Annotated in this window: 56 protein-coding genes, 1 tRNA gene and 1 pseudogene (2 of these 58 cut by a window edge); 21 read left to right on the top strand and 37 right to left on the bottom strand. The window is 67.3% G+C overall.

The genetic code is table 11. The annotated features are described in order from the left end of the window. The 3 genes in view from OG225_RS02570 to OG225_RS02560 are tightly spaced (at most 31 nt apart) and all read right to left on the bottom strand, a layout consistent with a single transcriptional unit that may run on beyond the window. Positions 1-336, bottom strand: partial view of an SDR family oxidoreductase gene (locus tag OG225_RS02570; RefSeq protein ID WP_405180238.1) — the 5' portion only. The gene continues 1,446 nt to the left of window position 1, outside the view; only the first 336 of its 1,782 coding nucleotides appear in the window; it begins with the start codon at positions 334-336; its stop codon lies off the left edge, out of view. Positions 337-367: 31 nt separating this feature from the next. Continuing rightward, positions 368-1,471 carry a PDR/VanB family oxidoreductase gene (locus tag OG225_RS02565; protein ID WP_405180237.1) on the bottom strand — a complete coding sequence of 368 codons (1,104 nt, stop codon included), beginning with the start codon at positions 1,469-1,471 and terminating at the stop codon, positions 368-370. Continuing rightward, complete coding sequence (locus tag OG225_RS02560; protein WP_405180236.1) at positions 1,468-2,364, bottom strand: metal-dependent hydrolase; 897 nt, start codon at positions 2,362-2,364, stop codon at positions 1,468-1,470. Before OG225_RS02560 ends, OG225_RS02565 begins: the two co-directional genes overlap by 4 nt. A gap of 288 nt (positions 2,365-2,652) precedes the next feature. On the opposite strand from OG225_RS02560, the gene OG225_RS02555 reads away from it, so the two are divergent. Both OG225_RS02555 and OG225_RS02550 read left to right on the top strand, forming a co-directional pair. Continuing rightward, the gene (locus OG225_RS02555) at positions 2,653-4,032 is read left to right on the top strand and encodes a WS/DGAT/MGAT family O-acyltransferase (protein WP_405180235.1); all 1,380 of its coding nucleotides are present in this window, start codon (positions 2,653-2,655) and stop codon (positions 4,030-4,032) included. Between the two features lie 125 nt (positions 4,033-4,157). After that, complete coding sequence (locus tag OG225_RS02550) at positions 4,158-4,898, top strand: glucose 1-dehydrogenase (RefSeq protein ID WP_405180234.1); 741 nt, start codon at positions 4,158-4,160, stop codon at positions 4,896-4,898. Here the strand turns inward: OG225_RS02550 and OG225_RS02545 are convergent. Together OG225_RS02545 and OG225_RS02540 are read right to left on the bottom strand one after the other, a co-directional pair. Continuing rightward, positions 4,892-5,908, bottom strand: a complete 1,017-nt coding sequence (locus tag OG225_RS02545; protein ID WP_405180233.1) for a YdcF family protein — start codon at positions 5,906-5,908, stop codon at positions 4,892-4,894. The genes OG225_RS02550 and OG225_RS02545 overlap by 7 nt on opposite strands. A 177-nt stretch (positions 5,909-6,085) precedes the next feature. After that, positions 6,086-7,492, bottom strand: coding sequence for an FAD-binding protein (locus OG225_RS02540; protein ID WP_405180232.1), 1,407 nt, complete (start codon positions 7,490-7,492; stop codon positions 6,086-6,088). A 93-nt stretch (positions 7,493-7,585) separates the two neighbouring features. Here OG225_RS02540 and OG225_RS02535 point away from each other — a divergent pair, with 93 nt between their 5' ends. Further along, entirely contained in the window at positions 7,586-8,113 is a 528-nt protein-coding gene (locus OG225_RS02535) for an AAA family ATPase (RefSeq protein WP_405180231.1), read from the top strand. Positions 8,114-8,261: 148 nt separating this feature from the next. Here the strand turns inward: OG225_RS02535 and OG225_RS02530 are convergent, their stop codons facing one another. The 4 genes and pseudogenes from OG225_RS02530 to OG225_RS02515 all read right to left on the bottom strand — a co-directional run. After that, a complete protein-coding gene (locus OG225_RS02530) occupies positions 8,262-8,987 on the bottom strand; it encodes an energy-coupling factor ABC transporter ATP-binding protein (protein ID WP_405183171.1) in 726 nt (241 codons plus the stop codon). After that, positions 8,972-9,733, bottom strand: coding sequence for a cobalt ECF transporter T component CbiQ (gene cbiQ / locus OG225_RS02525; protein ID WP_405180230.1), 762 nt, complete (start codon positions 9,731-9,733; stop codon positions 8,972-8,974). The genes OG225_RS02530 and cbiQ overlap by 16 nt, the downstream gene beginning before the upstream one ends. Next, positions 9,734-10,102, bottom strand: coding sequence for a PDGLE domain-containing protein (locus tag OG225_RS02520; RefSeq protein WP_405183170.1), 369 nt, complete (start codon positions 10,100-10,102; stop codon positions 9,734-9,736). It abuts the gene before it with no gap. A gap of 51 nt (positions 10,103-10,153) precedes the next feature. Next, a pseudogene (locus OG225_RS02515) lies at positions 10,154-10,795 on the bottom strand (energy-coupling factor ABC transporter permease); the annotation flags it as partial. A 115-nt stretch (positions 10,796-10,910) separates the two neighbouring features. Between OG225_RS02515 and OG225_RS02510 the strand changes: the two are divergent. Then, positions 10,911-11,255, top strand: a complete 345-nt coding sequence (locus tag OG225_RS02510; RefSeq protein ID WP_405180229.1) for an ArsR/SmtB family transcription factor — start codon at positions 10,911-10,913, stop codon at positions 11,253-11,255. A 171-nt stretch (positions 11,256-11,426) separates the two neighbouring features. Here OG225_RS02510 and OG225_RS02505 read toward each other — a convergent pair whose 3' ends face one another. Together OG225_RS02505 and OG225_RS02500 are read right to left on the bottom strand one after the other, a co-directional pair. Further along, entirely contained in the window at positions 11,427-12,065 is a 639-nt protein-coding gene (locus tag OG225_RS02505; RefSeq protein ID WP_405180228.1) for a carboxymuconolactone decarboxylase family protein, read from the bottom strand. After that, on the bottom strand, positions 12,049-12,642 hold the full coding sequence (locus tag OG225_RS02500; protein WP_405180227.1) for a VOC family protein: 594 nt from the start codon (positions 12,640-12,642) through the stop codon (positions 12,049-12,051). The genes OG225_RS02505 and OG225_RS02500 overlap by 17 nt, the downstream gene beginning before the upstream one ends. Positions 12,643-12,905: 263 nt before the next feature. On the opposite strand from OG225_RS02500, the gene OG225_RS02495 reads away from it, so the two are divergent. The 6 genes from OG225_RS02495 to OG225_RS02470 all read left to right on the top strand — a co-directional run bounded on the left by OG225_RS02495 (position 12,906) and on the right by OG225_RS02470 (position 20,027). Further along, on the top strand, positions 12,906-13,754 hold the full coding sequence (locus OG225_RS02495) for an IS5 family transposase (RefSeq protein WP_331758169.1): 849 nt from the start codon (positions 12,906-12,908) through the stop codon (positions 13,752-13,754). 131 nt (positions 13,755-13,885) lie between these two features. Continuing rightward, positions 13,886-15,307: an NF041680 family putative transposase gene (locus OG225_RS02490; RefSeq protein WP_331758060.1), complete on the top strand. Its 1,422-nt coding sequence runs from the start codon at positions 13,886-13,888 to the stop codon at positions 15,305-15,307. A 15-nt stretch (positions 15,308-15,322) separates the two neighbouring features. Continuing rightward, positions 15,323-15,955 carry a TetR/AcrR family transcriptional regulator gene (locus tag OG225_RS02485; RefSeq protein WP_216912481.1) on the top strand — a complete coding sequence of 211 codons (633 nt, stop codon included), beginning with the start codon at positions 15,323-15,325 and terminating at the stop codon, positions 15,953-15,955. A gap of 66 nt (positions 15,956-16,021) precedes the next feature. Further along, the gene (locus OG225_RS02480; RefSeq protein WP_405180226.1) at positions 16,022-17,416 is read left to right on the top strand and encodes a CaiB/BaiF CoA transferase family protein; all 1,395 of its coding nucleotides are present in this window, start codon (positions 16,022-16,024) and stop codon (positions 17,414-17,416) included. Then, entirely contained in the window at positions 17,413-18,597 is a 1,185-nt protein-coding gene (locus OG225_RS02475) for an acyl-CoA dehydrogenase family protein (RefSeq protein WP_405180225.1), read from the top strand. Before OG225_RS02480 ends, OG225_RS02475 begins: the two co-directional genes overlap by 4 nt. A gap of 80 nt (positions 18,598-18,677) precedes the next feature. After that, a complete protein-coding gene (locus OG225_RS02470) occupies positions 18,678-20,027 on the top strand; it encodes a phosphotransferase (protein ID WP_405180224.1) in 1,350 nt (449 codons plus the stop codon). 118 nt (positions 20,028-20,145) lie between these two features. Here OG225_RS02470 and OG225_RS02465 read toward each other — a convergent pair whose 3' ends face one another. The 9 genes from OG225_RS02465 to OG225_RS02425 form a co-directional block, all read right to left on the bottom strand. Next, positions 20,146-20,436: a hypothetical protein gene (locus tag OG225_RS02465; protein ID WP_216912473.1), complete on the bottom strand. Its 291-nt coding sequence runs from the start codon at positions 20,434-20,436 to the stop codon at positions 20,146-20,148. 84 nt (positions 20,437-20,520) lie between these two features. Then, complete coding sequence (locus OG225_RS02460; RefSeq protein ID WP_405180223.1) at positions 20,521-22,740, bottom strand: MMPL family transporter; 2,220 nt, start codon at positions 22,738-22,740, stop codon at positions 20,521-20,523. Positions 22,741-23,319: 579 nt separating this feature from the next. Further along, entirely contained in the window at positions 23,320-24,243 is a 924-nt protein-coding gene (locus OG225_RS02455; protein ID WP_405180222.1) for a hypothetical protein, read from the bottom strand. Positions 24,244-24,403: 160 nt separating this feature from the next. After that, the gene (locus OG225_RS02450) at positions 24,404-24,856 is read right to left on the bottom strand and encodes a hypothetical protein (RefSeq protein WP_216912468.1); all 453 of its coding nucleotides are present in this window, start codon (positions 24,854-24,856) and stop codon (positions 24,404-24,406) included. Positions 24,857-24,884: 28 nt separating this feature from the next. After that, entirely contained in the window at positions 24,885-25,586 is a 702-nt protein-coding gene (locus OG225_RS02445; RefSeq protein WP_216912514.1) for a hypothetical protein, read from the bottom strand. A gap of 161 nt (positions 25,587-25,747) precedes the next feature. Further along, positions 25,748-26,557, bottom strand: coding sequence for a CbbQ/NirQ/NorQ/GpvN family protein (locus OG225_RS02440; RefSeq protein ID WP_405180221.1), 810 nt, complete (start codon positions 26,555-26,557; stop codon positions 25,748-25,750). 14 nt (positions 26,558-26,571) lie between these two features. Then, complete coding sequence (locus OG225_RS02435; protein ID WP_405183169.1) at positions 26,572-28,101, bottom strand: nitric oxide reductase activation protein NorD; 1,530 nt, start codon at positions 28,099-28,101, stop codon at positions 26,572-26,574. 205 nt (positions 28,102-28,306) lie between these two features. Next, positions 28,307-28,915 carry a TetR/AcrR family transcriptional regulator gene (locus tag OG225_RS02430; protein WP_405180220.1) on the bottom strand — a complete coding sequence of 203 codons (609 nt, stop codon included), beginning with the start codon at positions 28,913-28,915 and terminating at the stop codon, positions 28,307-28,309. Positions 28,916-29,228: 313 nt separating this feature from the next. After that, positions 29,229-30,452 carry an IS110 family transposase gene (locus OG225_RS02425; RefSeq protein WP_405180219.1) on the bottom strand — a complete coding sequence of 408 codons (1,224 nt, stop codon included), beginning with the start codon at positions 30,450-30,452 and terminating at the stop codon, positions 29,229-29,231. A 257-nt stretch (positions 30,453-30,709) separates the two neighbouring features. On the opposite strand from OG225_RS02425, the gene OG225_RS02420 reads away from it, so the two are divergent. Together OG225_RS02420 and OG225_RS02415 are read left to right on the top strand one after the other, a co-directional pair. Further along, positions 30,710-31,324, top strand: a complete 615-nt coding sequence (locus tag OG225_RS02420; RefSeq protein ID WP_405180218.1) for a TetR family transcriptional regulator — start codon at positions 30,710-30,712, stop codon at positions 31,322-31,324. A 110-nt stretch (positions 31,325-31,434) separates the two neighbouring features. Continuing rightward, positions 31,435-31,920, top strand: coding sequence for a hypothetical protein (locus OG225_RS02415; RefSeq protein ID WP_405180217.1), 486 nt, complete (start codon positions 31,435-31,437; stop codon positions 31,918-31,920). Between the two features lie 579 nt (positions 31,921-32,499). On the opposite strand, the gene OG225_RS02410 is transcribed toward OG225_RS02415, so the two are convergent. The 5 genes from OG225_RS02410 to OG225_RS02390 form a co-directional block, all read right to left on the bottom strand. Beyond that, on the bottom strand, positions 32,500-32,868 hold the full coding sequence (locus OG225_RS02410) for a contact-dependent growth inhibition system immunity protein (protein WP_405180216.1): 369 nt from the start codon (positions 32,866-32,868) through the stop codon (positions 32,500-32,502). Between the two features lie 41 nt (positions 32,869-32,909). Next, positions 32,910-34,226: a polymorphic toxin type 28 domain-containing protein gene (locus OG225_RS02405; protein ID WP_405180215.1), complete on the bottom strand. Its 1,317-nt coding sequence runs from the start codon at positions 34,224-34,226 to the stop codon at positions 32,910-32,912. A gap of 3 nt (positions 34,227-34,229) precedes the next feature. Beyond that, positions 34,230-34,529, bottom strand: coding sequence for a WXG100 family type VII secretion target (locus OG225_RS02400; protein ID WP_405180214.1), 300 nt, complete (start codon positions 34,527-34,529; stop codon positions 34,230-34,232). Positions 34,530-34,536: 7 nt separating this feature from the next. After that, positions 34,537-34,869, bottom strand: coding sequence for a WXG100 family type VII secretion target (locus OG225_RS02395; RefSeq protein ID WP_405180213.1), 333 nt, complete (start codon positions 34,867-34,869; stop codon positions 34,537-34,539). Between the two features lie 535 nt (positions 34,870-35,404). Then, a tRNA-Asn gene (locus OG225_RS02390) sits at positions 35,405-35,477 on the bottom strand. Positions 35,478-35,787: 310 nt separating this feature from the next. Here OG225_RS02390 and OG225_RS02385 point away from each other — a divergent pair. After that, positions 35,788-36,033 carry a hypothetical protein gene (locus OG225_RS02385; RefSeq protein ID WP_109523963.1) on the top strand — a complete coding sequence of 82 codons (246 nt, stop codon included), beginning with the start codon at positions 35,788-35,790 and terminating at the stop codon, positions 36,031-36,033. Between the two features lie 584 nt (positions 36,034-36,617). Here the strand turns inward: OG225_RS02385 and dnaG are convergent. The 4 genes from dnaG to OG225_RS02365 all read right to left on the bottom strand — a co-directional run bounded on the left by dnaG (position 36,618) and on the right by OG225_RS02365 (position 41,382). Next, positions 36,618-38,537 (bottom strand): DNA primase, encoded by a 1,920-nt coding sequence (gene dnaG, locus OG225_RS02380; protein ID WP_405180212.1) that lies wholly within the window; start codon positions 38,535-38,537, stop codon positions 36,618-36,620. Between the two features lie 55 nt (positions 38,538-38,592). Beyond that, positions 38,593-39,855 carry a deoxyguanosinetriphosphate triphosphohydrolase gene (locus OG225_RS02375; protein WP_405180211.1) on the bottom strand — a complete coding sequence of 421 codons (1,263 nt, stop codon included), beginning with the start codon at positions 39,853-39,855 and terminating at the stop codon, positions 38,593-38,595. Further along, positions 39,855-40,550, bottom strand: a complete 696-nt coding sequence (locus OG225_RS02370) for a YdcF family protein (RefSeq protein WP_405180210.1) — start codon at positions 40,548-40,550, stop codon at positions 39,855-39,857. The genes OG225_RS02375 and OG225_RS02370 overlap by 1 nt, the downstream gene beginning before the upstream one ends. Positions 40,551-40,704: 154 nt before the next feature. Continuing rightward, complete coding sequence (locus tag OG225_RS02365; protein ID WP_405180209.1) at positions 40,705-41,382, bottom strand: MBL fold metallo-hydrolase; 678 nt, start codon at positions 41,380-41,382, stop codon at positions 40,705-40,707. A gap of 50 nt (positions 41,383-41,432) precedes the next feature. On the opposite strand from OG225_RS02365, the gene OG225_RS02360 reads away from it, so the two are divergent. Together OG225_RS02360 and OG225_RS02355 are read left to right on the top strand one after the other, a co-directional pair. Further along, complete coding sequence (locus tag OG225_RS02360; RefSeq protein ID WP_405180208.1) at positions 41,433-43,412, top strand: TPM domain-containing protein; 1,980 nt, start codon at positions 41,433-41,435, stop codon at positions 43,410-43,412. A gap of 62 nt (positions 43,413-43,474) precedes the next feature. Further along, positions 43,475-44,299, top strand: a complete 825-nt coding sequence (locus OG225_RS02355) for a MerR family transcriptional regulator (RefSeq protein WP_405180207.1) — start codon at positions 43,475-43,477, stop codon at positions 44,297-44,299. Between the two features lie 252 nt (positions 44,300-44,551). On the opposite strand, the gene OG225_RS02350 is transcribed toward OG225_RS02355, so the two are convergent. Together OG225_RS02350 and OG225_RS02345 are read right to left on the bottom strand one after the other, a co-directional pair. After that, the gene (locus OG225_RS02350; protein ID WP_405180206.1) at positions 44,552-46,003 is read right to left on the bottom strand and encodes a molybdopterin-dependent oxidoreductase; all 1,452 of its coding nucleotides are present in this window, start codon (positions 46,001-46,003) and stop codon (positions 44,552-44,554) included. Between the two features lie 82 nt (positions 46,004-46,085). Next, positions 46,086-47,327 (bottom strand): phthiocerol/phthiodiolone dimycocerosyl transferase family protein, encoded by a 1,242-nt coding sequence (locus tag OG225_RS02345; protein ID WP_405180205.1) that lies wholly within the window; start codon positions 47,325-47,327, stop codon positions 46,086-46,088. Between the two features lie 92 nt (positions 47,328-47,419). Here OG225_RS02345 and OG225_RS02340 point away from each other — a divergent pair, with 92 nt between their 5' ends. Both OG225_RS02340 and OG225_RS02335 read left to right on the top strand, forming a co-directional pair. After that, the gene (locus OG225_RS02340) at positions 47,420-48,025 is read left to right on the top strand and encodes a TenA family protein (RefSeq protein WP_405180204.1); all 606 of its coding nucleotides are present in this window, start codon (positions 47,420-47,422) and stop codon (positions 48,023-48,025) included. A gap of 70 nt (positions 48,026-48,095) precedes the next feature. Further along, positions 48,096-48,491, top strand: coding sequence for a DUF1707 domain-containing protein (locus OG225_RS02335; protein WP_405180203.1), 396 nt, complete (start codon positions 48,096-48,098; stop codon positions 48,489-48,491). Between the two features lie 45 nt (positions 48,492-48,536). Here OG225_RS02335 and OG225_RS02330 read toward each other — a convergent pair whose 3' ends face one another. Then, positions 48,537-49,922, bottom strand: coding sequence for a glycine--tRNA ligase (locus OG225_RS02330; RefSeq protein ID WP_405180202.1), 1,386 nt, complete (start codon positions 49,920-49,922; stop codon positions 48,537-48,539). A 272-nt stretch (positions 49,923-50,194) separates the two neighbouring features. Here OG225_RS02330 and OG225_RS02325 point away from each other — a divergent pair, with 272 nt between their 5' ends. The 3 genes from OG225_RS02325 (at position 50,195) to OG225_RS02315 (ending at position 52,050) form a co-directional block, all read left to right on the top strand. Further along, complete coding sequence (locus OG225_RS02325) at positions 50,195-50,545, top strand: helix-turn-helix transcriptional regulator (protein ID WP_109523749.1); 351 nt, start codon at positions 50,195-50,197, stop codon at positions 50,543-50,545. 3 nt (positions 50,546-50,548) lie between these two features. Beyond that, on the top strand, positions 50,549-50,986 hold the full coding sequence (locus OG225_RS02320) for a Fur family transcriptional regulator (RefSeq protein WP_405180201.1): 438 nt from the start codon (positions 50,549-50,551) through the stop codon (positions 50,984-50,986). Between the two features lie 83 nt (positions 50,987-51,069). Next, entirely contained in the window at positions 51,070-52,050 is a 981-nt protein-coding gene (locus OG225_RS02315; RefSeq protein WP_405180200.1) for a hypothetical protein, read from the top strand. A 187-nt stretch (positions 52,051-52,237) separates the two neighbouring features. On the opposite strand, the gene OG225_RS02310 is transcribed toward OG225_RS02315, so the two are convergent. Continuing rightward, entirely contained in the window at positions 52,238-53,218 is a 981-nt protein-coding gene (locus OG225_RS02310; protein ID WP_405180199.1) for a hypothetical protein, read from the bottom strand. A gap of 99 nt (positions 53,219-53,317) precedes the next feature. On the opposite strand from OG225_RS02310, the gene OG225_RS02305 reads away from it, so the two are divergent. Next, positions 53,318-53,932, top strand: a complete 615-nt coding sequence (locus tag OG225_RS02305; protein ID WP_405180198.1) for a TetR/AcrR family transcriptional regulator — start codon at positions 53,318-53,320, stop codon at positions 53,930-53,932. A 4-nt stretch (positions 53,933-53,936) separates the two neighbouring features. Here the strand turns inward: OG225_RS02305 and OG225_RS02300 are convergent, their stop codons facing one another. The 4 genes from OG225_RS02300 to recO all read right to left on the bottom strand — a co-directional run. Beyond that, positions 53,937-55,313 carry an ATP-binding protein gene (locus OG225_RS02300; protein ID WP_405180197.1) on the bottom strand — a complete coding sequence of 459 codons (1,377 nt, stop codon included), beginning with the start codon at positions 55,311-55,313 and terminating at the stop codon, positions 53,937-53,939. A gap of 208 nt (positions 55,314-55,521) precedes the next feature. Beyond that, positions 55,522-55,935 (bottom strand): YbjN domain-containing protein, encoded by a 414-nt coding sequence (locus tag OG225_RS02295; protein ID WP_109523967.1) that lies wholly within the window; start codon positions 55,933-55,935, stop codon positions 55,522-55,524. A 14-nt stretch (positions 55,936-55,949) separates the two neighbouring features. Beyond that, positions 55,950-56,780, bottom strand: a complete 831-nt coding sequence (locus tag OG225_RS02290; protein ID WP_405183168.1) for an isoprenyl transferase — start codon at positions 56,778-56,780, stop codon at positions 55,950-55,952. Between the two features lie 71 nt (positions 56,781-56,851). Then, positions 56,852-57,254, bottom strand: the 3' portion of a protein-coding gene (recO, locus tag OG225_RS02285) for a DNA repair protein RecO (protein WP_405180196.1). Its footprint extends 377 nt past the window's final position; 403 of the gene's 780 nt are visible here — the last part of the coding sequence; the start codon falls outside the window, past its right edge; its stop codon occupies positions 56,852-56,854.

Genomic DNA, 57,254 nt, shown 5'->3' with positions numbered 1-57,254 from the left:
GTCGTGGGCGAGGACGTGCACCGGTCGATCCGGGCTGACCGCGTCGGCGACGGCGAAGAAATCGGAGGCGAGCGCCTCGAGACGGTAGTCGGCGGCGCGGTCGGTACGGGTGGATCGCCCGTGTCCCCTGGAGTCGTAGGTGACCACGTGGAATCGCTCGGCCAGCAGCGGCACCACCGCGTCCCAGAGGTGGTGGGTATCGGGCCATCCGTGCACCAGGACGACGGTTTCCGCGGCCGGGTCACCGTACTCGTAGGCGGCGATCTCGAATCCGTCGTTGCGCACGACCCGTTCGGTGACCGCTCCGTCGATATCGGTTGTCGTCATTGCCGTCATCTCCTGATTTCCCTGGTGTGCACCGATGTCGTCACAGGTCGAGCACCAAACGCCCACCCTCGGCGCGCGACACGCAGACGAGCATGTCACCCGCGGCGTGCTCGGCCGCGGTGAGTACGGATTCGCGATGTTCCGGTTCACCCGCCAGTATGCGCACCGTGCAGGTGCGGCAGAAGCCCTGGCGGCACGAGTACGGCCGATCCGGGCGACGCTCCAGTATCGCGTCGAGCGCGGAGCGGTCTGCGGCGACTTCGAATACCTCACCGGTGGAGGCGATTTCGATCTCGAAGGGTTGCCCGTCGACGATCGGCGGCGGCGAGAACCGCTCGGAATGCAGTTCGACACGCCGGTCGCGCAGTGCGGCGGCGACGGCGGTGGTCATCGGGGTCGGCCCGCAGCAGTAGACGGCGGTCGTGGCGTCGACGCCGGGTAGTAGGGCCGCCGCGTCGGGTAGTCCGTGCTCGTCGTCGGTCCTGATGGTCACCCTTGTGCCGAATCCGGCGATTTCGTCCAGGAACGGAATGGTGTCGCGGCTGCGGCCGGTGTACACCATGGACCAGTCGAGGCCGAGTCGCCGAGCCAGGCGCGCCATCGGCAGGATCGGGGTGATGCCGATGCCACCGGCGACGAAATGCACTCGGGTGGAGGGTGATCCGTATCCGGGGACCGCGAAGGGGAAGGCGTTGCGCGGGCCGCGCACCACGAGGGGTGTGCCTGGGATCAAGTCGTCGTGGACTTCGACCGAACCGCCGCCGCCCTCGGGGATGCGGCGCACGGCGATCCGGTAGCCGTGCCGGTCGGCCGGGTCGCCGCACAGCGAGTACTGGCGGAGCCGTCCGGACGGCAGTTCCAGATCGAGGTGCGCGCCGGGTCGCCAGCGCGGCAGTTCCCCGCGATCGGGAGCTTCCAGCCGCAGGCTGACGACGTCCTGGTCGCGGGCCTCGATCCTCCGATCGGTCACCACGAGGGCCTGCCTGCGGTCGCGTTCGGGGGTTCCGACCTCACGGCGGTTGACGATCGTCGTCCATTTCAGCCGCGCCGTCGCGACGGCGTCGAGCACGCGGACCGCGCGGTCACGCTCGCGTCTGCCGAACAGATCGGTCGGCAGTTGTTCGGGGACGGGCCGCGGGCTCACGAGGCCCGCGCGGCGGGTGATGTCGCCAGGTAGGCGACGGCCTGGGCGGTCGAACCCACCGATTCCGGGTTGTAGCCGGGTTCGAAGGTCGACAGCGCGCTGCGCAGCAGTGAAGGCATGCCGGGCAACGCGCCCCGCCACATGGCGCCGAAGACGCGGGTGAGCAGGCGGGGGTAGCCGAGATCGGGTAGCGCGGGGTCCTGGTGGACCATGAATTTGGTACCGCGCACGACCAGGGTCAGGAAGACGGGGAAGACCAGACTCATGACCGCCGCGCGCCGCAGGTAGCCCGCGCCGAAATACACCGCGACGTCGTGCGCGACGTGCCGATGTTCGACCTCTTCCGCCCCGTGCCAGCGGAACAGATCGGCCACCTGTGGGTCGGCGTCGAATTTCTCCAGATCGGCATTGAGCACCCAGTCACCGAGGTAGGCGAAGAAATGCTCGAGGCAGGCGATGATCGCGAGCCGCTCCACGAGTTGCTGGTCCCCCACCGCGCCGTCGACGTCGCTCGAACCCAGGGTCTTGCGGAAGAGGTATTCGGCTTGACGCACATACGGCAGTGGATCGACGCCGTTGGCTGCGAACACCTCGCGCAGCACCCGGTCGTGCGTTTCGGCGTGCATGGATTCCTGGCCGATGAAACCGAGCATCGCCTCGCGGAGTTTGTCGTCCTTCACGTACGGCAGCGCCTCGGAATAGGCGGCGCAGAACATGCGCTCGCCTTCGGGCAACAGCAGGTTCAGCGCGTTGATCAGGTGCGAGGCGATCGGTTCGGACGGCATCCAGTGCAGCGGGGTATCCGACCAGTCGAACCGGACGTTGCGCGCGTGCAGGGCGACCTCACCGGGATCGGTCTCCGGCCGCTGCTCACCCCAGCGAAGTAGCTTCATCGGTACTCCTCGATCTCACCCATCCACGCGGCGACCGCACCGGCGGCCACGATCGCGACACTGCGTCTCGCCGCGTGACTGTATCAACGATCATACGCATATATAGAACCGTGAGTAACACACATGTTGTCGCGACGCGATATCGCAACTCATACGGATTGGGGTCGTTGCGAGAGGGTAATCACACAGCGAGAAATGGGGCCCGTCCACTGTGATCGGATCACGCAGCCGTTCGACCAAGAACTAGAACACGTTCTAGTAGGATTCCGCTATGAAACGTTAGCCGGATTGGATGCCAGCTTCCTCTACCTCGAGACCGAAACCCAGCACCTGCACATCTGCGCACTGCTGCTACTCGATCCGGCCACGGACGGCGCCGCGTACTCCTTCGACGCATTCCGCGAACACCTGGACCGAAGACTCCCCCTGATCCCGCAGATGCGCCGCCGCATGCGTGAGGTCCCGCTCAACCTGGACCATCCGGTGTGGGTGGAGGACCCCGAATTCGAACTCGACGATCATCTCCACCGGTGGCAGATCGCGGCTCCCGGCGGCAAGGACGAATTGGCCGACACGGTCGGCGAGATCGCGAGCACACCGTTGGATCGCGAACGTCCCCTGTGGGAGATGCACGTCATCGAAGGGCTCGAGAACTGCAGGATCGCGGTGCTCTGCAAATATCACCACGCCACCGTCGACGGCATCACCGGTGCCGACATGCTGATGCAACTGTGCGATACGGAACCGAACGCCGATCGGGCCGTGCCGACCGAGAAATGGGAGGCCGAACCGCAGCCCGCGACCTGGAAACTGCTGACCGACGCCGTCGTCCGCTTTCCCGGCCGGGCGGGAGTCGTCGGCATGGTGCCGAAAACCCTCGGCATGCTCGCCGGTTTCGCTCGGCGGCGGCACAACAACGAGCAGGGCATGGCCCTGCCGTTGACCGCGCCCCGCACACCCTTCAACAAGGCCATCGGCCCGGACCGCGCCGTGGCGTTCGTCGAATCGGATCTCGATGCCGTCAAACGGATCAAGAAGGCGTTCGGGGTGACGGTCAACGATGTCGTGATGACGGTGATCGGCGGCATCCTGCGCACCTACCTGGACAAGCACGACGAGTTGCCCGATCGCTCACTCATCGCCTCGGTCCCGGTGTCGGTCCACGACAAGTCCCGGCATTCCGAGGGCATCAACAAGGTGTCCTCGCTGTTCGCCGAACTCGGCACCGAAATCGACGATCACGCCGAACGGCTGCGCGCGGTGTCGGCGGCGAATCGGCACGCCAAGAGCGAACACGAGACGATCGGCGCGGATTTCCTCCAGGACTGGTCGGAATACGCGCCGCCCAACACCTTCCAACTGGCGGCACGGATGTATTCCGCGCTGCGACTGGCCGAATTCCATCCGGTCGTGCACAACCTGGTCGTCTCGAATGTGCCGGGACCGCCTATGCCCCTGTACTTCCTCGGACTGAAGGTGGAGGGCATGTATCCGTTCGGCCCGGTCTTCCACGGCGCGGGGCTCACCGTCACCGTGCTGTCCAACAACGGGAATCTCGATTTCGGTTTCATCGGATGCCGGGAACTGGTGCCCGATATCGGCGCGCTCGCCGACGCGGTACCCGACGTGATCGACGAATTGCTCGTCGCGGCAGCCGAATCGTCGTAGGCGCACGCCGTCCTGTCCGCCACCGCCGTCCTACGCCCGGCGAATGGCACGGATGCCCCTCTGTACGCGGCATATCTGTAACGTGTTCCAGAAGTGCGTACGAGACAGACCGACGGAGGTTCGCAATGGGGCGATTGACCGGCAAAGTGGCATTGATCAGCGGTGCGGCCCGCGGCATGGGCGCGGCGCACGCCGAGGCGATGATCGGTCACGACGCCCGCGTGGTGCTGGGCGATATCCTCGATGACGAGGGCGCCGCGCTGGCCGAGAAACTCGGCGACAACGCCGCCTACGTCCACCTCGATGTGCGTGACAAACAGCAGTGGCTCGATGCCGTCGCCGAAACCACCCGCCGTTTCGGCGCGCCGAATGTGCTGGTGAACAACGCGGGCATCGTCAACGGCAATCTGCTGGTCGATTTCGAACTCGCCGAGTGGCAGCGCATCCTCGATATCAACCTGACCGGCACGTTTCTCGGTATGCAGGCGGTGGCGCCGGGCATGATCGAGGCGCGCGGCGGTTCGATCGTCAACATCTCCTCGATCGAAGGCATGCGCGGCAGCCCAGGACTGCACGGCTACACGGCTACCAAATTCGCGGTGCGCGGACTCACGAAATCCGCGGCACTCGAATTGGCCCAGTACGGGATTCGCGTCAACTCGGTGCATCCCGGATTCATCAGCACCCCCATGACCGAGGGGATTCCGCCGGACTTCCTCCAGATCCCCTTGGCTCGGGCGGCCGATCCGTCCGAGGTGTCGGCCCTGGTCACCTTCCTGGCATCCGACGAATCCTCGTATTCCACGGGTTCGGAATTCGTCATCGACGGCGGTCTCACCGTCGGCGTGCCGCACAAGAGTCAGTGAGCCGACACCCAGGGAACTCCGACCGTCAGGACCACGAGGGGCGGTAGCGCCAGCAGGGCCAGGCACGCGGTCGTATTCATCCACTTGTATTCGACGATCAGCCCGACGAATTCGCGTAGGACGGCGCTGGGCAGGTAGTAGTACGCGGTGCGCGCGCCGACCACTTCCGCGTCCAGTTCGAGCCTGCGGGCCAGGATCGCGGTGCGCAGGATGTGGAAATTGCTGGTGACCAACACCATTCGCGTGCTCCCACCTCGAAGGTCCAGCAACTCCTTGGTGAACAGCAGGTTCTCGTTGGTATTGGTCGACCGGTCCTCGTGCACGACCACCTCCGCGGGCAGACCGTTGTCGACCAGGTATGTCGACATGGCGAGGGCCTCGGAAACCGCTTCGTCCGGCCCCTTCCCACCGCTGGTCACCACGACAGGGCTTCTGCCCGAATCGAATTCGGCGCGGAAGACAGCGAGCGCGCGATCCAGCCGCGACGCGAGCAGCGGCGGAACCCGGCCGCCGTCCAGACCCGCGCCGTGCACGACGATGGCGTCCATCCCCGGCTGGTAGCCGAGCCGTCCATAGAGGAAGGCGTAGGCCAGGAAGGCGATCAGCGACAGGCCGAAATAGCCGATCACCAGGGTGACCGACGCAGCACCGACCGCGATCCAAATACTCTCGGCGACAACGGCTGTCACGAAGAGAACATAGGGAACCAAGAGCACGAGCCCCGCACCGAGCGACAACACATTCGGGAGACGCAACCCCTCGCGGGCCACCATCTGCACGCCGTTCCCGACCAGCAGCCCCGCCAGCGTCAACACCGCCACCGGCGAAAGAACGATCACCACCACCGCCAGCAACCGCAGCATTCCGTCACCCGCCGCGGTGACCAGCGACACCCCCGCGAAGAGGGCACCGAGTAGCAGGAACACGCCATTGCCGAGCCGACGCCGATCGGTATGGAACCGCGCCGCGAACACACCGAACATGACCAGGCCGATGGCGAGCAATATCACCTCGCCACGGTACGCGGGGTGTGACCGCGGCCCCAGGGAGAGGTGGGGTTCGGCAACGGACGGGTTCATCGCGTGACGTGCCCCGGCCTGAGCGGACATTCACCGTCCCCGACGACAGGTTCCCGCGAGTTCCCGCCGGGATTGTCCACGCAGGCCGCACCTACCCCGTTCAGCCCCTCAGGCGAACACCACCGACCGATCCTCCACCAACCGCAACCGCCGCGAGAGATCCGAGGCGAATACCCGCTCCGGGTCGACCGCGTCACGCACCGCGCGCCATTCGTCCAATCGCGGGTACATGGCTTTGATCGTCTCCGGGTCCGTGCGGGAATCCTTGGCGAAATACAGCCTGCCGCCGGCGTCGAGCACCCGCTGATCCAATTCGGAGCAGAACCGCCCGAGCCCCGGTTTCATCGGGAAATCCAGGCTGAGCATGAAACCCGGATGCGGCCACGACAGGGGCGCGGGATTGCCCGGACCCATCCGCTTGAAGACATTGAGGAAGGATCGGTGCCCGGAATGGGCGATGGCGCGCACCGCGTCGGCGAGTTGGGCCTGCGCATCGAACGGCATCGAGAACTGGTATTGCAGGAAGCCCCGGCGGCCGTACGCGCGGTTCCACTCCCCCAGCAGATCGAGGGGGTGATAGAACTGCGTCAGGTTCTGGATCCGGCCGCGCGCCTTCGCCGGATAGATCCGGTGCGCGGCCTCGGCTGCGAGCCGGATGGTGACATTGTTGACCATGCCGTTCGGGAAGATGTCGGGCACGGTGAACAGTTGTGGCGCATCGAATTTCAGCGGATCGCGGCGCAGTTCGACGGGCAATTGGTCGAGAGTCGCCAGTGAGCCACGGGTGAATCCGGCGCGACCGAGATGCGGGCCGGTGCTGATGGTGTCCGGGACCGACATGCTGTAGTCGTAGCCGTCGTCGGAACCGCCGGTCAGCAATTCCATGGTCTCGTCGAGATTCGAGGTGCGATCGTTGTCGGCGATGAAGTACGCGGTTTCGGTATGTTTCATGCGGACTCGCGCGCGCACCACGATGCCGGTGAGACCCATTCCGCCCACCGTCGCCCAGAACAACGCGCGATCCGCGCCGTCCGGCGTGAGGGTGCGCACAGAGCCGTCGGCGGTCAGCAATTCCATCGACACCACGTGATTGCCGAAACTGCCGTGCGAATGATGGTTCTTGCCGTGGATATCGGAAGCGATGGCTCCACCGACGGTAACCTGGCGCGTGCCCGGCAGTACCGGTACCCACAGACCACTCGGCAGAACCGCGCGCATCAGGGCGTCGAGACTGACTCCCGCGTCGACGTCGACGATTCCGCTGTCGGCATCCACCGAGTGGATGCGATCGAGCGCGGTCATATCGATGACGAGACCGCCGCCGTTCTGGGCGGGGTCACCGTAGCTGCGTCCGAGCCCGCGTGCGATCACACCCCGGGCGCCCGCCCGCCGTACCGCGTCGGCGATGGTCTGGAGATCCTCGGTGCGCAGCACGTCCGCGACGCTCGGCGCGGTGCGACTCCAGCCGCTGAGCGAGCGGCGCTCGATCACTGATCCCCCTGTGTCGGAACTCATCCCGACACCGTACCCACGTTGCGCGGCCGCGCGCTCCGACCGCCTCCGAAAAATGGGTAGCCCGTCGCGCCCCGGGCGCGAGAGGATCGGTGGATGTCCGCAGCCGTCTATCTGATCACCGGCATACAGGCCGCAGGGAAATCGACCGTCGCGCAGGCGCTGGCGGAGCGGCTGCCGCGGTCGGCGCATGTGCGGGGGGATGTCTTTCGGCGTTTCGTGGTCGGTGGACGGGCGGAGATGTCGGGGGAACCGAGCGCCGAAGCTGTCGAGCAGTTGCGGTTGCGGCACCGGTTGGCGGCGCGTACTGCGGACGGCTACGCCGATGCCGGGTTCACGGCGGTCGTGCAGGATGTCCTGCTCGGTGAGTTCCTGCCGTTCACCATCGGATTGATCCGTACGCGGCCGCTCTACGTCGTCGTGCTCGCGCCGCGAGCCCCCGCCGTCGCGGCGCGTGAAGCCGCGCGGGACAAATCCGCCTACGGGACCTTCACCGTCGAAGCGCTGGACAGCGCGTTGCGGGAGGGGACGCCGCGGCTGGGTCTGTGGCTGGATACGACCGATCTGTCCGTCGCGGAAACCGTCGATCGAATCCTCGAGCAGGCGCGGCCATGGTCTTCCTGATCGGGGCGATGACATAGCGCAGCGCGCCGGGCCCGTCGGGTCGCGATCAACTCGAGCGATGCGCGGCCGACAACTCCTCGTCACCGAGAATCTTGCCAACGGGCGCGTCGGCCACGACGTGAACCGCATCCAGAACGACCGCCCGATCTCAACTCAGCCGATGTGCGGCCAACAACTCCTCGTCGCCGAGGATCTTGTCGATGGGTCCGTCGGCGACGATGCGGCCGGCGTCGAGAACGACCGCGCGATCGCAGACGCGCTGCGCGTACGGCAGGTCGTGGGTGACCAGGACCAGGGTGGTCGGGAGGGCGAGCAGGATGTCGGCGAGTTCGCGGCGGGCCACCGGGTCCAAGTTGGCCGCCGGTTCGTCGAGGACGAGTACTTCGGGGCGGCATGCCAGGACGGTGGCGAGTGCGGCACGGCGGCGTTCGCCGAGCGAGAGCCGGGCCGGTGAACGGTCGGCACGGTCCGACATCCCGACCGCGTCGAGCGCGAAACGCACACTCTCGGAGAGATTTTCGCCGCGCAGGCCGAAGTTGGCGGGACCGAAGGCGACGTCCTGTTCGACGGTGGGCATGAACAGTTGATCGTCGGGATCCTGGAAGACGACTCCGACACGCTGCCTGATGACCCGCACGGTCGACCGATCGAGGCGGACCGCGCCGATGTGCACCTCGCCCGATGCCGCGGTGAGCACGCCGTTGAGATGCAGCATCAGCGTGGATTTGCCCGCACCGTTGGGTCCGAGCACCGCGACGCGTTCTCCCGCACCGATATCGAGATCGACCCCGTGCAATGCGCCGGTGCCGTCGGGGTAGGCGTAGGTCAGGCCGATCAGGCGCACGGCCGCGGGCTCGGTCACCGCAGCACCCATGCGCAGGCGCAGACACAGATCGCGGCGACGGCGGGCGTGATGCCGAGCGACCACTGTCTCCCGGTAGCGGGTTCGGTGCCGAATTCGGTGATGACGCCGATGAATCCGCGCGACAGCATCGCCAGATGGACGCGCTCGCCGCGTTCGTAGGAGCGCAGGAACAGGCTTCCGACACCGCGTGCGGTCGCGCCTATCTGGCGGATCGTGCGCGGGTCGTCACCGCGCGAGATCCTGGCCAGGCGCATGCGGGCGGCCTCGTCGGCGATCACGTCCACGTATCGCAGCATGAGCACCGCGATCGTGACGACCATGGCGGGCACGTGCAGTCGGCTGAGCCCGCCCGGCAGTTCCCTGATATTCGTGGTGGCCGCCAAGGTCAGTGATATCGCCACTCCGACAGTGCCTTTCGCGATGATTCCCCAGGCGGCGTAGAGACCGGTGGTCGACAGCGACATTCCGAGGAAGGTGGTTCTCGGCTCCCCCGCCGCGAACGGAAGCAGTACCGCGAGCACGACGAACGGCAGTTCGATCAGCAGCCGCGGGGCGATCCAGCGGAGCGAAATTCCCGCCGACCACCACAGCGCGAACAATCCGGCCGCGTACACCGCGAACGGCCAGAACAGCTCGCGCGGTGTGGCGACCACGGCGAAGACCGCGACGACGGCGCACACGATCTTCACTTCGGCCGGAACGCGGTGCACCGGCGAGCTGCCGGGCAGGTACAGCCGGTGGCTGACGGTGCTCACCTAGGTCGACTCCGGTTCGGGCAGATTCGATCCGGGCGAGACGCTCGTGGCCCGTCGACTGTTCGTGCCCACCCTGATGACGCGCACCACAGCGAACAGCGCGGCGAAGGCCGCGGCCACACCGAGCACGCCCGCGATGCCGGTGAGCCGGTCGTCACCGTCGATGGTGTAGTCGGCCAGCGGCGAATGCGCCAGCGCGTGATCCCGGGTGTTCTGCGCGATGCATTCGCCGCGCAACTCCTCGGCTCCGTCGACGTCGACCACCGTGCACCCGCGTTGCGTGGTCGCGTCCAAACCGTCGGGGTGCGAACTCGCCGCGTAGGACAACACTCCCGCCACGAGCAGGGCGACCGCGGCGAAACCGAACAGGAATCCGTTCGTCGACAGCGCGACGCGACGCGGGGATCGCCGCGCGCGCTCGGTGGCGCGGAGCAGGTAGACGAGGTCGGGGCGGGCGTTGACGACGGCGACCACCGTGATCGCCGTGATGATCCCCTCCCCGATGCCGATCAGCGCGTGGGTGGCGAACATGTACCAGGCGACGGTGCCGACGGTGGATCCCGCCGCGCCGCCGATCGCGTATTCGACCACGAAACCCATGGCGGCACAGATCGTTCCGAGGAACGCCGCGACGAACGCGACCACGCCGACGCCGCCGCGTTTGGCCAGGACCGGCAGCAGTCGGCGGGCGACGAAGTAGCCCACGGTCACGCCGATGAGGGCCATATTCGTGATGTTCGTCCCCAGCGCCGTCAGACCGCCGTCGGCGAACAGCAGTGCCTGCACGATCAGCACGATCGCCACGCACAACGCCCCGACGTAGGGCCCGACCAGGATCGCGGCGAGCGCGCCGCCGAGCAGGTGACCGCTCACGCCGGGCAGGATCGGGAAGTTCACCATCTGCACCGCGAAGATGAACGCGGCGACCAGACCCGCCATCGGCGCCGCGCGTTCGTCCAGTTCGGCGCGCGCCCGCCACACCGCGTAGCCGAGCCCCGCGAGCGCGACGAGCGCGAAGATCAGCGAGGTCGGTGCGTCGACGATGCCGTCGCTCATATGCATCGCCAGGGTGGTGTCGTTCACCCCCACAGACGATACTCGCAATATATGTTCAAGTGAACCGATATGTGAACATTGCGTCGACCGGTCATCGAGGAGAGAACGGCAGATCAGGACCGTGGCACCGAGCCCCCAGCTGGACCCCGAGGACGCCCGCACGGAAGTGCCGGGCCTGGACGCGGCCGGTATCGAGCACTGGGCGCGGCGCTTCGAACTGCTCTCCGACGCGAACCGGCTCCGGCTGCTGGTCTGCCTGCACCACACCCCGGACCAGAGCGTCACCGACCTCGCCGCCGCGGTGGGCATGTCGGCGACCGCGGCTTCGCACGCGCTGCGTCTGCTGCGCTATCAGGGCTGGGTCACCGCGTCGAAGACCGGACGGATCGTGCGCTACCGCCTCGCCGACGAGACGATCCACCAGCTCCTGCACTGGATCGGCGCCACCCACGCCGCCGAACACTGAACCGTCCGCCGGGCGGTGGACAGCGCAGCGCGCGAAGGTGATTCACGCACCGCTGTTAACCCCGGCGACGACGCCCGCGATCAATTATCTGACGGCCCCGAACCATCCACCACCCCCTCCGGTTCGGGGCCGTCTCACGACGCGACCCGGCGGCCCCGCGTCGGTGGGCGCTCAATTCCCTGACAGATCCTCCGAAAGATCGCGTGCCGACACACCTTCGGGCAATCGGACTTCCTCGACCGGTTCGGGCCGGTCGTCGTATTCCAGGCGCAGGGCCCGGCAGATGGTGGCGTGCATGTCGTAGAGGGTGGTGATGTAGGTGAGTTCGAGGATCTCCCGGTCGGTCAGATGGGCTTTCAGTACGTCGAAGACCGCGTCGGCGACCCGACCGCCGTCGTAGACGAGGGCGTCGGTGTAGGCGAGCACGGCCCGTTCGAGCGGGGAGAAGCAATCGGCGACCTGCCAGTGCGGAATCGCCGCGATGGTCTCCTCCGGCACACCGAGCGATCGCATCTGCTTGCAGTGCTGGGAGAAGACGAACTGGCTGCCGCGGGCGTAACCGGCCCGGCACTGTCCTAGCTCGCGCAACGTGGAATCGAGTGTGGCGTCGCGATATACGGAGAAGCCGCGCACGGCGTGGCGGAAGACCTCCGGCGACTGCGCGAAGACCGTCCACCAGTCGCCGGGCGTGGCGTGGACGGTGCCGTGGTCGACGGCGGGATCCCTGTCGGGGCCGAAAAGCCGGTCGTAGAAGTACCGGATCCGCTCGTCGGTGACTTCGGCGCGGGGCACTTCACGCAGTCGGGGCATGGCGCTGTTCCTTTTCGGTGTGGGACGGGTTGCGGTCGGCGGCGGTCCTCGGCGCGTGCGAGACATCATCGTCCGTGAAGGTTCGCGTCCAACAGGCGAATTCGAGCAGGATCCCGTCGGGATCGCGGAAGTAGAACGACCGGACGAAGGTCCCGGGATGGACCTCGCGCGACACCCCGTACCGGCTGTCGTCGTGGTTGAGCACGCGGCTGACCTCGATCCCCTCGGCGCGCATCCGCCGGTGGTATTCGTCGAAACGTTCGGGCGGCACGGTGAAGGCCACGTGATTCATCGACCCCACCGCGCTCACGAGTTCGCCCGCGTCGGGCAGCCCCCTCGGTGCCGAGATTCCCGGGACGGCGTCGGGGGCGTCGGCGAGCCAGAAGAAGGCCAGGGCGTTGCCGTTGCCGCAGTCGAAGAAGAAATGCTGTCCGAGATCCCCCGGCAGTTCGATGGTCTTGATCAGCGGCATACCCAATGTGCCGGTGTAGAACTCGATCGTGCGGCGCATGTCGGAGCACACGAGGGCGAGGTGGTCGATGCCCTGTAGTTCGTATCTCGGATCGGTCGAATTCACGGGAGTCCTTCCGGTGAGCGCCGCTGCCGCATGCCACCGATTCGACGGCGCGATCGCGGGAACGGTCGACGGCAGACGACTCGACAGTGGATGACTTGACAGTCATGTCAACTTGGTGGAAAGTCTGAGAGCGCGTCTGAGATCTCGGTCACCGGCTGGCGTGTGACGCCGGATATGTAGAGGGACTCCCGGTACGACTGAGGTTTCCACACCAAGACGTCACACCGAGAGTCCCTGTGCCAGTGTCGCTTACCTGCTTGTGCTTGTCGTGCCCAGCCCACGGCGAGTCGCCGAAGTGCCCGTTCTATCCGTCTTCGTCGCTGACCGACCCGCAGTGGGCGATCCTGGAGCCGCTGCTTCCGCCACCAGGCAACACCGCCGGTAAGGGCGGCCGACACGAAAAGTGGTCGCGGCGGCTGGTGTGCGACGCGATCTTCTACCTGTCGCGCGGCGGGATCGCGTGGGCGCAGCTGCCGCACGATTTCCCACCTGCGAAAACCGTGTACGACATCTACCGGCGATGGACGAAAGCCGGTGCATGGCAACGTATCCACGATGCACTGCGTGATCGTGCCCGAGTCGCCGCCGGTCGGGCGCCGCAGCCGACCGCGGCGGTGATCGACTCGCAGACCGTGCGCGGCGCCGACACCGTCGCAGCGGGTACGGCCGGATACGACGCGGGCAAGAAGATCAAAGGCCGCAAACGCCACATCGCCACCGATACCAGCGGGCTACTGCTGGCCGTCGTGGTCACCGCCGCCTCGATCCAGGACCGCGACGCCGCGCACCGGCTGCTGGCCGCTGTCGCGGCCCGCTTCGCCACCATCACGCACGTATTCGCCGACGGCGGCTACGCCGGGCGACTGGTCATCTGGACGAAATCTGTTCTCGCCCAAACTATTCAGATCGTCAAACGCAGCGACACCGCCACCGGGTTCGAAGTCCTGCCACGCCGCTGGGTAGTCGAACGCACATTCGGCTGGCTCGTCAAACACCGCCGATGCGTCCGCGACTACGAAACCCGCCCCGACCACCACGAAGCCATGGTCTACATCGCTGCCATCCACACCCTCACCCGACGACTGGCTCACGCCAGCACACCAGCCACATGAGATCCCAGACGCCCTCTAAGCTTGAGATTTAACCTCTGAGCTGGGGTAGGTCGCCCCGGTTGATCATGGGTGAAGCCCTTGGTTGATGATTCATCTTGCTACAGAACGAATCTCATGAACCAAGGGCTTCGATGAACAGTGTGCACGATCCTGGTCGCGAGGGTGCGGCCGGGGAGTTGTCGGCGTTTCGGCAGGAGTTGTACCGGTGTGCGAGCGCGCGAGCGGATGCGTTGTTCGAGCTGTGTGAGGCGGTGTTGTGCGCGGACGGGCCGGTGACCACGCTGGTCGGGTTGTCTCTGGTGGCCGAGCATCGCCGTGGTCATGGCGGTATGTACGACGCGCTGGCGGCGGGCCGGCTCGATGTCACCAGGCTGCGGCGGGCGGTGACCGGATTGCCGGTCCCGTGTGAGCGCGGCGGCCGGATCAGGCTGGCGGTGGATGTGTCACCGTGGCTGCGGCCCGACGCTATGACCAGTGCCGACCGTTGTTTCTGTCATACCTATGGGCGCGGCAAGGGCAACGCGCAGCTGATCCCGGGCTGGCCGTACTCGTTCGTCGCCGCGCTCGAGTCCGGGGCGTCGAGCTGGTGCGCGCTGCTGGACGCGCAGCGTATCGGCCGTGACGAGGACCTCACCGCGGTGACCGCCGCCCAGGTCCGCGACGTGGTTGCCCGGCTGCGCGCGGCCGGGCATCATCGGCCCGGGGATCGCGACATCGTGATCGTGTTCGACGCCGGCTACGATATCTGCCGCTTGGCGTGGCTGTTGGCGGATCTGCCGGTTGAGCTGGTAGGTAGGGTGCGGTCGGATCGGGTGTTCTGCTTCCCCGCCGCCGCGCGGGCCCGCACGGGCCGCCCGCCGCGCCACGGCCCGGTGTTCACCCTCGCCGACCCGGCGACCCATCCCGAGCCCGCGGTCACGACCAGCACCGACACCCTTCGCTACGGCACCGCCCGCACCACTGCCTGGCACCGGTTGCATCCCCGGCTCACCCACCGCGGCCCCTGGGCCGACCTCGACGGTCCGCCACCGATCATCGAGGGCGCCCTGATCCGGTTGACCGTGGATCGGCTACCCGGCGACCGAAACCCGAAACCGGTGTGGCTGTGGACATCCCGTGCCGAAAGCGCCGCAGCGGACGTGGACCGCTACTGGCAGGCGTTCCTGCGCCGCTTCGACATCGAGCACACCTTCCGGTTCCTGAAACAAACCCTCGGCTGGACCCGGCCCCGGGTCCGTACCGCCGCCCAGGGCGACCGCTGGACCTGGCTGATCCTCACCGCCCACACCCAGCTGCGGCTCGCACGCGGCCTCACCACCGACCTGCGCCGCCCCTGGGAGAAACCCGTCACCGACCCGCACCGGCTCACCCCCGCCCGCGTCCGTCGCGGGTTTCGCCACCTCCGCCGGAAAACCCCCAATCCGGCCAGCGCGCCGAAACCCTCACGCCCCGGCCCCGGCCGCCCGAAAGGCAGCAAGAACCGGCACATCGCGCCACATCCAGAGGTCGGCAAAACCCGTGTGGCCCCGGCTACGCCGGGGCCACAACCTTAAATCTCAAGCTGAGCCGTGGCGAAGTCGGCTGTCAATAGCGCACCGGCCCCGGTGGACACGCTGACCCCACGCGGCCGCAAGACGCGCGACGCCGTGCTCGACGCGGCCCGGCGGGTCTTCGAAACCGTCGGCTTCCTCGACGCCAGGGTGGAGCAGATCGCCCAGGAGGCGGGCGTGTCCTACGGAACCTTCTACCGGTACTTCGAATCGAAGGACGACGTCTTCGGTGAGCTGAGCACGCGGTTGTTCGAGGATATGCATCGCCGCGAGCAGACAGCGGCCGACCTTTCCCCCGCCGAGAAGCTGATCGCGTCGAATCGCGCCTACTACCGGGCCTATCGACGCAACGCGCCGATGATGGCGATCATCGAACAGGTCGCCACGATCAACGACGAGTTCCGCCTGCTGCGTCAGCGCCATCGCCACCTGCTCATCGATCGCACGGCGCGCGCGATCGCCCGCTGGCAGTCCGACGGACTGGTGCGCGCCGATCTCGATCCGGAACTGGCCGCCCGCGCGATGGCCGCGATGGTCGATCACACCCTCTACCTGTGGCTGATCCAGGGCGAGGACGCGGACGAGCAGGCGGTCCTGGACACCCTCGATCGCATGTGCGTCGGCGCGCTCGGCCTCGATCGGCGGCCCTGATCCGATGCGTCGTCGGGTGTCGCTCGACAGAAATCCCACTATACCGCCGGTGCGAGGAGACAGCCCATGACGATCGATCCGGACGAACACACCCCACCCGGCCCGCTCGACGGTTACCGCGTGCTCGAACTCGGGACATTGATCGCGGGTCCGTACTGCGGCAGGCTCCTCGGTGACATGGGCGCGGATGTCGTCAAGATCGAAGCGCCCGACCGCCCCGATCCCCTGCGGGAATGGGGTCAGGCCGCCGGCGGGCACCAATACTTCTGGGCCGTGCACGCCCGCAACAAGCGCTGCGTCGGCGTGGACCTGCGCACCGAGGCGGGCCGCGAGATCTTTCTCGAACTCGTGCGCACCGCCGATGTGGTGGTGGAGAGTTTCCGACCCGGAACCCTGGAACGCTGGGGGCTCGGATACGACGTCCTCGCCGCGATCTCACCCCGGCTGGTACTGGCCCGGGTGTCGGGCTACGGGCAGACCGGACCGTATTCCGCGCGCCCAGGGTACGCCTCGGTCGCCGAGGGGATCAGCGGATTGCGCCACCTCAACGGATTTCCCGGGCAGGCGCCACCGCGGATCGCGCTGTCGCTCGGCGACAGCCTCGCCGGACTCTTCGCATGCCAAGGCGTTCTCGCGGCACTGCTCGCGCGTGAACGCACCGGACGCGGACAGATCGTCGACGCCGCCCTCACCGAGGCGGCACTCGCCGTTCAGGAGTCGACCGTCCCCGATTACCACAAGACCGGGCATGTCAGGCAGCCGTCGGGCACGCGCCTCGACGGGATCGCGCCGTCGAATCTGTATCGCGCCGCGGACGGGCTGTGGGTGATCATCGCGGCCAACCAGGACACGGTCTTCGGACGGCTCGCCACCGCGATGGGCACACCGGAACTGGCGTCGGACCCCAAGTACGTCAACCACACCGCGCGCGGCGAACACCAGGACGAACTCGACGAGATCATCGCGGCGTGGGCGGGGAAATTCACCGCCGCCGACCTGATCGAGCTGTTGACCGAATTCGGTGTCGTCGCGGGCCCGGTCAACACCGTCGCCGAGGTGCTGGTCGATCCGCAGTTCACCGCGCGCGAACTGTTCGTCGAACACCGCGACCCGTCGGTCGGACCCGGCGAGGCCGGATTCGATCCGGAACCGGCGAGAGGTGTGGGTGTGGTGCCCAAACTCAGCGACACACCCGGCGGCGTCCGGTGGGGTGGCCCGAGCAGGCCGGGCACCCACACCGACGAAGTTCTCGGCGAACTGCTCGGCTACGACGGCGCACGGCTGGCCGCACTGCGCGCGGCGGCACGATCGCGTGAATTCGACCGCGGCGGGTCCGCCCGACAGTCCGGATACCGGACGATCGGTCCAACCGCGACCGATGTCGCGACGGGCACCGCCCACGTCGGCGACGACTCGACCGCCGCACGACCTCTCCCCCCGCGCGAAGGAGCGTTGACATGAGTGACAACCACCCCGAGGGCAGGTCGGCCGAATTGGCGGCGGCGATGCGCGCGTTCATCGACGACGAGGTCATCCCCGTCGAATCCACGCTCGCCGTCGAAGGCGGCGCCGCGCGCAACACACTGGCCGGACTGCGAACGCGGGCAAAGGAACTCGGCCTCTGGGCGCTCGGTCATCCGGCGGAGCTGGGCGGCGGGGGTCTGCCGTTCCTCGACTTCGTCTATCTCAACGAGATCATCGGCCGTTCCGAATTCGGTCAGCTGGCCGTCGGTTCGGTGTCCATGCAGGACACGCTCATGCTGCACCGGCACGGGACCGCCGAGCAGCGCGCCCGCTGGATCGCGCCGCTGGTGTCGGGAGAGATCCTGCCGTCGGTCGGACTGACCGAACCCGAGGTCGCGGGCTCCGATCCCACCCTGATCGAAGCCCGCGCCGAACTCGACGGCGATCACTGGATCGTCAACGGACACAAGTGGTTCACCACCGGCGCGGCGCAGGCCGCGTTCTGCACGGTCTTCGCCCGCACCGAACCCGAGTCCGCGCCGAGGCACGCGCGCATCAGCGCGATCATCGTCCCGACCGACACACCCGGATTCGAGATCGTGCGTTCGATTCCGACGATGGGCCACGACCCCAGCGACCACTACGAGATCCGGCTGACCGATGTCCGCGTGCCCGCCGCGGCACTGCTCGGCGCGCGCGGTCAGGGGTTCGCGGTGGCGCAGGATCGCCTCGGACCGGGCCGGATCTTCCACGGCATGCGCTGGCTCGGCCAGGCCCAGCGCGCCTACGAGCTCATGTGCGCCCGCGCGAACACGCGTTTCGCCCACGGGTCACTGCTCGCAGACAAGGGCGAGATCCACCGCTATATCGCCGAATCCGCCGCCCAGATCCATGCCGCGCGGCTGATGACCCTCGATGCCGCGCGGGCGATGGACGCAGGCGAGGACTATCGCGTACGCGTCGGACTGGTGAAATTCTGGAGCGCCAGAATGCTGCACGACGTCATCGACCGGGCCATCCAGGTGCACGGCGCGCTCGGCCTGACCGCGGACACGCCACTGGAGCGCATGTACCGGCAGGCGCGCTACGCGCGGGTCTACGACGGACCCGACGAGGTGCACCGCATGTCGACCGCGCGCCGGTTGCTGCGCGACCCGGGGGCCGCGCCGTGGCTGTGACACCGTCTCGTGACGATGGCCGTGCCGAATTCGGGCTGCGCGTCGAACCAGTCGGTGTCGTCAAGGACCAGGAACCGGCCGTGACCACCCTGATCGACGGTGTCCGCGCGGTGCTCGGCGAAGCCGTCGGCACCGAGATCGTCACCGCCGAGATCCGCCGGTTCACCGGAGGCGCGAGCCGCGAGGTGTACGCGATCCACGCCACCGACCGGGACGGCGCGCCGGTCACGGCCGTACTGCGCCGTGACCCGCCGGGCCACGGCGATCCCGCCCGCATGCGCGCCGAGGTCGCGTGTTTGCGGGCCGCCGCAGGGGCGGGTGTCCCCGTACCCCGGGTCCTCGGCTCCGGGGATACCGCACCCGGGATCGACGCACCGTACCTGCTGATGAACACCGTCGGCGGCGAGTCGATACCCCGTAAGCTGCAACGGAATCCGGAATTCGAGGCCCTACGCGCGAATATCGCCGAAGAACTCGGCTACGTGCTCGGACGGATCCATCGCACGCCGCTCGACACACTCACCGCACTCGACGACGGCGATCAACTCGACAGCATCGAGCAGATCTATCTCGCCTTCGCCGAACCCCGCCCCGCCGTGGAGGCGGGTCTGCGCTGGCTCCGGGAGCACCGCCCGCCCCCGCGCCCGATCTGTCTGGTGCACGGAGATTTCCGGCTCGGCAATCTGCTGATCGATCCCACCGGTATCCGGGGCGTGCTGGATTGGGAACTCGCGCACCTCGGCAATCCGATCGAGGATCTCGGGTGGCTGTGCGTCCGGGCGTGGCGCTTCGGCGCGTCCGCACCGGTCGGCGGGCTCGGCAGTCGGGAACAGCTGCTCGACGGCTACCACCGCGCCACCGGTGACCGTCCCTCGGCGGACGAGCTGCACTGGTGGGAGGTGTTCGGCACGCTGAAATGGCTGGTACTGAGCCGATTCCAGGCCGAACGTCATTTCGGCGGAGTCGAACGCTCACTCGAACTCGCCGCGATCGGACGGCGGGTGTGCGAATCCGAATTCGACCTGATCGACGCGCTCGAACTCCTCGATACCGCCGTGCCCGAACCGGTGCCGGAACCGCCGAGCGCCACCGTGCACGACCGCCCGAGCGTCACCGAGATCCTCGAACTCGTCGCCGCGACGCTCGCCGAGGATATCGGCCCGGCATTGTCCGAAGACACAGCGCGGCAACGTTATCTGCTGCGTATCTGCGTGTCGCTGCTGAGGATCGGCGGGCGAGAGTTGACCGAGACCGGCGTGGCGTCCCAGGTGCGCGAACTGCTCGGCCGGGTGGACTGCGCATCGGAGGCGGTGCTCGCGGAGAGGATCCGCTCGGGGGCGCTGTCGTACGAGGAGAAAGGCGTGCGGGCGGCGGTGACGGGGGCGGTACTGGCGCGGTTGCGCGCGTCGAATCCGGGATACGTTGTCTGAGTGTAGGTTCCGCGCCTGAAATCCGAATCCGCCTGCGGGCCCGCGCTTGTCGTCCGTGCGGCGGCTCCGCACGAGCCGCCCCGGGGCGGGTGTCAGCGCCTGCGCTGGACCGACTCCGTCAGAGGCGGACCAGTTCGCTGGCGAGCAACCGGTCGCCGTCGATGTACTGCGCCAACTGCGCTGCCGTCAGCTTCGCGGCCAGCTTGTCGTGCTCGCGGACGATGTCAGCGGCGTCCTCGGCATTGATTTCGGCGAAGCTCGGATCGTTGTAGTACTCGATATAGGTGTAGAGCCCGCGCGCGCCGCCGTCGTAGGTGTACACGACCGCGAAGCCGCCGAGGGTCGGATCGAGGGTGTAGTCGGTGCCGTCGAGTTCGACGACGGTCCGGAGGGTGCTGGTGAGGTTCATGGATCTCCGTGCGCCGCTGATCATCGAGGTCTGTTCAATTCGATCCCGGGACAGAATTGAATGTCAATGTCAGCTACGCAACACTCAGCCCGCGTGCACCGCGACGGCGTCCTCCGGCAGTTCGGCTGGACGATCGTATTTCTCCAGCTGACGCCCTTCGATGTCGACGTCGGGCAGGATCCGGTCGATCCAGTTCGGCAGATACCAGGCGTGCCTGCCGAGCAGGGTCATGAGCGCGGGCACGATGATCATCCTGATCAGGAACGCGTCGAACACCATACCGATGGCCAACGCGAAACCCATGGTCCTGGCGATGGTGTCGGGCAGCAGAACGAACGCGGCGAAGACCGAGACCATCACGAAGGCCGCCGAGGTGACCACCCGCGCACCGTGCCGGAAACCGACGACGACCGCTTCCCGTGCCGCGGCGTCGGTCCTCGGGCCGTGCGCGTATTCCTCGCGCATGCGGGTGACGAGGAAGACCTGATAGTCCATGGCGAGCCCGAACAGGATCGCGATCAGGTAGATGGGAACGAAACTGATCACCGGCTCCGGGTCGGCGACCAGGCCGAACCAGCCCTTCTGGAAGACCGCGACGGTCGCGCCGAAGGTCGCGGCGATGGACAGCAGGAACCCGAGTGTCGCGATCAGGGGTACCGGCAGCGAGCGGAACACCAGCATCAGGACCAGGAACGCCAAGCCGACGACCAGCGCGAGATAGGGAATCAGCGCCCCGTAGAGGGCGACCGCGAGATCCGACATCATCGCCGTCTGCCCGGCGACCCCGAAACCGATGCCGTCGCGGTCGAGGAAGGAGCGCTCCAGACCGCGGATATCGCTGACCAGGTCGCGTGTCTGCGTCGTGCCCGGTCCGGAATCCGGGATGACCACGATCAACGCGCCGGTACGGTCGGCGTTGAGCTGCGGCGGCGCGACGGTCGCGACGGCGGGCAGATTCCCGATCGCGGCGGCCAGGTCGCGGTAGACGGCTTCGGGCCGGGAGGTCCCGCTCCCGTCGACGGCCACGACGAGCCGACCGACGACGCCGTCGCCGAAACCCCTTCCGAGCAACTCGATGGCCGGTTTCTGATCCGCTGTCGCCACGTCCATTCCGAGTTCGAGGTCGGCGGCGGGCAGCGCGAACACCCCGAGCACCGCGGTGGTCGCCACCAGCGCGAGCACCGGCCGCGCCGCGATCCGGCGCACCCATCGCGCACCGTGGGAATCCGCGGTATCGGGTTCGTCTCCCCGTCGCAGGCCCGGCACGCGCAGCGCGAACGCGCGCCGCCCGAGCAGGCCCAGGAGCGCGGGCAACATGGTGAGCGCGGCCACGACGGCCACCACCACCGACAGCGCGGCGGTGTAGCCGAGCATCGACATCAGCGGATTGTCGACCACGCGCAATCCGACGAGGGCGATCACGACGGTCATGCCCGCGAACACGACCGAGGATCCGGCGGTGCCGACCGCGCGGCCCGCGGCATGACCGAGATCGTCGGTCGCGTTCATCTCGTGGCGGTAGCGCGACACGATGAACAGCGAATAGTCGATGGAGACCGCGATACCGATCATCGACGCCAGCAGGATCGAGGACGAGTCCATCTCGAAGAACGCGGTCGCGCCGGTGAGTAGCGAGACCGAGATTCCCACGCCGAACAGGGCGGTGACGATCGGCAGCGACGCCGCGACCAGCGAGGCGAACGCGATGATCATGACGATCATCGCGATCCCGAATCCGACCGATTCCGCGGCGGCGCTGTCGACGCGCTCAGCACTGAACACACTGCCGGTCGCCTCCGCCCGCAGACCGTTCGCGCTCGACCGGGCGAGCACCTCCTCGAACGCGGCGATCTCACCCTCATCGATGAGATCGAATGTCGTGGTCCAGGTCAGTTCGACATAGGCGAGGGTGCGGTCCCGACTCACCCGATGCGCGCCGACCGGCTCCCCCAGCGGATCGACCACCGCCTGCGGGGCCGCGAGATTCTCGAGGCCCCGCAGCCCGCGCACCAGTTCGTCGACGCGCGCCCGATTCTCCGGCCTGTCGAGTGTGGTGCCCTCGGGCGCCTGGAAGACAACCTGGGCGGCGGCGAGATCGCGACTGCCCCGCAGCTGCGGGAACTTGTCGTCCATGATCTGCTGTGCGCGTTCGCTTCCCGAGCCGGGGACGGAGAAATCCGCGACGAAGGGTTCGGCCGCCAGGGTGGTCGCGGCAGCGCCGCCGAGCAGCACGCACCACGCGACGAGGACTGTCAGGCGATGCCGGAAAGCGAAGCAGCCCAGTCGATACAACATCGTCGCCATCGGCCTCGGACCTTCTGCTCGGCTCCGGGTCCCGAAGGTCTCGCAGGCGCGGATACTTCACTGCCGCGCGACGCGCACCGCGCGCCTCACCTTCGACCACCCCGAGCGGTCGGCGCGCGCTCGATCGCGTGCGCCTTCGTTCGACAGAGTCTCGTTCAGTTTCTGACTCATGTCAATGAAATGGGTCGGCTCGACTGACCTACAGCGGCTGATAAACGCCACTGAAGTGAGTATATAGCCAGGTTTACAGCTCCAGAAAAGCGGGAAGCGAGGCGATCAGTTCAGTCTGAACTGACTATAGTCATTACCAATCGCAGTCTCGCCATGGCCACGGAAGGACACCGAGCATGACCACCCCCAGACGACCTTGCCGGAGGATCTCACCGACCCGGACCCGTTCTTCCGTAGACCCGGTCCGACTTCAATTGCGCTGGGGCTTCGGAGACTCCGAGGACACGTCGATCAATCTCGCCGGACGGGACGCGTTCGATGACCGCCACGGCTTTGCCTACCATCCCCATCGGACCGATGCTCGGGATCGACGTCGACGCCTTCGCCATGGAGTTCCGACGAGGCAGATCAGTTCAGCGCTTCCGCGATCACTCTTCCGACAGCGGCTTTGGTCAGATAGTTGACCGCGCTGTGCGGCGCCGACCCGTTGTCGACGAACGGCAGGGTCCGCGGCGCGACGCGAGAATCGCGCGCGGGTGGGAAGTACGGCTCGAGGTCCAGGTGCGCCGCGACCAGATCGTCGCGGTCGACGACATTGGTCCACGCGGACACGGCGACGGGCACTCGCGGTGGCGCGGGGCGGAGTCTGTCGTAGACGATACTTCTCAGGCCGAGCGGCGATCCCAGCGTCAGGAACGATACCGGCCCGGTGGTGCGATGCAGTGCTTCGTAGGCGACCACGGAACCGAGAGAATGTCCGATCACCAGGCGGGTGTCGGCGTCGATGTGTTCGAGAACGCGGTCCTGAGCGAACTGTCGCACCGTCTCCTCGGTCAGATAACTCGACACCTGGGATACCGCGCGCCACACGAACTTTCCGGCGAGGCCGAGACCGAACGGCGCGAACCATCGCAGCCGCGCGAGCGCGTTGAGCGCGGGTCTGAGGGCGGCGGCCGGGCCTTGTGCACCCTCGTCGGTGCCGTCGATATTCAGCAATCGGCGGGTGGCTTCGGCCCGATCGCGGGGATCCGCGGCGTATTCGGCCGCCGTGCGCAGCCATTCGACGCTCAAGCGTTCCGCCAGATCCAGCGCGGTGCCGTCGATCGCCCGCGCGCCCGATCCTTGCGCGTCGAGGTCGGTGAATCGGTCACCGTAATAGGCCATCCTGGTCGTGAGGCCGGACGGTCGGCTGTCGCGCCACAAACGGTCGGCCAGTTCGTGATGTCCCGCGGTGCGCACTCCCCCGGCCAGGGCTGGAAGCCATTCGGCCTCCAGGGAATCCGCGGACAACTGCTCCTGCGCGATGCCGTGGACCAGCACAATAGTCGACAACGTGACTCCGATGGGTTCGACCTGTGATTCCCCGCCCGGCCGACCGTGATTCATCACGCGCCGACCGCGGGTCGATGATAACCGGACGCCGGAATCACCCGTTGCCGCCGTGCATGCCAACACGACGGCAACGGGCCCGGGAGGTGGCAGCTTCCCGGGGTCAGCGGGGTGGAGGTGGTGTCGCGTTCTGCTGAGCCGCCTCCTGGCGCGCGATGCGTTCCTCGTGGATTCGGATCAGTTCGCGGAATCCGATTCTGTCCCACTTCGGTTTCGGCTGGATCCCCCAATCGTCCTGCGCGGTCTGCTGTCCCGCCGCCTCGGGTGGTCCACCGAACGGTGCGCCGCTGAGCGGGTAGGGATGTTCGCATTCGACGGTGTCGTCGGAGTAGCGGACCTTCATCAGCTCACTACAGATCTCGGTGAACGACAGGGTCGGCCAGCCGTACCACAGCGCGAGCGCGGGCACGGTGAACGCCCCTTCGATGACCAGGGCGAACAAACAGACGAAAATGCCGCGCTTGAGCCACTTGTGCATCCCCGCGTACGCCGGGGTCGTGCCGAGCGGTAGTTCCTTGTCGTCCGAATTCTGCTCTGTGGGTGCGATTTTACTCATTGTCTCGATCCTCGGCGGTGTATTCGGTTCAGTCGGAGAAGATTTCGCGGTTGACCGTGTGCAGGTACGGAATCGCGAGGAACGGGGTGATGTAGAAGATGTCGTAGAGCCACCAGCCGATGACCGGCAGGACCACGCCGTCGTAGCGGACGTCGGCGTACATGGTCATGTTGAACGTGTAACCGATCCAGATGACGAGGCCGAACCAGCAGGTGACGATCATCCACTGATGTCCCCACCGCTTCATCTGGAGGAACGCGATGGCGGCGGCGATACGCATCGGGAAAACGGTCAGCATGAGCGCGACCTCCCAGCCCTTCTCACCGGGCGCGCCCGCACCACCGATCCACAGTTCGTTGTAGTGCCAGAAATAGCCCGCGTCGAAGAAGTTGCCCCAGGCGGTGATGATGACGCGGTTGATCAGGGTGTGGTTGGCGATCAGGTCCAACGCCCAGCCCAGACTGTTCAGGGCCGCGTCGAGAATGACGAGATATCCGATCAGGGTGACGATGAGCGGTCGCACCGACAGTCCCGACTCCTGGGCTCTGCGTTGCAGCCACACCCCGCGCAGGAAGATCGGCAGGCCGACGATGCCGAGCACCAGGGTGCCCATCAGCAAGGTGCCCGCGGTGAGCCACCAATCGGCCTCACGTTGGGCGCGTTTGCTCTGGTCGTGGTGTTCGTCGTAGGCGTCCGCGCTTTTCGCCGGTGCGGCGGCACCGCGGCGCAGCTGGAAGGTCGAGAGTTTCACGGTGGCTCCTACCAGTCCCGGACCGAGTACATGTGCAGCTGGATGAGAAACATCGCCAGCAGAAATCCGTAGGCGAAGATCTGGACGGCGATCAGAGCTCGACGTCGCCGGCGATCCTGGTCGTTCATGGGCGGTGATCCTTACTTCCGGAGAGGTTGCGCGAGTGCGGTTTCGGTGGTCAGGTTCGCCGCCGCGATCTCGCGCAGACCGTCGGCGACCGCGCCGTCGCCGCCGAGTGGCGCGAGAACGCAGGCGTGCGCCGCTTCGAGTTCGGTGGCCCCCGCGGCGATCAGGTGCCCGGCGGTGACCAGGACCCGGGGGGAGGGCGGTTCGAAGTGGAAGACCTCGTCCGCCTGTCGAATCGCGGTGGCGCAGCGCACGAGTCGCTCGGCGACCGCGAGATCCACTCCGGTCTCCGCGACCACCACTTCCGCTTCCCGATCCGGGTCGAGGTAGTCCATGGCGAGGGTGACGAACCGCTGCCGGAACGAGGGTTTGAGCTCTTTGAGCGAGCTGCGGTAGGCGGGGTTGTAGGAGCACACGAGCATGAAAGTCGCGGGTGCAGTGACGATCTCGTCGGCGCGGTCCAGGTACAGGGTGCGGCGATGGTCGGTCAGCGAATGCAGGATGGCCAGCGAGTCGTGACGCGCCTCCACCACTTCGTCGAGGTAGCAGATCGCGCCGTTCTTGACCGCGCGGGTCAGCGGCCCGTCGTTCCAGATCACGTCACCGCCGGAGACCAGGAAGCGTCCGACCAGATCCGAGCTGGTCAGATCGTCGTGGCAGCTGATGGTGACGACCGGGCGGCCGAGCAGCCGACCCATGTGCTCGACGAACCGCGTCTTCCCGCACCCGGTCGGCCCGGTCAGCATCACCGGCAGCTGTCGCCCGAATGCCCTCTCGAACAACGCGATATCGCCACCGCTGCTGTAGTAGTGGTCGGCGGTCATGCCACCCCTTCCGTTCATGCGACCAGCTCGCGATGGACATGGGCCAGTACGCGCGGCAGTTCCTCGACGCGGCGGATCCGGCGGGAACGGCGGTCCCCGAAGACGACCGGCAGCGGATCGACCCGCACCGGACCGACGCCGAGGTAATAGACCGTCACCCCCGCCTCGGTGGCTTCCTCCACCGCGTGCGCCACATCCGCCCAGGCGTAGCGGCCCTCGTAGCCCTCGTCGGAGATCAATCCGTCACCGATCACGATGAGCAGGCGTCGTTCGCAGGGTTGCGCGAGCAGGCGACCGGTGAGATGGCGCAGCGGAGCACCCAGGCGCGTGTAACCCCCGGCCGCGAGACCGAGACTGCTCGGATCGACGAAGTAGCGGTCGTCGAAATCCTTGAGGCACTTGACCTCTACTCGATGCCGCGTGTTGCCGGTGAAGACGAAGATGCCGTGCCGTTCGCGGGCGAGAGTCAGGGCCCGCGACAGGGCGTCGGCGCAGGCCAGCTCTAGTTCGAAGATCCGGCCGCCGTGCACTCCCAGCGACGAACTGCCGTCGAGCAGCACCGCGGTGGCGACATCGCGGGAATCGGGTAGCAGATCGCGGAAGACCCGCGGCTCGGGAACCGCACCGGTCGACGCGTCGACGAAATAGCGTGTGTAGCGGTCGATATCGAGGTCGGATCCGTCCTCCAGACCGGACTTCATCGCGCGCCGCGTGTGCTGCTCGAACCAGCGCCGCACATCGGCCGACACCGGGACCGGCGGCACCGCCCGCGTGGGATGTTTACGTTCCAGAACGGCCACGTGGTCGCGCAGGAAGCTCTGCGACCACATATTCCATTCCGGGTAGGGAATGCCCGCTCGCTGATCCGGCCTGATCTCGATGTCCTCGTTCTCCGGCCTGCTCGGCGGCGGCAGGTTCGGATTGCGCACCCCGCCCTCACCCCCGACCGGCACCGACATCGCCCGATACGAATCCACGCGCGGAGAGGTCCACGGCATGCGCCCGTACATCCGCCGCACCGCGACCGACAGGGCACTTCTGCCCGGCACGGTCATGGGGAGCGAACCCAGCAGCGGATGCGCGACCAGCGGACGTCGCGAGCGCGCCAGTTCCCTCGCTCGCTCGATCATCTCGATGCCACCGAGGTCCGGATCGGCGATCTCGAGCTCGGGCATCATCCGCCGCAACTCGGGAATCAGGCCTGGCAGCCGCCGACCGATCCAGCCCGCGGCGACCGCGCCTTCGACGATCGACAGACTCCCGAGTTCACGGGGTGACAGTTCGTGCAGCGAGTATCCGGCGATCCGTTCCTTGGACGGCGAACATTGCAGTGCCACACCGCAGGTGACCGTTCTCCTGGTCCATTCCGGCGACAGCGGCGGATAGGGAACCTGCACGATCGACCGGGTCGCGTTCACACCGAAGGCCCTGCGCTCACCGGTCATCAGCCGGACACCGGTGCGGCGATTGTCGGAGAACGCGACGGCCGTCACGGCGTAACTGCGCTCCACCGCTGTCGCGCCGCCCTTCTCCGATCCGGTCATACGCACGACCACCGGATCGACTCCCGGCGCGGCGACGGCATCAGAAGGTCCCGATATTGCGCATCACCCAGTACCAGAATCCGATGACCGCGCCCATGGATCCCCACGCGATGACCAGACGCACGATGTCCTGCCACATGATTCGACCTCCGTTGTGATCGTTTCCCCGACTGCCGATTCGAGTCGAAGTTCGGTGACGGCATGGTCATCGGATCTCCATGCCGCGCAGCGTGAGCGCCACATAGTTGTCCAGCATCACCGCGCGCGTGGACCTGGACTCGCCGCTGGTCGTCAGCAGCGCGTAGAGGCCGAGCAGGAAGAACACCGCGGCGTGGAACGGGTTCAGCCCGGCGAACGCTTCGCCCTCGTCGCGAGCACGGGCGAACTCTTCGACCACCAGGACGATCACCGGGTGATCGGTCCACTCGTCGTCCTCGGGACGATTCGGCGAAAAATGCAGTGCGAGCAGATCTTTGAACAGGACGGAGCCGACGCGTCGCTCGACGGTCAGCACCGAGCGGACGACCTCGTCGAGCGCCGCCGCCAGATCGTGCGGTTCGGCGAGCCGGTGCGCCAACCGCTTGGCGATCCGCACCTCTTCACGCCGTTCCAGTTCGAGGAGCACGTGTTCTTTGCGGGGGAAATGGAAGTAGAACGTCGCGCGGGCGACTCCGGCGTCCGCCACGATGGCGCCGACGTCGGCCGCGGCCGCACCGGTTCGACGGAATTCCGCGAGGGCGGCGTCCAGCACGCGCCGTCGCGTCCGGAGGCGCTGGGCTTCACGCCCATACGGTGTTGTCCGCGCCTCGGTCATGGAGATCTTTGTAGACGACTTGATTGACTCGAGTCAATGTGTGGTTTCAGTGACTTGGATCAGCGAAATCTCTGAAAATTAGGCTGTAGCTGCTCATTAATCTATGTCAAGCTGACTGGAATCATGATCTTGCAGAGGACACGCCCGGTAGTTTTCGATGAATGAACTACACCGTGCGGCGCTGAGGACACTCCGCACACCGAGACCACCTGCGATCGCCCGGTGCACCATCCACCCCGCCGCATCCGACTTGGTACTTTGACCACAAGGAGTTGATGGTGCGGCCCGAAAGACATCCCAGGAGGGTTGAATGTCAAGCAGCAGCCTTCTGAGCCGACAGCGGCCAGGCTGTGGCCTCGTTGTAGGGGGTTCCGGTTTTGAGGCAGCCGTGCAGGATTCCCACGAGTCGGTTGGCGAGTTGACGCAGGGCGGGGTAGTGGTTGACGCCGCGGGCTCGCTGCTTGTCGTAGTAGGCGCGGGCGTCCGGGGAACGCATCATCGCGGTCTGGGCCTGGGCGGTGAGGGCGTCGATCAGGCGGTCGTTGTGCACGAACCGCGCCAGGGCGACTTTCTTCTTGCCCGACGCGCGGGTGATCGGGGAGGTGCCCGCGTAGTTCTTGCGGGCCTTGGCGCTGGCGTAGCGGGTCGGGTCGTCACCGAATTCTGCGAGCACCCGGGCGCCGAGGATTGTCCCCAGTCCCGGCTGGGACAGGATGATCTCAGCGGCCGGGTGCTGCCCAAAATGGGCATCGACCTGCTCGGCGAGGGTCTTGATCTGGGTGTTCAGCACGCCCGGGACAGCCAGCAGCGAATGAACAGAGGCGGCATAGGCTTGTGTGACGATCTCGGGTTGTCCGAGGTGATCGGCGCGCAGCGCGGCCTGGATGATCGGGGCCTTGTCGGCGATGTTCTTGCGGCGTGCTCGTTTCATCGCGGCACTGATCTGGGCGATCGTCAGCCGGGCGGCCCGGGCCGGGGTGGGTGCTTTGCCCAGCAGTTCCAGGGTGTCGGCGGCGTCGAGGTCGTCGAACGCATCCAGCGCTGCGGGGAAGTAGTCGCGCAGGGTGTGTCGCAGCCGCTGGGTGTGGCGGGTTCGTTCCCAGATCATGCTCTTGTGGGTTCGGGCCACGACTTCGACCGCCTCGGCGCGGTCGGAGTCACCGGCGACCGGGCGCAGCTCGTGGGCGTGGGTGCGGACCATGTCCGCCAGCACGTGCGCGTCGGCGGCGTCGCTTTTCGCCCTCGACACCCCGAGCCGGTCACGAAACCTCGCCGCTTGCAACGGATTCACCGCCAGCACCGTGTATCCGGCAGCGACCAAGGCACTCACCCACGGGCCGCGATCGGTCTCGATCCCGATCAGCACCTCGACCTCATCGGCATCCTCGCCTACCAGGTCGCCGATGATCGCGTGCAGCTTCGCCATCCCGGCCACGCCCTCGGGCAGCCGGGCCTTGGCCAGGCGGCGGCCCGAATTGTCCATCACCTCCACATCGTGATGCGCCTCGGCCCAGTCATCACCAACGAACAACCTCAACGATTCTCCCGTACTCGATATCGATCACCACCTCTTCGGCAGCCCGCAGGAGAACTATCAGCGACCTAATCAAGCAATGCTCACGCCGCCGAAGCGGCAGGCACGACATCCCAGCAGCGATCAACTCTCCCGACCCACCGGCAGGGGCACTGTCTTTCATCAGGACTCGATGTCCAGGAACCACGAGTGCTCACCTACCAGCCGGCTACCACCAAGGAGTTTGCCGGACGGCTTACTCCCAGAACTGATTAGGAATCATGCCGACGGAGGGCAAGGTCCCGGCGCGGGAGTTGAAGCGTCGCCAGACTCGCGAGCGTCTGCTCGGCGCGGCCATCAGCGAGTTCAGGCGCAAGGGCATGGTCGCGGCCGAAGTCGGAGAAATCGTGTCGGCGGCCGGAGTCGCGCACGGCACGTTCTTCTTCCACTTCCCGACCAAGGAACACGTGCTGATCGAACTCGAGCGGCGCGAGGAAGAGCGCATGGCCGAGGAACTCACCCGGTTCTTCAAGAAATCGCCCGACCTGCCGTCGGCGCTCACCGAAATCGTCCGCGTGCTACTGGCCCTCGAACATCGACTCGGCACCACCCTGTTCAAAGACTTTCTCGCGCTGCACTTCTCCACCACCCGCCCACCCCAGGAGGAGTGGCGGCAGCACCCGGTGATCGTCGCCGTGGTCGAGGAACTGGAGCGAGCCCGTGACCGTGGGGACATCCCGGCGGGCACGGACGTGTTCTACAACGGGGTGTTCTTCCTGCTGGGTTTGTACGCCCTGCTGATCACCATCCCCGATACCGCGTCGGTGCGGGAGCCGGTCATCGAGAAATACGTGACCACCGCGTTGCACGGCATGCTCGGGCCGAGTGGATCCTGACGCTCGGTGGTTGTCCGATCACCGTGCATCGATTTCCGAAACCGTCGACCTCGTGGCGCGAGGCCGCGTAGTGTCCGGACCTCACGACGATCCGGACCGGAGGCGAAGCGATGCCGACAGCAGTTCGACGACGGAAATTCCGGGCACTGACCACCGGCATCACAGCCATCGCGGCACTGTCGGCCCTGGTCATGGCCCCCGTAACCGCCGCGGCATCCCCCGGCGCCTGGTCCGCCGCGCGGTCACCCGCCGCGGCACCACCCGGCCCCGAGGTGAGCCTGAACGACTACTGCCCCGACCGGGGCGCCGACGCCCACCTCGCCGACGGCCGCACGGTGTATTGCACGCCGGTCCAGGGCACCGACGCCCTCGTCTGGTCCTACAGCCGGGGTCCGCTCACCCGCGATCCCAACACCCGCGGCTACACCTGCGACGACGGCCGGTGCCGTTTCCCCGACGGCAGCGACGTCCCCGGATACCAGCGCTGCGGAATTCTCTGCGGCGAACCTCCCACCAGCGGCGATGTCCAGAGCGGCTTGGCCGACTGCTTCGAGGCGGGCACACCGTTCGAGGAATGCGAGCGCCGGATTCGATAGGCGAGGCCCTGCACCTCGAATCTCGCTGGCGAGCCCGGCGAAATCGGTGGGCGCCGGGATCGCGGTGACGTACGAAGCCCGCTGCCGCGATCCCCTCGGTGTCACACGAGCGTCAGCGCGAAGGCCGCCAGCCCGACCAGGACCGCGCCGGTGGAGCTGGCTCGTCCCCGGATAACGGGAACCTCGGTGTTCGAGTCCGGGTGGTCCCGCTATCGGGACCGGTCACAGCGATCGCGCTCGATCATCGAGCGGTTGTTGCGCGCGTAGTCGTCGGATCTGGTCGTGGATACGTGGATCGGCCTTGCCGAGCAGGCGATCGACTTCGATCTTCGCGTCGGCTCACGCCCGCCGGTGGCGGTCGAGCAGCGCAGCAGTGAGGTGATTGCTACTCGAGCGCATAACGCCGGGAGCGGTCTGGAGATCGGTGATGTCACCCCCCGGGCGTCGCCCCCAACAAGGACACCACGCCCTTCACCCCGACCACGCACGGCGGCGACGGCATCTGCCAGTCGGTCACCACTGCGACGGATCTCGGCGAGGGCTGCTTCGAGCGATCCGGGGTCAAGGACCTTCTTGCTGTCACAGGGTTGCGACAAGTGGCCATAGCTCACTCGGGGCGTTGTCGTAGTCGTGCGAACGAACCCACTCCACAATCGAACGCAGTTCACTGCGCTGCTCAGCCGAGAAATTGGGACCCATGGCACGCAATGTGGCGATCAGCAGATCGCCCGGATAGAAGTCCCCGGAAGCGAGTGGCGTACTGCGCAATTTGTCAATAACGGTGGGCAACACGAACTGGATCCCTACCTGCTGCGCCATCAAGACCCGCAAATCCTCGGTGCCCAAGCTTGCGAGTGGCTTTCGCCTCAGTCGGTGCACTGTCCGGACAAGCCGGGTTGCGTCGGGGCCTGGATCCGGCCAGCGCCCATCCAGATCCTCCAATGTCATGGTCTGGGGGTCTTCGGTAGTCACAATGCCTCGCTGTGTCGTCATTTGGACCGAGGAACGAATTGTTCGGAGTGGTCGAGAAGCCTACTTGCCTCAGAGAGTTCATCCTCGAGCGCAGCGCGTTCGGCATCGGTGAGTTTGGGCCAACCGAGCCGCCGGTTGATCTGGTCGATCCGGTTGACAAGACCTTGCTGCGCATCACGCACTTCTTGAACATGGTCCCACGGTGTGCCATCCGGTTTGCGGGCAACTACCTCGCCTTCGAGCTCACGCCGTGCGGCATCGAGGTCGCGGTCGGTCAGGTGCTCCTTGATCCGATCCGTGGGCCGGGTAGTTGACCCGTCCTGCGCACCGCCCTGGCCGTCGGAACTGTCATCCATTGACGTTACGAGGACGGCCAGCCCCGCGATGGCCGCCAGTCCACCGGTGGCTACCGCGACCGAGGTGAAGCTGATACCGCTGAGCGTGGTGAAGAACGTCCCGATCGTCCGTGCTATCGCCACAGCGGCGGCGTCGAGGGTCGCGGCTTCGACCCCGCCCGCAGCCTGCGGCTTCTTGATCGTCACTACCGCTGCCGCGATCACGACGGCCGCGCCGACCACGGCCATCGCGAACTGGGTGTTGATGTCGGCGCGCATCGCCGACAGGGCGACGTTGTGGGATTCGGTCGCGGTAGCAAGATCGTGGGCGGCCAGTTCGATCTCGCCCGCGCCTGTCGCCATCGTGCGAAGGTGCGCGGCCAGATACGGAATGTCTTGCGGAACGCTGGTACCGTAGCCGCGTTCGAGCCCGTCAGCGACCATTTTCAAGCGGGCCTGGCCACCGAATACCGGGATGGAGGCGGCGAAGGTTTTCCACGCGGTCGCGGCGCGAGCGAGTTTGACGGTGTCGCCGTCGGGGATCTCGCCACCGGCGATCTTCGCGACGATCTTGTCGTAGAGGTCGGGGATCTCGGACTCGAGGCCGTGGCTATTGCTGCCTGAGGCGGCGACGCCGATGACCGCGTTCCCGTCGTAGGGCAGTTCCGAAGGGACCGCGTTGGGCAGGGTCGGTGCCGCGCCCTTGTTGGGGTCGCGGTTGGCTTTGTATTCCGCGCATGCCCAGTTGTATCCGGCCGCGGTGAGCACGTCTCCGAAGCGTTGCAGCGCGCGGGCATAGTTGGTGGCGACCAGGGTGATCGCCGCAGCTCGCTCATCGTAGGCTTTCGACCAGCCTTTGACCGTTTGGTATCCGCCCGACATGCGGCTGGTTTCCAGCAGCGCGACCTGGAGCGGGTTGTAGACGGTTTGGAACTCTTCCGACAGCGCGTAGCACTCTCTCGCAGCGCTTTGGTAGGACTGCGGCGAGATCGAAACCACGAGCTAGCCACCGCTCATTCGCAGGTTCATTTCCGCTGCCGTGTTGTAGGCGTCGCGGGCGGTGACCACGGCGGTGTGCATCGCGGTGATTCCCTCGACGACCTCGGCGGCCCCGATCGCCCATTCTCGAAAGGCTTCCTCCTGGGCGATTGCGGCTTGCCCGTGCCAATTCTGTTGTATGGCGGCTATACGGTGGTTGATGCCGTCGAGGCTTTCGGCGAGAAAGCCGATGAATCCGTTAGCACGGGCGACGAGTTGGTCGAGCTCGTCGGTGTCGACGGTGAAGTCGCGGGTGCCGTCCATCAGATGCTCACAGACTCGGGAGATCGAGGGAGCTCAGATAGGTCGCGCCAGCGGTATCTTGGTGAGCGATGGTTTTACTGGCGACTCCGAGGAGTCCGGCCATGATCGCGAGGGCGTCCAAGACGTCGGCGGCGCCTTCTTTGGTCTCGGTCCAGCCACTGCCGAACGCATCCGCTGCCGCGCCGGTCCAGTTGCCGAGCACGCTGGTTATCTCCCGGTCGAGGGAACAGAGACCGTTGACCAGCGATTCAGCGACTTGCTGGACGTAGGCCCCAGCCTCGGCGACCTCGTCCGGAACTATCGCGAAGTCTTGTCCGGACACGCCCGGTTTCGCCGACATGCGGCCCCCTCCCAGAAACAGAACGAGGTCGAGCGTAGTCGCGACCCGCCGTGCGAGCGAGAACCTTTCGCGCTGAACAGTTTCGGCCAACCCAGGTGAGTAGTGAATCACATCCTGCGGGGCCGGATAGGTTCGATTCTCGCGGCAAGGCTTGGGGTTCACGTCTTGCTACCGCTCACCGGTCGATGGCAGGCTGCCAGCAGCTATGCGACGTCAAGCTGATTGGTCACTGACGTCGGCCGTCTGATGAACACCGTGTCGCCGCTCATCCCAAGGCGTAGTCCGCTCCGGTTGCCAGTCGACCAAAGCAGATGCCCAGGTCACCTGCGTTCCCATATTCGATGTGCCCCGGCGAGGGCACGAACCTGCGACGTTCAATCGTCAAGTCGAAAGGCACAGAGCGAGGGGCGATACCCACAGGCGAATCGGTTACCGCGCCACGAAGTTCGGACCGGAATTCTTGGCGCATTCTTGGCCGCAACGCGAATACAAGAGCAGGTCAGGCGCACCAATCGCGCCTGACCTGTTAGTTAGGCTCCCCCATCTGGACTCGAACCAGAAACCTGCCGATTAACAGTCGGCTGCTCTGCCAATTGAGCTATAGGGGACTATCCTTGTGGCCGTTCCGTGCCGGTCGGCCGAGATGAAACTTTAGCGCACGGTTGGTCGGGTTCCCAAATCGCGGTTCTACTTGGGCTGATGCTGGCGCGAAGGAAGGCCACAAGAGCCACTCGAGGCGCAGGGGTAGCGGGGTGGAGGGGGCGCGCCGCGGGTCTATGAACGATTCGGGCCGCAGAACGCAGGGTGGGGCGGATGTATCGGCGCGCCTCGTGCGGCACCCCGAATCCGGATCGACAGGTGGGGGCGGGGTCGGGCAGGATGGTAGCGCGCACTGGCTATTGGGAGGAGCTCAACGAGATGCTGCGGTTGATCATCGGCATTGCTGCCGGGTACGTGCTCGGCACGAAGGCCGGGCGGGCTCGGTACGAGCAGATCAGCGCGGCTACCCGCGCGGTGGCCGGGAGTCCGGTAACGCGCAAGCTGGTGTTGGTGGGGCGGCAGAGGTTGTCGGACCGGTTGAGCACGCGGGCGCCGTTGGAGCCGATGGTGCCGTTGGATGAGCGGACCACGGTGCTGGTGCCGCAGGATCAGTTGCGGCGCTGAAGATCGCGCGTTCGGCGGTGGATTCGCGCGTCGGCGGTAGACCGCCCCGGCCGCACCTACGAGAATGTGGACCGCGATGTGCTTCATGGTGACGGCCGTTTCGGGGGCTGTCCGCGTAAATTCGCGCTTCTGGCGGTAGACAGAGAGCGGTTGCAGGCGCTCCCTCATGCCCAGGACGCCCCTACATCGCCAGGGTCGGCGACCTAACCCCCGCCACGATTCTTGGATCGCTCTGCGCACGATATATCGGCATCTCAGACGCTTGGATTCGGCAATGACAGTGGAGTGCCTCGGTACTGATCAGACCCACCCCCATGCCTGGATGAAAAGTACCTGACCTGGACGGTCTCATCGAACACAGTCCACCAACACAACCGTCAGTCGCGTCGATCCCGCGTTTCCGGCCGAGCTCACGCTACGGCCCAACGCGCTGATTGCCTGCCCCGGTATGCGCGGGACCGACCGCTACGACTTCCACGCCGATACCGTCGAAGACGAGTCACCGCAGGAACCGTGACCTGCGAGGAAGCCGTCTCACCGCACGATCCTCGACGACCCAAGTACTGCGGCCCACACCAGCAATCTCAGTTCGACACGAAGTCGTCCGAATTCCCCATCGCCTGCGTCAGCAGACTCTTCCGATACTGCTCCAGCGCAACCAGATCCCCGAACAGCGACATATACGTCTCCGCCGCGTCCGTCGACGAGACTCGCTGCAACTTCGACTTCAACTCGGCGACCTGACGCCCGACCCACGCTTCCTGGGCCCGCGCAAGCACCCCGGTGATGAACCGCGGAATGTCGTTGGCGGACTTCACCGGCAGCGGCACGCTGGCCAGCTCGGACACCAGGGCGCGGAGGGTCAGTTCGTCGGTCCGGTCGGACACGGCGTTGACCCACTCGGCACCGCCGAGCCCGCACGAGGCACCGCCTGCTTCGGCGATCACCGCGCGAATGGCGATGTAGGCGGGGTGGGTGAACGCTTCCGGTTCGAGCGAGTCGAAGACGGCGCCCGCGATGGCGGGGTATTGCAGGGCCGCGCAGAGGACCTGACGTTGCGGTAGCAGCACCGGATCGTTCGGATTGGGCCGCGCCGCAACGTGTTCGGGTGCGGCGGGAGCCTCGGCTCGGCCTTGGCGGCGGGGTGCGGTAGCAGTGCCACCGGCGCGGCCGCGTTTCGCTTCCTCGCCGACGCGGCGGACGACGGTCTGGATATCGTCCCAGCCGACCCAGCCTGCCAACCGCGTCGCGTAGGCCTTGCGGGTGGCGTTGTCTTTGATCTGCGCGACGACGGGGACGGCGCGGCGCAGGGCCTCCACCTGGCCTTCGACCTGATCGAGGTTGTATTCGGCGAGCAGTCCGCGGATGACGAATTCGTAGAGCGGTGTGCGGCGGGCGACGAGGTCGCGGACGGCGCTGTCGCCGGAGTGCTGACGGAGTTCGCACGGGTCCTGACCGTCGGGCGCTACCGCGATATAGGTCTGACCTGCTAGTTTCTGGTCGCCCGCGAACGCTTTGAGCGCGGCGGCCTGACCTGCCGCGTCGCCGTCGAAGGTGTAGATGATCTCGCCGCGCCAGAAATTGTCGTCCATCAGCAGGCGGCGCAGGATCGCCATGTGTTCGTCGCCGAAGGCGGTGCCGCAGGAGGCGACGGCGGTTTTCACGCCCGCCAGATGCATGGCCATCACATCGGTATAGCCTTCGACGACCACGGCCTGGTGGCCTTTGGCGATATCGCGTTTGGCCAGGTCGAGGCCGAACAGGACTTGAGATTTCTTGTACAGCAACGTTTCCGGGGTGTTGACGTATTTGCCCGGCATGGTGTCGTCGTCGAAGAGTTTGCGCGCGCCGAATCCGATGACCTCGCCGCCGAGGTTGCGCAGCGGCCACAGCAAGCGCCGATGGAAGCGGTCGATGGGGCCGCGTTTGCCCTGTTTGGAGAGTCCGGCCGCTTCCAGTTCCTTGAATTCGAAACCTTTGCGCAGCAGGTGTTTGGTCAGGGTGTCCCAGCCGTCGGGGGCGTATCCGCAGCCGAATTGCTGGGCGGCGTTGCCGTCGAAATTCCGTTCGGTGAGATAGCGGTGGGCGGCTTCGGCGTCGGGTTCGCGCAGGCGGGCCATGTAGAACTCGTGGGCGGCGGTGTTCGCGGCGACGAGGCGGGATCGGGTGCCCCGGTCGCGTTGGACCGAGGTGCCGCCGCCTTCGTAGTTGATCTGGTAGCCGATGCGGTCGGCCATCTGCTCGACGGCCTCAACGAATCCGATGTGCTCGATCTGCTGCAAGAACTTGTAGACGTCGCCGCCCTCGCCGCAGCCGAAGCAGTGGAAGAGGCCGTGGTTGGGCCGGACGTGGAAGGACGGCGATTTCTCGTCGTGGAACGGGCACAGGCCCTTCATCGAGTCGGCGCCCGCGCGCTTGAGGGCGACGTACTCCCCCACCACATCCTCTATCCGGACTCGGTCGCGTATCGCCGCGATATCGCGATCTGGGAGTCGTCCGGCCACCGTGCGAGTCTAGCCTCGAGCGCGGCGACGCTTCGATCCGGACGGGCGCGTTCGGTCAGGCGCGCAGGGTGGCCGCGACGCGTTCCAGACGGCTCTCGGTGTAAGAGGCGATCTGGTCGACGATCACGCGGACGCGAGCGGTGTCGTCGGCCGCGTCGTCCCACCACGGCAGCAGAACCGGGTCGAGGGCGGCGGGCGCGGCGCGGAGCAGGCGGTGGGCGACGTCGAGGATGCGTTCGCGCTGGGCGGCTTGGCGTTGTTTGTGATCCTCGTCGGACATGACGTAGCGCAGCGCGACCGTTTTGAGCACGGCGACCTCGGCCTGGACGATGGGCGGGACGGTGAGGTCGGCGGCGTAGCGGGAGAGGCGGTCGCTGCCCGCGGTCGAGCGGGTGGCGCTGATCGCGGCGATGGCGAAGCGGCCGACGAGTTCGCTGGTCAGGGCTTTGAGGGCGACGGAACTGGTGAACGAGCCGTCGTAGGCGGCGACGGCGGCGACAACGGGGAGTTCGGACAGTCGCTGGGCGGCCGCGATCAGGTCGTCGGTGGACAGGGTGCGGTGCTGGGCATTGCCCATACCCGCCAGGGCGCGCTGTTCGGCGGGGTCGGCGAGCGCGCGCAGGTCGATGCGGCCCGCGATGACTCCGTCTTCGACGTCGTGCACGGAATAGGCGACGTCGTCGGACCAGTCCATGATCTGGCATTCCAGACTCTGTTTCCGGTCGGGGGCATCTTTGCGGATCCAGTCGAGCCGGTCGGTGTCGATATCGTAGGCACCGAATTTGGCGCCGGGGGCGGGACGGACCCAGGGGTACTTGATGGCGGCGTCGAGGGCGGCGCGGGTCAGGTTCAGGCCCGCGCTGGTGCCGCCGGGGGCCATGACCTTGGGTTCGAGGCGGGTGAGGATGCGCAGGTTCTGGGCGTTGCCCTCGAAACCGCCGTAGTCGTGGGCGAAGGTGTCGAGGGCCTTCTCGCCGTTGTGGCCGTAGGGCGGGTGGCCGATGTCGTGGGCCAGGCCCGCCAGGTCGACGAGGTCGGCGTCGCAGCCGAGGCCGTCGGCGATGCTGCGGCCGATCTGGGCGACCTCGATCGAATGGGTGAGCCGGGTGCGTGGGGTGTCGCCGTCGCGCGGGCCCATCACCTGGGTTTTGTCGGCGAGGCGACGCAGCGCCGCCGAATGCAGGACGCGGGCGCGGTCGCGGGCGAACTCGGTGCGGTGGCCGCTGTCGAATTCGCTGCGTGGCGGGCCGAGACCCGCCGTCTTCGCGCCCTCGGAGACGAGGCGTTCCCGGTCGTGGTCGGTGTAGCCGCCGGTCATCACTGCCCCGCGGTGTAGGAGAAATCGGCGGAGAAATGGGTGAGCTGGTACCAGAGCAGCGCGCCGGTCTCCCTGGCGATGCCGTGGGCCTGGGATTCCCTGGTGTAGACGGCGGGGCCGGTGCGGGTGGGGGCCGTCCACGCGTCCAGGCCCGCGTCGCGAGCCATGGTTCGGGTGCGCAGGGAATGCCACGGATCGCTGACGAGTACCGCCGAGGACATATCGCGCGCCGCCATGGCGGTGGCGACGGCCTCGATACTGCGCAGGGTGTCGGAGCCGGTTTCCACCGCGAGTATGTGATCGGCGGGGACGCCTCTGGATTGGAGGTAGTTCTTGCCGGAGGCGGCCTCGGTGTAGAGGTCGCCTTCCTGTTTGCCGCCGACGGTGATCACTTTCGACGCGACGCCGAGTTCGAATAATTCGTACGCCTGGTCGAGCCGGGCCTCGAAAACCGACGACGGGGTGCCGGAGTATTGCGCGGCGCCGAGTACGACGATCGCGTCGGCTTTCGTGTAGTCATCGATACGGGCGACCTGCCAGACGCGAAATGCCGTTCCGCCGACCAGTACCGCCCCGGCGACCACCACGCCGACGATCAACCGGACCGACCAGCGCCGAAGGCCCGCGCCGAAGCCGCGCGGCCGTCCGGGTTCTCGGACGGATGCGGCTGCGGAAGGCGGGGTTGACGAACTCACCGGGCCAAGTCTGCCAGGTCAGCCCGAATGCTCGATGAATTGGTGGGCCGAACACTCTGGGCCGCAGACGGAAATGTGACGAGGTCGCCCGAATTTCCGGGAGGTCGATGATTTTCGACCGGGTCCGATAACGCTCCGAGCACGGTGGAACGACTCACCAACCGCGCGATTTCCATTCCCCGAGTTGCGGCCGTTCGGTGCCGAGCGTGGTGTCGTCGCCGTGTCCGGGATAGACGATCGTGTCGTCCCCGAATACGTCGAAGATCTTGGCGGTCACATCGGCGAACAGCGACGCGAAGGATTCCGGGGTGGTCGTGCGCCCGAGGCCGCCCGGGAAGAGGGAATCGCCGGTGAACAGGTGGGTGCGGCCGGAGGTGTCGGTCAGGGCGAGGGCGACGCCGCCCGGGGTGTGGCCCGCGAGGTGGATGACGGTGAAGGTGAGTTCGCCGATCTCGACGGTGTCGCCGTCGGCGAGTAGACGGTCCGGCGCGACCGAGAGGGGTTCGGCGTCGAGGCGGTGGGCGGCGGTGGGGGCGGCCGTGTCGGCGTGCACCTGTTTCAGACCGAACCAGTGGTCGGCGTGCTGGTGGGTGGTGACGATGAGGCCGATCTTGCCCGGCGTCTCCTTGGCGACCAGTTCCGCGATGCGTTCGGGTTCGTTGGCGGCGTCGATGAGCAGGGTCGCGCCGGTGGCGGCGTCTTGGACCAGGTAGCAGTTGTTGTTCATCTTGCCGACGGACATCTTGATGATGCGCGCGCCGGGGATATCGCGCCGCTGCGGGTTCGACCCGGGGGACACGTGGCCGGTGTACGGCTGATCGATCGTGATCACTCTTAGATGCTAACCACCGGTCGGACCGGATCCGGGGATAGATTCATGACATGCCGCTGCCGTCGAATCGCACTGTCCGCCGGTATGCCCGGGTGGTGGTGAGTTCCCTGCTGTTGTGCGTCGCGCTGATCGGCGGCCCGGTCGCCGTCGCTGAACCGCCGACACGCCTGGACACCTATGTGGTGGACGAGGCGAACGCGCTGGAAGGCGATCAGCCGGACCGGGTCCGTTCGGCGGTCGATCAGCTCTACGCCGACCATCAGACGCGGCTGTGGATCGTCTACGTGAACGATTTCGGCGGACTCACACCGGAGGCGTGGAGTTCGCGCACCGCGACCGAATCGCGGTTCGGACAGCGCGATCTGCTGCTGGCCGTGGCGACCGGGTCGCGCGAGTACGCCTTCGACGGCGTCGCGCCCGAGGGTGTCAGCGACGGGGAACTCGACGATCTGCTGATCCGCGACGTGGAACCGGCGCTGCGCGACAGCCGCTGGGCCGACGCGGGGATCGCCACGGCCGACGGACTGAACGCGGCGATGCGGGCCGACGGCATCGGCACCGGAACGCTGCTGATCCTCGCGCTGGTGGTGGTCCTCGCGGTGGGCGGCGTGGTGCTGTGGTCGCGCAAACGTCGCCGGGACCGGACGCGGGCGGAATTGGCGGCGGCGCGCAGCCTGGACCCGGACAACAGCGCGGCGCTCGCCGCGTTGTCGGTGGAGGCGTTACAGGCGCGGTCGCGGGAGGCGCTGGTGGAACTCGACAACGCGATCCGGACCAGTGCCGACGAATTGGATTTGGCGACAGGTGAATTCGGCGCCACCGCGACGATGCCGTTCACGGCCGCGCTGGAGAACGCGAAGGCGGCGGCCGTCGAGGCGTTCCGGATCAGGCAGCGGTTGGACGACGATATTCCCGAGACACCGGACGAACAGCGCTCGCTGCTGGTGGAACTGATCGGGGTGGTCGGGCGCGCGGATCGTGAACTCGACGCCAGGGTGGACGAATTCGACGCGATGCGCGATCTGCTGATCGACGCGCCGCAGCGGTTGGACGCTCTCACCAGGGATCTGGTCGAGCTCACCGGACGGATCCCCGGGTCGGAGGCGGAGGCGGCCCGGCTGACGGCGGCGCATCCGGCGAGCGTGCTCGCGCCGATCCGCGACAACGTCACGATGGCGCGGGAGCGAATCACGTTCGCGGAACAGAGTATCGACACGGGACGGTCCGCGTTGACGTTGCCGGTCGGGCAGCAGGGCGGCGCGGTCGCGGCGATCCGCGCGGCCGAGGCGGCGCTGGGCCAGGCGCGGACACTGCTGGACGCGGTGGACAACGCGGCGACGAATATCCAGCAGGCGCGTGACGGTCTGCCCGCGGTGCTGGAGGAGTTGCGCGGCGATATCGCCGCGGCCGACGAACTCGCGAGTTACGGCGGGCCCGAACTGGTCGCGGCGCGCACTGCCGCGCAGGGCACGCTGGACAAGGCGTCCGCCGAGGGGCACAACGATCCGCTCGGCGCCTATCACGACGCGGTCGCCGCCGATGGGGACCTCGATCGCGCCATCGCCGCCGCGACCGACCGCAAACTGGCCGCCGAGGATCTGCGGCGCAGGCTCGATCGATCGCTGACCGACGCGCGGGCGCGGATCGGCGCGGCGAGCGATTTCATCACCACGCGGCGCGGCGGCGTCGACGCGGACGCGCGGACCCGGCTCTCGGAAGCGCAGCGCAACCTCGACGCGGCACAGCGACTCGGCGCCACCGATCCCGCGCAGGCGTTGCCGCACGCGCAGGCCGCGGCGGATCTGGCGGGGCGGGCACTCCAGGAGGCGCAGGCGGGGGTGCGGGCGTGGGAGTCGAGCAGGCCGTCCTCGGGGTCGGCGCAGGCGGGTGCGGTGCTCGGCGGGATTCTGATCGACGGGATGCTGCGGGGCGCGGTGACGGGTGGGCGGCGCGGTTCCGGTGGGTATCGGGCCGGGTCGTACGGCGGGTCGAGCGGATCGCGGCGCGTCAGCCGAGGTGGGCGCTTCTGAGAACCGATGCCTGGCGCAGACTTGACTCTGACACCGTGTGAGGTCGTAGACCGGGAGGCGTCATGTTCAGTATCGGAGATTTCGCCAGACACGGAAGGGTATCGGTCCGGATGCTGCGCCACTACGACGCGGTCGGATTGTTGCGACCGGATCGGGTGGACGCGGCGACCGGGTATCGGTATTACGAAGCCGCTCGACTCGCCAGGCTCAATCGCATCGTCGCGTTGAAGGATCTGGGGTTCACGCTGGAACAGGTGGGCCGGATTCTCGACGAGAAGGTCGACAGCGCCGAACTGCGCGGCATGCTGACCCTGCGGCGTGCGGAGCTCGAGCAGCGTATCGCCGAGGATCGCGCCCGGCTCGTCCAGGTCGACACGAGACTCCGGATCATCGAGAAGGAGGGCCTCATGCCCGGCCAGGATGTCGTCGTCAAATCCGTCCCCGCCGTCCGGGTCGCCGAATTGACCGGCGCAGCGGAAGGTTTCGAGCCGCGGTCGATCGGTCCGGTGATCGGTCCGTTGTTCGAGGAACTGTGCCGCCGATTGGATCGGGCGGGGATCACCCCCGTCGGTCCCGCGATCGCCTACTACGAGCAGCGCTCCGAAGGCGACGGCTCGGTCGTCGTGCACGCGGCGATGCCGGTGTCGGCGGAATCCGATGCGTCGCAGGACTTCTCGATCGTCGATCTGCCCGCGGTGGCGCAGGCGGCCACCGTCGTGCACCGGGGCAGTATGGACGCCGTCATGGAGCCGTGGCAGGCGCTGGGGCGGTGGGTCGACGAGAATGGTTACCGCTCGGCAGGTCCGGCCCGCGAAGTCACCCTGGAGTTCACCGAAGATCCTTCGGGGTGGGTCACCGAACTCATGGAGCCCATCACCGCCGGGTAGGTGCGCAGCGGTGCCGGAACCTCGAGGCCACACTTCCCCACCTGGGCCTACTGATTTGCGTCGGGTGATCCGGGGATACCCCTGACGGGGCCAACTCCTCAGCGGGTATCTGATCCGGCATGGTCGGCGCGAGCACGGTACCCGCCCGCACCACGCCGGTCCGCATCGCGCCCGTCGGCATCGCGCCCGTCGGCACCGCGCCCGTCCGCACGGGCATCCAGCCGGACCGCGCGAGGCGGCACGGCGACCCGCTCAGATCTCGACTGTCACCGCGTGGAATCCACCGGGACCGCTGGGATACGGCGGGCGGTTCTCCCCCGCCTGTACCACTCCGGATCGGCCGACGACGCGGGCGCGGATCGTGTGACGACCCGCCGGAAGTTCCAGGGTCGTGCGCCAACGCCGCCAGGCGGCGGGGGCGAGTTCGTCGGCCAGTTTCGTCGTCTGCCAGGCCCCTCCCCCGACGGATACCTCCACCTCGGCGACGCCCGCCGGTGGCGCCCACGCGACGCCTGCGACGACCGTCGTGCCCGCCGATTCCCGGCCGGGTGCCGCCACGTCGATGCGGGCCTGCGGTTCGACCCACAGCGGTTCGCTGGTCCAGCCGCGTTTCCACCAGTAGTCGACGTGGCTGTCGTCGGTGAGTTCGAGTTCGGCGAGCCATTTGGCGCCGGTGTACTGGCCGTACAGGCCGGGGACGACCACGCGCGCGGGGAAGCCGTGGGCGGGGCTGAGCGGTTCGCCGTTCATGCCGATCACGAGGTAGCCGGGAAGTTCGCCCGAGCGCAACGGCTCGACCGGGAGCGAGATCGTGTAACCGTCCACGGCCCTGGTGACCAGGCGGGTCGCGCCGGAGGCCGGGATGACGTGGCGGAGCAGATCGGCGAGCGGGACGCCGACCCAGCGGGCATTGGCGACGCGACCTTGACCGGGCCGGTTGTGGACACAGACGAGGACCGCGTCGAATTCGACCGCGTCGGCGGCCAGATCGGCCAACGACAATCGCAGCGGGTGCGCGACCATGCCGGTGACGGCCAGCCGCCAGCGCGCCGGATCGACGCGGGGCGGGTGCGGGCTCACATCGACGACGTAGAACTTGTGCTCGGGGGTGATCAGGGCCGAGAGGCCGGGTTCGCCCTCCAGTCCGTCCTCGGGCGTGACTGCGGGGTTGCCCATCGCGCCGAGACGGCGAATAGCGCTGCGCTGCTTGCGATCATGGTCGCGGTTCAGGTTGTGCGCGGCGGCGAGCATGCCCGCGCCCGCGGCACCGACCGCGAGCGTGGCCAGCGGTCCACGTGACCGGCTGCGCAGGCCCGCGCCGAGCACACCGGCGGCTGCCGCGGCACCCGCGGAGATCCAGGCCGACCGATTGGCCTGCCGTAGGCCGAGTGCGCCCGCGCCCGCCCCGAAGGCAGTGGCGGCGGGGGTGTGCCATCGGGCGGGCAGCCCGGCCAGACCGACCGCGCCCGCGAGCGCGCCCGCGACGGTGCCGAACCGGATGACGGTTTTGTCGTGCCGCCCGGTGAATTCCACCGTCGTCTCGACCACCCGCAGTGGCGCGGTGTCGGTGAGCGTCCGCCCGATCGCGTCGATCAGCGACGCGCCGCCCACCGCCGCGACGACCTCACCGGATCCCAATGCCGCCAGACCGACCGCGGCGGCTCCGAGCCCGCCGACCCGCTTCCGGTCCTTGCTCGTGCGCACCGCCGTAACACCTGCTCTCGTCGTGATGGTCGTCGTTCTTCTCGCATTGTCCCCGAATCGGCGACACCGCCGTGGCCGTTCCTCAGGAGTCGACCGGTTCGGCGGCGAGCGCTTCCAAGTGTTTCGCGACCGCTTCCGGAAGCCGGTCGGCCGCGGCACCGCCGCCGAGGATGCCGACGGTCAGGCGATCGGCGTAGGTGTAGACGAGGAAGGTCACCGCCGCGGCGGCGCCCGTCGACGGGCGCGGATGGGCCGAGAGGTAGACGATCTCGTACTCCGACAGCGCCGAGCCCGCGGGCATCGTGAAGGTGCGGACGCGGCCGGTGTTGGTCAGGGCGATATGCCCGGCCAGCGAGTGGATCAGGGTGGGGCCGAAGAAGTCGGGGAAGTGCAGTACCGATTGCCGGACCGTTCCGTCGGCGAGGTCGCGGTGCAGGCGGGCGGAGATCTGTGCGCCGAGATTCTCGATATCGCCCGCGGGGTCGACGGTCGCGGCGAAACACGCGAGGCCCGCCATATTCGTGCCCGCGACGGCGGGGACGGGCGGGTCGAGACGCGAACGCACATCGACCGGGTAAACACAGGACACCGGGACGGGATCACCTGCGGCACCGGATGTCTCGGCGACGTAGGCGCGCAGCAGGGCGGCGGTGACCAGGCCGTTGACGGTGACATCCGGCCGTCGTCCGAGTCGGACTATGCGGGCGGTGGTCTCGACGTCGAGCACCGCGCGTCGCGGGCGGGCCAAGGCGGGCGGCGACGGGATCTCCGGATCGGGTGGAAGGATTCGCGCCACCGGCGGCAGCGCGCGGATCGCGTCCTCGAGTCCGGACCGTTCACCCCTGACGATGCCACGCTCTGCCGCATACCATTCCAGCGACTGCGGATATGGCTGTGGGACAACAGATATCGACCGGCCGCCGACGTATTCGGTGTAGTTGTCCCACAGCCGGGTGAACAGTTCCACGCAGTGCCCGGCATCCGCGACGGCATGGTGCACGTACAGGGTGACCCGCGACCGGTGCGCGACCGTCACGTCCAGGTAGGCCAGCTGGGTTCGCGGGTCGATCGACTCGGCCGGGATACGCACCTCGTCCGGCTCACCGTGGGTGACCCACGCACCGACATGTTCGCCGCGCGGGTGCAGGAGGTGGCCGTGTCCGGCCTCGTCCTCGCCGATTCGGCAGGTGAGCACCGGATAGGTCCGCAGCAGCGCGTCGAAGGCCGCGCGCAGCGCCGCCGTATCGAGTTCACCCTCCACCCGCGCCGTTCGACCGGTATAGGTCGCGTGCCTCACGAAACGCTGTTCCGACGCCGCCAACACCCGTAGTACATCACCCGCACACCACCACACACCGCACAGCGTGCGGCACGGGCGGATCACACGCAATCCGGCGGGTGCGAGAGACTGCTCCGATGAGTCTCGCGGCACATCTGGAACAGCTCGGACGCCCCCTGGTCGAGCGGCAGCTGACCCATCCGACGGTGGCGGGCATCGCGAACGGCGACCTGCCCGAACCCGTCTTCCGGTCCTGGCTGGAACAGGACTACCTGTTCCTGCTCGACTACGTCCGGGTGTTCAGTCGGCTCGCCTGGCAGGCTCCGACCGCTCATCTGGGCGATCTGGTCGACCTCGCGCAGTCCACCTACCACGACGAACTCGCACTGCACCGCTCGCTCGCCGCGGAATTCGGCGCGGATCTGAACGGGGCGGTCAAGGGGAAGCCCTGTGCCGAGTACACCGCGTTCCTGCTGGATTCGGCCGCCGACTACGCCGACGGTCTGGCCGCCCTCTACCCCTGCATGTGGGGATACTCCACCCTCGGCGCCATCCTCGCCCAGAACCCGCCCGCCGACCCGCGCTACCGGCGCTGGGTCGACACCTACGCCGATCCCGGCTTCGCCGCCCTGACCGCCCGCTGCGCCGAGATGCTCGACGAAGCGGGCGGCGACCGGGAGCGCGCGCAGCGCCTCTTCCTCGAGGGAATGCGCCACGAACACGATTTCTGGGACGTGCCCTGATTCGTCCACGCGGGCGGGATATCTCGCTGCCGTGTGGGCGCGGGATCGACGGTGGTCCTAGGCTGGGCCGGTGGGTTCCGAGCACGTACGCGCGTCCGACGCCGACCGCGAGAAGATCGTCGACCGGTTGAAGTCGGCGATGAACGAGGGTCGGCTGACCCTGCACGAATACGACGATCGCGTCCAACAGGTCTACAACGCCAAGACCTACGGTGAGCTGACGCCGGTGCTCGCCGATCTACCGGCCCAGCGCCCGACGAAATCCGTTCGCGGGGAAAGCATTCCGCAGTGGATCATCATCATGTGGATTCCGTGGGCGGCGGTGAACGCACTGTGTCTCGTCATCTACGCGGCCACCGGGGCGGGCTACTTCTGGCCGTTCTGGGTCGCGGTGCCCTGGGGTTTCGCGTTGCTGATCCCGACGGCGATCGGGATCACCACCCGGCCGCGCGGCGAGCGGACATGACACGAGGCCGACACCCCGTGGGTGCCGGCCTCGACGTCGCGATCGCTACGCGCCGATGAGGTGCTGGGCCAGGTAGCCCTCGACCTTGTCCAGCGCGATGCGTTCCTGCGCCATGGTGTCGCGTTCGCGGATGGTCACCGCCTGGTCCTCCAGGGTGTCGAAGTCGACGGTGATGCAGAACGGCGTGCCGATCTCGTCCTGGCGACGGTAGCGGCGACCGATATTGCCCGCGTCGTCGAATTCCACGTTCCAGTTCCTGCGCAGTTGCGCGGCAAGGTCTTTCGCCTTCGGCGTCAGATCCGCGTTGCGCGACAGCGGCAGCACCGCGGCCTTCACCGGGGCGAGCCTGCGGTCAAGGCGCAGCACCGTGCGGACGTCGACGCCGCCCTTGGTGTTGGGGGCCTCGTCCTCGGCGTAGGAGTCGACCAGGAACGCCATCAGCGAACGGGTGAGACCCGCGGCCGGTTCGATGACGTAGGGGACATAGCGCTCGTTGGTGGTCTGATCGAAGTAGCTGAGCTCGGTGCCCGAATGCTCCGAATGCGTCTTCAGGTCGTAGTCGGTGCGGTTGGCGATACCTTCCAGCTCACCCCATTCGCTGCCCTGGAAACGGAAGCGGTACTCGATATCGGTGGTGCCCGCCGAGTAGTGCGACAGCTTTTCCTTCGGGTGTTCGAACAGCCGAAGATTCTCCGGGTCGATGCCGAGATCGGTGTACCAGGAGAAACGGGTGTCGATCCAGTACTTGTGCCATTCGGCGTCCTCGCCGGGTTTGACGAAGTACTCCATCTCCATCTGCTCGAACTCGCGGGTGCGGAAGATGAAGTTGCCCGGGGTGATCTCGTTGCGGAAGCTCTTGCCGATCTGGGCGATGCCGAACGGCGGCTTCTTGCGCGCGGTGGTCATCACGTTCGCGAAGTTCACGAAGATGCCCTGCGCGGTCTCGGGCCGCAGGTAGTGCAGGCCCTCCTCGTCGTCCACCGGGCCGAGGAAGGTCTTGAGCAGGCCGGAGAAATTCTTGGGCTCGGTCCAGTTGCCCGGCTGGCCGGTGTCGGGGTCGTTGATATCGGCCAGGCCGTTGACCGGCGGGCGGCCGTGCTTCTCCTCGTACGCCTCGAGCAGGTGATCGGCCCGGTAGCGCTTGTGCGTGTGCAGCGATTCGACCAGCGGATCGGTGAAGGTCGCGACGTGACCCGACGCCTCCCACACCGCGCGCGGCAGGATCACCGACGAATCGAGACCGACGACATCCTCGCGGCTGGTGACCATGGACCGCCACCACTGCTTCTTGATGTTCTCCTTGAGCTCGACACCGAGCGGACCGTAGTCCCATGCCGACTTGGTGCCTCCGTAGATCTCACCGCACGGGTACACCAGACCCCGGCGCTTGGCGAGGTTGGCAACGGTGTCCACCTTCGACTTGGGTGCCACGCGAGAGTTCTCCGTTCACTGCGAGTGTTTGTCCGGATGCGAACTTCCGATGCGGAGGTCGCCCGGAGACATATGTCGTGTACAGACTATCGGCAGCGGCCAACGGGTTTTCCACCGCACAGGAGTTGTCACGGCGCGTACGGTGGGCATACATCCCGAGGCGGAACTCCCGGTCCCGCGCAGGTCTCGATGGCGCGAGCCGCGCATGTCGCATTTGACATGCGCACCCATGCATATCAAAATGGGATCGCTTTCCATTAAGGAGTGATTCGATGTCCGCCGAAGCCGCTACCGCTCATTCGCACAACCCCTACCGGTCCCCCGGCCCCGCCCCGCTGCCGACCCGGGGCGTCCTGGAGGACGCGGGCGAATTGCTGCGCGCCCTCGCGGCGCCCGTGCGCATCGCCATCGTGCTGCAACTGCGTGAATCGCCGCGTTGCGTGCACGAGCTGGTCGACGCGCTCGGCGTGACCCAGCCGTTGGTCAGCCAGCACCTGCGCATTCTCAAATCGGCGGGCGTCGTCCACGGCGAGCGGTCCGGGCGCGAGGTGCTCTACGAACTCGTCGACGATCATCTGGCACATATCGTCGTCGACGCCGTCGCGCACGCCGAGGAAGGTTGATCCGTGCCTGACAAAACCCTGGATACGCACAAGTCGGTCGGTATCCGGAGCACCCGACAACGCAGTGCCATCGCCGCGCTGCTCGGCGATATCGAGGAATTCCGCTCGGCCCAGGAACTGCACGACGAACTCCGCCGCCGCGGCGAGGGGATCGGTCTGACCACGGTCTACCGCACCCTGCAATCGCTGGCCGACGCGGGCCTGGTCGACGTCCTGCGCACCGATTCCGGCGAATCGGTCTACCGCCAGTGTTCCAACGGCCACCACCACCATCTGGTGTGCAGGCATTGCGGACGCACGGTCGAGGTGGAGGGACCGACGGTCGAGGCGTGGGCGGAATCCATTGCGGGAGAACACGGTTTCACCGACGTGAGTCACACCATGGAGATCTTCGGCAGCTGTCGCGGTTGCGCGACCGCGGACAGCGGCGGAAAACCCTGATACGGCGGGGTTAACATCGGGCGGATCAGCGCTTATTCACCTGGGAATCGATCAACACTTGATTCCTTACCCAGGGAGGAAGCGTGCGAGAATCTGTACGCGCCGCAAGGACATATCGCGTCACCCGGATCGGGGCGGCCGCGCTGCTCGGCTTCTCGGTACTGCTCACGTCGGCCTGCCTGGACGAGGAGACCACCGGAACGCCGGTCACCAGCGCCGAAGGCGGAGTAGGCGGTCCGCAGGCTCCGGCGGGCCCCGGCGCGCAGCCCGATTCCGCCGACAGCTCCGGCCGGGCCGTCGTCCGGACGGTCGGCAAGACCGGCTGGTTCGAGGGTTTCGAGATCACCGTGGACAAGGCGACGGTGGTGCCCGACGAATACGGCGGCGGCAAGGTGCTCATCGACATCACCTACGAGAACACCGGACTCGAGGCCGCGACGTTGAGTAACAACTCCCATCTCGAAATGGGCAGGGAGGTCGACGGCGGAGCCGGTTTCGACAATCCGACCGTGCCGGGCAAGGGGTCGGCCACCGGCAAGGTCACCACCCCGGTGCAGGTACTCAAGGACGCCGATCATCTGCTCGACACCCTCACCGTGGTCTACGGCGAGGCGTCGGACAACCAGACCCGGATTCCGCTGGCCGCGTCGAGCAAGGTCGAGAGCGTCCAGCCGAGAACCCTGCCGATCACCGGCACCCTGGTCCAGGATCCGACCACCGTCGAGATCACCGGGGCCACACTCGGTCCGAGTTACGCGAAGAACGAACGCGGTAAGGACGAACTGGCGCTGCGTATCAAACTCGTCGGCGGCGCCGGGATTTCCGACGGCGGGACCAATATCTACTACCAGTACTTCAGCCTGAAGACACCGGACGGCCGGACCGTGGTCGCCGATTTCCGGGGCACGATCAACGAACTGCTCGGCCGGGGCGAAACCATCGACAATCCTCTGAATTACGTGATCTTCGTGGTGCCGACGCCCACCGCCGGGCAGTACGTGGTGACCTACAACGCGGACAAGGATCCGGGGACCGCGGCGTCGATGCCGTTCACGGTGAGCTGACCGACGCCCCGGACACGACCGTCGGCCCCGTTCGACGGTCGTGTCCGCGCACCGGACTTCGGCGACCACGGCTGTCGGCGGAAGCGACCGTGTCGGTTCGGTCGGGCGGTATAGGACAAGCAGCACAGCGCCCGGTCGCACCCGTTCGACCGGGCGCGACCGGGCCACAGCGGGATTCGCGTCGCGCTCAGACGGCAGGGACCGGTTCGGGCGACGCCGCCGGAACCGGTTCGACCTCGGCGCGGCGACCGCGCAGTACCGCGACACCGATCAGCGCCACCGCCACCACGGCCCAGACCAGCAGCACCGTCAGCGGTTTCGCGGCCCCGGCGCCGTCGAAGAAGGCGACCGAGCGGAGCAGGGTGGAGGCCGCGCCGGGCGGGAGGTACTGGCCGATGGCGCCCCACGGCTGCGGCAGCAGTTCCGGGGCGGAGGTGGCGGCCGAGAACGGGTTGCCGATCAGCAGCATGGTGAGTGCCGCGATACCGATGCCGGGGCGTCCGACGACCGAGGCCAGGCCGACGACCGCACCGGCGACCGAGAAGGAGACCAGACCCGCGACCGCGGCGAGGGCGAGATAGGAGCCGGGCACGACCGACATCCAGCCCTGGATGATCGCCATGCCTAGCAGTCCACCCACCACGCCGAAGGTGGCGAGTCCGGCGACACGGGTGGCGGGGGTGGGAATGAGCAGGCTGAGCAGGACGCCTGCGGCGATCCCCGACATCACCAGCGGCAGCACCATCGCGCCGAAGGCCGTGCCGCGCGGATCGTCCACGTCGGCGGCGACGACGTCTTCGACGGCCGCGGACGGCACGCCGGACAACTGCTGGGCCAAGGCCGTGAGTTGCTGTGCGACAGCGGGACTCGCGCCGGAGGCGACGAGGACCCGTGGTGCGCCGCCGCCGGTGAGGACGGCGCCGTAGACCTCGCGGTCGACGATGGCGGCACGGGCCGCGGCTTCGTCGGCCGGGGTGGTGATCTCGAAGGCGTCGGGAAGTTGGGCATTCAGCCGTTCGGCGACCTGCTGGGCCTGCGGGCCGGTGACCGCGATGGGCAGATCACGCGGTTCGATATTGGCGGCGGGCCAGGCGAAGGCGATCAGCATCAGGGCCTGGAGCAGGGCGGCGGCGAGTCCGACCGCGAATGCTCGCTGCGAGGTGTTCATGACTTTCTCCCGAAAATCGAATGACCGTTCTTTATTGATTTCACGGTCGCACGGCGGCGGAAGGTTGTCAAGAACGGATATTCGTTTTACTTTGGGTTCATGCCCCGAGTCAGCGAAGAACATCTGGAACGCCGCAGGCAGCAGGTCCTGGACGCCGCCCGCCTGTGCTTTGCCCGCAAGGGCTTCCACGACTCCTCCATGCAGGACGTCTTCGCCGAATCCGGGCTCTCCGCGGGCGCGGTCTACCGGTATTTCAAGAGCAAGGACGACATCATCGCCGCGCTGGCCACCCAGACGATGATCGAACTCAGGGGAATCATGGCCGAGGCGATCAGCGCCGAACCGCTGCCGACCCCCGCCGAGGTGATCACCCTCATCGCCAGGAACATCGTCGCGCGCAGCGGACCGGAAGGACCGGTGCGGCTGGCCCCACAGGCTTGGTCACTCGCCCTGGTCAACCCGGAGGCGACCGGTTACGTGCGGGAGGCCATTCTCGCCATGCGCGGGGTCTGGGAGGACTACGCGGAGCGGATGCGGGCCGCGGGCTGGCTCCCGGCGGACGCCGACACCCACGCGGTCGCGGTGGCCATCATCGGCCTGCTGCCCGGCTTCATCCTGCAACACCTGATCATCGGCGACATCACCCCGGAGACGCTGGCGCGCGGTGTTCGGACCCTCCTCCCCTACGGTGAGCCCGCCGTACCGGGTGGTTAGCGGTTCACCGTAGCGGCACGCGCACGTCGCTACCGCCCTCCGGGGTCAACCGGGCGTGCACCTTCAGCAGTGACGGGGCGGGCACGAAACCGCCCGCGAACAGCGCCTCGCCCTGACGGAACCACGGCGAGCGCTCGAGCAGCGCGGTGGGCGCGTATCCGAAATAGGTGCCGAGTTCGGCGAGATCGGACGGTGAGGTCATCTTCATCAGCGCCAGATTGTCGCACTGGGACAGGATGCCGGGATGGACCTTCGTCGGCCGCTGGGTCGAGAGCAGCAGCCACAGACCGAATTTGCGTCCTTCCGCGGCGATCTGGATCAGCCGCTCGCGCACCGCGACCGCGATCGAGGAGTCCAGGCGCGGCGAAGCGAGATTGTGCGCCTCGTCGATGACGAGCAGTAACGGACGGCGCTCCTCCCTGCGCGCCCACAGATCATCGAGCAGTGCGAGCGCCACCACGAGTTGCTGTTCGCTCGTGGAGAATCCGCCGAGATCCAGGACGGTGGCGTCCGGACGCTGCGCGACGATATCGGTCACGGCGGTATCGCCGCGCGCCCACACCTCCCAGGTGTTGAGCCCGAGGTTCTGGATGCGCAACGCCAGGCGGCGCTGGGCGGGATTGTCCGAACCCATCAACTTGGGCAGAGTTTCGTCGAGTTCGGCGGCGGTCATCAGCGCGGACATGCGCAGGAGTTCACCGAATTCCTCGCGGTCCACGATCGGGTCGATCCGCAACACCGCGGCCTTGGACGGGAGCGGCAGCGCGGTGAACCTCGCGCGCAGCGGGGCCGCCGCGTCGTGCGGGCGCAATACGCGGATATCGCGCTCCCGCAACGCATCCGCGGCGGGGCCGGTGGCTTCGGGATGCAGTTCGCCGAGGTGGACGTAATCGGAATTCGGATCGAAGATCACCATCGGCAGAGCCGTGTGCGCGATGAGTTGTTCGAGGACGACGCCGAGGGCATAGGTTTTCCCCGAGCCGCTCTGACCACACCAGAAGGTGTGCCGGTTGAATCTCGTCGGCAGCAGCCGGGCCGGACCGAACGGCGGGGTGAGATTCACGCCGACGTCGAGTACCGCACCGGTGGTGTCGTGCAGGGTCTGCACGATCCGCGAGTCGACCGGCTCGACGCGACCGCTGTCGAAGGCGTGACTGGCCCCGGTATCGATGCCGTCGACGGCCAGTTCACCGATCAGGCGCCCGCGCAACCGCGCGGGTGTGGTCTGACTCCGTTCCTCGACCATCGCCAGCTGCCGCGTGCCACCGGCGTGCACCACGATGAGGGAACCGGCTATGAACGAGCTACCGATGGAGTCGGCGATGACGAAGGAGCGTCCGTCATCGGAGCGGGCCACGGGATAGCGGGAATCGTCGGGCATCGTCCGATCGTTCCACCACCCGGCAAACTCAGGGCTACATACAGGTTGCGACGCGGGTTCGGGTACGCGGACCCGATCCGATGCCGCGTGGACCGCGCCGCCGAACTCGGGCAGCGCGTGACCGTTGCCGACCCGGTTCAGGTCCGGGGCCGGATCCTGCCGCCGGTCGCCGAGGGCGACCGGTGCCACCTCGGCGCCCGAGATCCGCCTACGGCTGGAGCAGGCCCGGCCTGGCGCGAGCGGCGCCCGACAGCACCAGCACGAGCATGGTCGCCAGCGCCTGATCGTCCAGGCCCGCGGCCGGGAAGGTGTAGCGCAGGATGACATCGGCGAGTTTGCCGTGGGCGATCACCGTGAGCGAACCGAATTGCAGGGCGTTGTTGCGTTCGGCGACCCGCTTGTGCAGTTGCGGTTTCAGCGGACGGTCCCAGGCCAGCACGCAGGTCAGCGTCAGCACGTCCAGGCCGGGCGCCAGACTCACCGCGCGCAGCGAGCACAGGGAACCCTCGTATTCGAATCCGATCGAGCCCTCGGGGTCGACGCGGACGTCGACATCGTAGATCGACAGACACGCGCCCGCGCGCGCCTGTAGTTCCTGCTCGGGGGTGACCGCCGAGTCCATCTCCGCACCACCGTTCACTTGGTACCGCCGAAGCGGCGGTCACGCGAAGCGTACTCGAGACAGGCGTCCCACAGGTTACGTCGATCGAAATCGGGGAAAAGTGTTTCCTGGTAGACGTATTCGGCGTAGGCGGACTGCCAGATCAGGAAGTTCGAACTGCGGAATTCGCCGGACGGCCGCAGGAACAGATCGACGTCGGGCATATCCGGTTCGTCCATGTACCGGGCGAGCGTCGACTCGGTGATCCGCTCGGGATCGATCTCACCCGCCGCCACGCGACGCGCGATTTCCCTTGTGGCATCGGCGATCTCGGCGCGGCCGCCGTAGTTGACGCACATGGTGAGGGTCATCACCGTGTTGTCCTTGGTCAACTCCTGGGCGGTCTCGAGTTCGTTGATCACGCTGCGCCACAGGCGCGGTCGCCGACCGGCCCAGCGCACCCGAACGCCCATCTCGTGCATCTCGTCGCGGCGGCGGCGGATGACGTCACGGTTGAAGCCCATGAGGAAGCGCACCTCGTCGGGGCTGCGCCGCCAGTTCTCGGTGGAGAAGGCGTAGGCCGACAGCCACTTCACCCCGATCTGGATACAGCCCTCGACGGTGTCCATCAGGACCGCCTCGCCGCGCTCGTGTCCGGCGGTGCGGGGCAGTCCCCGCTCCTGCGCCCACCGGCCGTTGCCGTCCATCACCAAGGCCACGTGTTTCGGTACGAATTCGATCGGCAGTTCCGGCGGCACGGCACCCGAGGGGTGCGGGGACGGCGGGCGGACTGTCCGGTCGCTGTCCGATCCGGTCTTGCTCGGCCTTGTCGTAGTGGAGTCTCGGCGGAGGATCACGGGGTCCATCCTGCCTGATGCGCCGGGCCGGGCGAACAGCCATCCACGCATCCGCCACACGATCCCCGCACGACCGCCACCTAACCCGCCACGTGCCGCCCGCCCGCGGCGGACACCGACGACACGGAGGCGGACCGCTCGATCAACGGCAGCGTGCGCAATTGCCGTTCCAGATGCCATTGCAGATGCGCCGCCACCAGTCCGCTGGCCTGATTGCGCACCGAATCGGGCACCGTCGCGACGTAATCCCACTCGCCGCGCAGCAGGGCGATCAACAGATCGAAGACCCCCGGCGCGGGCGTGGCCGCGCCGGGGGGACGGCAGTGCACGCAGACCGCGCCGCCCGCGCCGACGTGGAAGGCGCGATGCGGACCGGGGGTGGCGCATTTCGCGCATTCGTCCAGCGCGGGCGCCCATCCGGCGAAACCCATGGCGCGCAACAGGAACGCGTCGAGTATCAGTTCGTGCGGGCGATGTTTGGCC

Source organism: Nocardia sp. NBC_01377 (assembly GCF_045040005.1).
GTDB classification, from domain to species: Bacteria; Actinomycetota; Actinomycetes; order Mycobacteriales; family Mycobacteriaceae; genus Nocardia; species Nocardia noduli.
The sequence above is the reverse complement of the archived record's forward strand: the minus strand, read 5'-3'. Positions and strand labels throughout refer to the sequence as shown.

Bases quoted from the DNA above. Each gene is read 5' to 3' on its own strand.
- OG225_RS02560 (WP_405180236.1), bottom strand. From the start codon at position 2,364: ATGAAGCTACTTCGCTGGGGTGAGCAGCGGCCGGAGACCGATCCCGGT.
- OG225_RS02550 (WP_405180234.1), top strand. From the start codon at position 4,158: ATGGGGCGATTGACCGGCAAAGTGGCATTGATCAGCGGTGCGGCCCGC.
- OG225_RS02540 (WP_405180232.1), bottom strand. From the start codon at position 7,492: ATGAGTTCCGACACAGGGGGATCAGTGATCGAGCGCCGCTCGCTCAGC.
- OG225_RS02535 (WP_405180231.1), top strand. From the start codon at position 7,586: ATGTCCGCAGCCGTCTATCTGATCACCGGCATACAGGCCGCAGGGAAA.
- OG225_RS02530 (WP_405183171.1), bottom strand. From the start codon at position 8,987: ATGGGTGCTGCGGTGACCGAGCCCGCGGCCGTGCGCCTGATCGGCCTG.
- OG225_RS02505 (WP_405180228.1), bottom strand. From the start codon at position 12,065: ATGCCCCGACTGCGTGAAGTGCCCCGCGCCGAAGTCACCGACGAGCGG.
- OG225_RS02490 (WP_331758060.1), top strand. From the start codon at position 13,886: ATGAACAGTGTGCACGATCCTGGTCGCGAGGGTGCGGCCGGGGAGTTG.
- OG225_RS02480 (WP_405180226.1), top strand. From the start codon at position 16,022: ATGACGATCGATCCGGACGAACACACCCCACCCGGCCCGCTCGACGGT.
- OG225_RS02475 (WP_405180225.1), top strand. From the start codon at position 17,413: ATGAGTGACAACCACCCCGAGGGCAGGTCGGCCGAATTGGCGGCGGCG.
- OG225_RS02465 (WP_216912473.1), bottom strand. From the start codon at position 20,436: ATGAACCTCACCAGCACCCTCCGGACCGTCGTCGAACTCGACGGCACC.
- OG225_RS02460 (WP_405180223.1), bottom strand. From the start codon at position 22,740: ATGGCGACGATGTTGTATCGACTGGGCTGCTTCGCTTTCCGGCATCGC.
- OG225_RS02450 (WP_216912468.1), bottom strand. From the start codon at position 24,856: ATGAGTAAAATCGCACCCACAGAGCAGAATTCGGACGACAAGGAACTA.
- OG225_RS02440 (WP_405180221.1), bottom strand. From the start codon at position 26,557: ATGACCGCCGACCACTACTACAGCAGCGGTGGCGATATCGCGTTGTTC.
- OG225_RS02435 (WP_405183169.1), bottom strand. From the start codon at position 28,101: ATGACCGGATCGGAGAAGGGCGGCGCGACAGCGGTGGAGCGCAGTTAC.
- OG225_RS02430 (WP_405180220.1), bottom strand. From the start codon at position 28,915: ATGACCGAGGCGCGGACAACACCGTATGGGCGTGAAGCCCAGCGCCTC.
- OG225_RS02420 (WP_405180218.1), top strand. From the start codon at position 30,710: ATGCCGACGGAGGGCAAGGTCCCGGCGCGGGAGTTGAAGCGTCGCCAG.
- OG225_RS02415 (WP_405180217.1), top strand. From the start codon at position 31,435: ATGCCGACAGCAGTTCGACGACGGAAATTCCGGGCACTGACCACCGGC.
- OG225_RS02410 (WP_405180216.1), bottom strand. From the start codon at position 32,868: ATGACATTGGAGGATCTGGATGGGCGCTGGCCGGATCCAGGCCCCGAC.
- OG225_RS02400 (WP_405180214.1), bottom strand. From the start codon at position 34,529: ATGGACGGCACCCGCGACTTCACCGTCGACACCGACGAGCTCGACCAA.
- OG225_RS02395 (WP_405180213.1), bottom strand. From the start codon at position 34,869: ATGTCGGCGAAACCGGGCGTGTCCGGACAAGACTTCGCGATAGTTCCG.
- OG225_RS02385 (WP_109523963.1), top strand. From the start codon at position 35,788: ATGCTGCGGTTGATCATCGGCATTGCTGCCGGGTACGTGCTCGGCACG.
- OG225_RS02375 (WP_405180211.1), bottom strand. From the start codon at position 39,855: ATGACCGGCGGCTACACCGACCACGACCGGGAACGCCTCGTCTCCGAG.
- OG225_RS02360 (WP_405180208.1), top strand. From the start codon at position 41,433: ATGCCGCTGCCGTCGAATCGCACTGTCCGCCGGTATGCCCGGGTGGTG.
- OG225_RS02355 (WP_405180207.1), top strand. From the start codon at position 43,475: ATGTTCAGTATCGGAGATTTCGCCAGACACGGAAGGGTATCGGTCCGG.
- OG225_RS02340 (WP_405180204.1), top strand. From the start codon at position 47,420: ATGAGTCTCGCGGCACATCTGGAACAGCTCGGACGCCCCCTGGTCGAG.
- OG225_RS02325 (WP_109523749.1), top strand. From the start codon at position 50,195: ATGTCCGCCGAAGCCGCTACCGCTCATTCGCACAACCCCTACCGGTCC.
- OG225_RS02310 (WP_405180199.1), bottom strand. From the start codon at position 53,218: ATGAACACCTCGCAGCGAGCATTCGCGGTCGGACTCGCCGCCGCCCTG.
- OG225_RS02305 (WP_405180198.1), top strand. From the start codon at position 53,318: ATGCCCCGAGTCAGCGAAGAACATCTGGAACGCCGCAGGCAGCAGGTC.
- OG225_RS02300 (WP_405180197.1), bottom strand. From the start codon at position 55,313: ATGCCCGACGATTCCCGCTATCCCGTGGCCCGCTCCGATGACGGACGC.
- OG225_RS02295 (WP_109523967.1), bottom strand. From the start codon at position 55,935: ATGGACTCGGCGGTCACCCCCGAGCAGGAACTACAGGCGCGCGCGGGC.
- OG225_RS02290 (WP_405183168.1), bottom strand. From the start codon at position 56,780: ATGGACCCCGTGATCCTCCGCCGAGACTCCACTACGACAAGGCCGAGC.